Origin of the sequence: Micrococcus sp. Mcc89, from assembly GCF_024519795.1 — a bacterium.
Taxonomy (GTDB): domain Bacteria; phylum Actinomycetota; class Actinomycetes; order Actinomycetales; family Micrococcaceae; genus Micrococcus; species Micrococcus luteus.
This window is the reverse complement of sequence record NZ_JALJRI010000117.1, coordinates 111642-152327: the sequence shown is the minus strand read 5'-3', so window position 1 is coordinate 152327 and position 40686 is coordinate 111642. Positions and strand designations below refer to the sequence as shown.

44 protein-coding genes and 1 pseudogene (1 of these 45 cut by a window edge) are annotated in these 40686 nt (G+C 75.2%); 22 read left to right on the top strand and 23 right to left on the bottom strand.

Annotated elements, in window-relative coordinates:
- Positions 1–65: 65 nt before the first annotated feature.
- The 3 genes from NR072_RS11400 (at position 66) to NR072_RS11390 (ending at position 2792) form a co-directional block, all read left to right on the top strand.
- Positions 66–1406, top strand: coding sequence for a histidine kinase (locus NR072_RS11400; RefSeq protein WP_256837300.1), 1341 nt, complete (start codon positions 66–68; stop codon positions 1404–1406).
- A 56-nt stretch (positions 1407–1462) separates the two neighbouring features.
- Complete coding sequence (locus tag NR072_RS11395; RefSeq protein ID WP_036316208.1) at positions 1463–2155, top strand: response regulator transcription factor; 693 nt, start codon at positions 1463–1465, stop codon at positions 2153–2155.
- Between the two features lie 370 nt (positions 2156–2525).
- On the top strand, positions 2526–2792 hold the full coding sequence (locus tag NR072_RS11390) for a hypothetical protein (RefSeq protein ID WP_020625619.1): 267 nt from the start codon (positions 2526–2528) through the stop codon (positions 2790–2792).
- A gap of 13 nt (positions 2793–2805) precedes the next feature.
- Here NR072_RS11390 and NR072_RS11385 read toward each other — a convergent pair whose 3' ends face one another.
- Positions 2806–3402: a TetR/AcrR family transcriptional regulator gene (locus tag NR072_RS11385; RefSeq protein ID WP_256837296.1), complete on the bottom strand. Its 597-nt coding sequence runs from the start codon at positions 3400–3402 to the stop codon at positions 2806–2808.
- A 144-nt stretch (positions 3403–3546) separates the two neighbouring features.
- Between NR072_RS11385 and NR072_RS11380 the strand changes: the two are divergent.
- Positions 3547–4026: pseudogene (locus NR072_RS11380) on the top strand (ABC transporter ATP-binding protein); the annotation flags it as partial.
- A 119-nt stretch (positions 4027–4145) separates the two neighbouring features.
- Positions 4146–5006: a VOC family protein gene (locus tag NR072_RS11525; protein WP_036382371.1), complete on the top strand. Its 861-nt coding sequence runs from the start codon at positions 4146–4148 to the stop codon at positions 5004–5006.
- A 15-nt stretch (positions 5007–5021) separates the two neighbouring features.
- Here the strand turns inward: NR072_RS11525 and NR072_RS11370 are convergent, their stop codons facing one another.
- The 5 genes from NR072_RS11370 to NR072_RS11350 form a co-directional block, all read right to left on the bottom strand.
- Positions 5022–5999, bottom strand: a complete 978-nt coding sequence (locus NR072_RS11370) for a bile acid:sodium symporter family protein (RefSeq protein ID WP_036382369.1) — start codon at positions 5997–5999, stop codon at positions 5022–5024.
- 118 nt (positions 6000–6117) lie between these two features.
- Positions 6118–7113 (bottom strand): hypothetical protein, encoded by a 996-nt coding sequence (locus NR072_RS11365; protein ID WP_036314481.1) that lies wholly within the window; start codon positions 7111–7113, stop codon positions 6118–6120.
- Positions 7114–7291: 178 nt separating this feature from the next.
- Positions 7292–9154, bottom strand: a complete 1863-nt coding sequence (locus NR072_RS11360) for an ABC transporter ATP-binding protein (RefSeq protein ID WP_256837295.1) — start codon at positions 9152–9154, stop codon at positions 7292–7294.
- A 58-nt stretch (positions 9155–9212) separates the two neighbouring features.
- A complete protein-coding gene (locus NR072_RS11355) occupies positions 9213–9683 on the bottom strand; it encodes an NUDIX domain-containing protein (protein ID WP_036336764.1) in 471 nt (156 codons plus the stop codon).
- A gap of 25 nt (positions 9684–9708) precedes the next feature.
- Positions 9709–10539 carry a LysE/ArgO family amino acid transporter gene (locus NR072_RS11350; RefSeq protein WP_225348783.1) on the bottom strand — a complete coding sequence of 277 codons (831 nt, stop codon included), beginning with the start codon at positions 10537–10539 and terminating at the stop codon, positions 9709–9711.
- Positions 10540–10608: 69 nt separating this feature from the next.
- Here NR072_RS11350 and NR072_RS11345 point away from each other — a divergent pair, with 69 nt between their 5' ends.
- On the top strand, positions 10609–11532 hold the full coding sequence (locus NR072_RS11345; RefSeq protein WP_256837294.1) for an ArgP/LysG family DNA-binding transcriptional regulator: 924 nt from the start codon (positions 10609–10611) through the stop codon (positions 11530–11532).
- A 94-nt stretch (positions 11533–11626) separates the two neighbouring features.
- Here NR072_RS11345 and NR072_RS11340 read toward each other — a convergent pair whose 3' ends face one another.
- The 4 genes from NR072_RS11340 to NR072_RS11325 form a co-directional block, all read right to left on the bottom strand.
- Positions 11627–12013 carry a WGxxGxxG family protein gene (locus tag NR072_RS11340; RefSeq protein ID WP_036314487.1) on the bottom strand — a complete coding sequence of 129 codons (387 nt, stop codon included), beginning with the start codon at positions 12011–12013 and terminating at the stop codon, positions 11627–11629.
- A 140-nt stretch (positions 12014–12153) separates the two neighbouring features.
- A complete protein-coding gene (locus NR072_RS11335) occupies positions 12154–13731 on the bottom strand; it encodes a HAMP domain-containing sensor histidine kinase (protein ID WP_240968685.1) in 1578 nt (525 codons plus the stop codon).
- Between the two features lie 94 nt (positions 13732–13825).
- Positions 13826–14554, bottom strand: coding sequence for a response regulator transcription factor (locus NR072_RS11330; protein ID WP_036314541.1), 729 nt, complete (start codon positions 14552–14554; stop codon positions 13826–13828).
- Between the two features lie 334 nt (positions 14555–14888).
- Positions 14889–15632, bottom strand: a complete 744-nt coding sequence (locus NR072_RS11325; RefSeq protein WP_036314489.1) for a ubiquinone/menaquinone biosynthesis methyltransferase — start codon at positions 15630–15632, stop codon at positions 14889–14891.
- Between the two features lie 202 nt (positions 15633–15834).
- On the opposite strand from NR072_RS11325, the gene NR072_RS11320 reads away from it, so the two are divergent.
- The 6 genes from NR072_RS11320 to NR072_RS11295 all read left to right on the top strand — a co-directional run bounded on the left by NR072_RS11320 (position 15835) and on the right by NR072_RS11295 (position 21728).
- On the top strand, positions 15835–16911 hold the full coding sequence (locus NR072_RS11320; protein WP_155934040.1) for an iron-siderophore ABC transporter substrate-binding protein: 1077 nt from the start codon (positions 15835–15837) through the stop codon (positions 16909–16911).
- Positions 16912–16920: 9 nt separating this feature from the next.
- A complete protein-coding gene (locus NR072_RS11315; RefSeq protein WP_256837293.1) occupies positions 16921–17976 on the top strand; it encodes an iron ABC transporter permease in 1056 nt (351 codons plus the stop codon).
- Positions 17973–19043 carry an iron chelate uptake ABC transporter family permease subunit gene (locus NR072_RS11310; RefSeq protein ID WP_102708654.1) on the top strand — a complete coding sequence of 357 codons (1071 nt, stop codon included), beginning with the start codon at positions 17973–17975 and terminating at the stop codon, positions 19041–19043. Before NR072_RS11315 ends, NR072_RS11310 begins: the two co-directional genes overlap by 4 nt.
- Positions 19040–19909 carry an ABC transporter ATP-binding protein gene (locus NR072_RS11305; RefSeq protein ID WP_102708655.1) on the top strand — a complete coding sequence of 290 codons (870 nt, stop codon included), beginning with the start codon at positions 19040–19042 and terminating at the stop codon, positions 19907–19909. The genes NR072_RS11310 and NR072_RS11305 overlap by 4 nt, the downstream gene beginning before the upstream one ends.
- Positions 19906–20961 carry a siderophore-interacting protein gene (locus NR072_RS11300; RefSeq protein WP_063189394.1) on the top strand — a complete coding sequence of 352 codons (1056 nt, stop codon included), beginning with the start codon at positions 19906–19908 and terminating at the stop codon, positions 20959–20961. The genes NR072_RS11305 and NR072_RS11300 overlap by 4 nt, the downstream gene beginning before the upstream one ends.
- Before the next feature lie 101 nt (positions 20962–21062).
- A complete protein-coding gene (locus NR072_RS11295) occupies positions 21063–21728 on the top strand; it encodes an SDR family oxidoreductase (protein WP_256837289.1) in 666 nt (221 codons plus the stop codon).
- A gap of 27 nt (positions 21729–21755) precedes the next feature.
- Here the strand turns inward: NR072_RS11295 and NR072_RS11290 are convergent, their stop codons facing one another.
- The 3 genes from NR072_RS11290 to NR072_RS11280 form a co-directional block, all read right to left on the bottom strand.
- Positions 21756–22535 (bottom strand): Pr6Pr family membrane protein, encoded by a 780-nt coding sequence (locus tag NR072_RS11290; protein ID WP_256837288.1) that lies wholly within the window; start codon positions 22533–22535, stop codon positions 21756–21758.
- A gap of 119 nt (positions 22536–22654) precedes the next feature.
- Complete coding sequence (gene glsA / locus NR072_RS11285; RefSeq protein ID WP_256837287.1) at positions 22655–24025, bottom strand: glutaminase A; 1371 nt, start codon at positions 24023–24025, stop codon at positions 22655–22657.
- A gap of 1 nt (position 24026) precedes the next feature.
- Positions 24027–24689 (bottom strand): GNAT family N-acetyltransferase, encoded by a 663-nt coding sequence (locus NR072_RS11280; protein ID WP_101965887.1) that lies wholly within the window; start codon positions 24687–24689, stop codon positions 24027–24029.
- An 86-nt stretch (positions 24690–24775) separates the two neighbouring features.
- On the opposite strand from NR072_RS11280, the gene NR072_RS11275 reads away from it, so the two are divergent.
- The 4 genes from NR072_RS11275 (at position 24776) to NR072_RS11260 (ending at position 28538) form a co-directional block, all read left to right on the top strand.
- On the top strand, positions 24776–26239 hold the full coding sequence (locus NR072_RS11275; RefSeq protein ID WP_306231225.1) for an FAD-binding oxidoreductase: 1464 nt from the start codon (positions 24776–24778) through the stop codon (positions 26237–26239).
- Positions 26236–26691, top strand: coding sequence for a thioesterase family protein (locus NR072_RS11270; RefSeq protein ID WP_036314509.1), 456 nt, complete (start codon positions 26236–26238; stop codon positions 26689–26691). Before NR072_RS11275 ends, NR072_RS11270 begins: the two co-directional genes overlap by 4 nt.
- Positions 26692–26756: 65 nt before the next feature.
- On the top strand, positions 26757–27596 hold the full coding sequence (locus NR072_RS11265; protein ID WP_078025652.1) for a GTP pyrophosphokinase family protein: 840 nt from the start codon (positions 26757–26759) through the stop codon (positions 27594–27596).
- Between the two features lie 162 nt (positions 27597–27758).
- Positions 27759–28538, top strand: a complete 780-nt coding sequence (locus NR072_RS11260) for a TVP38/TMEM64 family protein (protein ID WP_078025651.1) — start codon at positions 27759–27761, stop codon at positions 28536–28538.
- A 17-nt stretch (positions 28539–28555) separates the two neighbouring features.
- Here NR072_RS11260 and NR072_RS11255 read toward each other — a convergent pair whose 3' ends face one another.
- The 3 genes from NR072_RS11255 to NR072_RS11245 are packed head-to-tail and all read right to left on the bottom strand — an operon-like array spanning position 28556 to position 30719.
- Entirely contained in the window at positions 28556–28864 is a 309-nt protein-coding gene (locus NR072_RS11255) for a DUF1801 domain-containing protein (protein ID WP_228062882.1), read from the bottom strand.
- A 39-nt stretch (positions 28865–28903) separates the two neighbouring features.
- Positions 28904–29458, bottom strand: coding sequence for a TIGR03086 family metal-binding protein (locus NR072_RS11250; RefSeq protein ID WP_135039907.1), 555 nt, complete (start codon positions 29456–29458; stop codon positions 28904–28906).
- Positions 29459–29468: 10 nt separating this feature from the next.
- Entirely contained in the window at positions 29469–30719 is a 1251-nt protein-coding gene (locus NR072_RS11245; RefSeq protein WP_135039906.1) for a polysaccharide deacetylase family protein, read from the bottom strand.
- Between the two features lie 311 nt (positions 30720–31030).
- Here NR072_RS11245 and NR072_RS11240 point away from each other — a divergent pair, with 311 nt between their 5' ends.
- Together NR072_RS11240 and NR072_RS11235 are read left to right on the top strand one after the other, a co-directional pair.
- Positions 31031–31171 (top strand): hypothetical protein, encoded by a 141-nt coding sequence (locus tag NR072_RS11240; RefSeq protein WP_167754980.1) that lies wholly within the window; start codon positions 31031–31033, stop codon positions 31169–31171.
- A 29-nt stretch (positions 31172–31200) separates the two neighbouring features.
- A complete protein-coding gene (locus NR072_RS11235) occupies positions 31201–31731 on the top strand; it encodes an SgcJ/EcaC family oxidoreductase (protein WP_135039905.1) in 531 nt (176 codons plus the stop codon).
- Between the two features lie 12 nt (positions 31732–31743).
- On the opposite strand, the gene NR072_RS11230 is transcribed toward NR072_RS11235, so the two are convergent.
- Genes NR072_RS11230 through NR072_RS11220 form a run of 3 tightly spaced genes read right to left on the bottom strand, consistent with a single transcriptional unit; the run spans position 31744 to position 35555 of the window.
- A complete protein-coding gene (locus tag NR072_RS11230; protein ID WP_020624718.1) occupies positions 31744–32304 on the bottom strand; it encodes a GNAT family N-acetyltransferase in 561 nt (186 codons plus the stop codon).
- A gap of 6 nt (positions 32305–32310) precedes the next feature.
- A complete protein-coding gene (locus NR072_RS11225) occupies positions 32311–34770 on the bottom strand; it encodes a YhgE/Pip family protein (protein WP_256837278.1) in 2460 nt (819 codons plus the stop codon).
- A complete protein-coding gene (locus tag NR072_RS11220; RefSeq protein ID WP_256837277.1) occupies positions 34770–35555 on the bottom strand; it encodes an ABC transporter ATP-binding protein in 786 nt (261 codons plus the stop codon). The genes NR072_RS11225 and NR072_RS11220 overlap by 1 nt, the downstream gene beginning before the upstream one ends.
- 72 nt (positions 35556–35627) lie before the next feature.
- On the opposite strand from NR072_RS11220, the gene NR072_RS11215 reads away from it, so the two are divergent.
- Positions 35628–36236, top strand: coding sequence for a TetR/AcrR family transcriptional regulator (locus NR072_RS11215; RefSeq protein ID WP_020624715.1), 609 nt, complete (start codon positions 35628–35630; stop codon positions 36234–36236).
- Between the two features lie 21 nt (positions 36237–36257).
- On the opposite strand, the gene NR072_RS11210 is transcribed toward NR072_RS11215, so the two are convergent.
- Positions 36258–37025, bottom strand: a complete 768-nt coding sequence (locus NR072_RS11210) for a sulfite exporter TauE/SafE family protein (RefSeq protein ID WP_060774821.1) — start codon at positions 37023–37025, stop codon at positions 36258–36260.
- Positions 37026–37099: 74 nt separating this feature from the next.
- Between NR072_RS11210 and NR072_RS11205 the strand changes: the two genes are divergently transcribed.
- Positions 37100–38374, top strand: coding sequence for an NAD(P)/FAD-dependent oxidoreductase (locus tag NR072_RS11205; RefSeq protein ID WP_256837275.1), 1275 nt, complete (start codon positions 37100–37102; stop codon positions 38372–38374).
- Positions 38375–38386: 12 nt separating this feature from the next.
- Positions 38387–39076 carry a M23 family metallopeptidase gene (locus NR072_RS11200; protein ID WP_020624712.1) on the top strand — a complete coding sequence of 230 codons (690 nt, stop codon included), beginning with the start codon at positions 38387–38389 and terminating at the stop codon, positions 39074–39076.
- Here NR072_RS11200 and NR072_RS11195 read toward each other — a convergent pair.
- Positions 39066–39575, bottom strand: a complete 510-nt coding sequence (locus NR072_RS11195) for a GNAT family N-acetyltransferase (protein WP_044659331.1) — start codon at positions 39573–39575, stop codon at positions 39066–39068. The two genes, NR072_RS11200 and NR072_RS11195, sit on opposite strands and share 11 nt — an antisense overlap.
- A gap of 72 nt (positions 39576–39647) precedes the next feature.
- Here NR072_RS11195 and NR072_RS11190 point away from each other — a divergent pair, with 72 nt between their 5' ends.
- Positions 39648–40193 (top strand): GNAT family N-acetyltransferase, encoded by a 546-nt coding sequence (locus NR072_RS11190; protein WP_020624710.1) that lies wholly within the window; start codon positions 39648–39650, stop codon positions 40191–40193.
- A gap of 35 nt (positions 40194–40228) precedes the next feature.
- On the opposite strand, the gene NR072_RS11185 is transcribed toward NR072_RS11190, so the two are convergent.
- Positions 40229–40441 carry a hypothetical protein gene (locus tag NR072_RS11185; protein WP_010079881.1) on the bottom strand — a complete coding sequence of 71 codons (213 nt, stop codon included), beginning with the start codon at positions 40439–40441 and terminating at the stop codon, positions 40229–40231.
- A gap of 135 nt (positions 40442–40576) precedes the next feature.
- Positions 40577–40686: the 3' portion of a type I restriction endonuclease gene (locus NR072_RS11180; protein ID WP_036314529.1), read on the bottom strand. It continues 1006 nt past the right edge of the window; only the last 110 of its 1116 coding nucleotides appear in the window; its start codon lies off the right edge, out of view; it ends in the stop codon at positions 40577–40579.

The window sequence follows — 40686 nt, the reverse complement described above, 5'->3', positions numbered from 1 at the left end:
CGTCTCATCTCAGCCCGGCACCCATGTCAAGAACCTCATGCCCCACAACACCTAGGCTGGCCCGCGTGAACCCCCTGCGCCGCCTCGACCAGTGGACGCGCCTGCACCCCGTGCGCACCGACGTGATGGCCGCCGCGGCCCTGTTCACCGTGCTCGTGGCGCTGCCGTGGATCGCGCTCGGGCCGATGGTCGCCCCGGACCCCCAGGGCCGGCAGACGGCCGTCTCCCTCCTGGCCGGGGCCGGCATGGTCCTGCCGTGGGCCGTGCGCCGGGTGCGCCCGGTGGCCTCGGCCGCCGTCGTGACGGCCGCGGCCGTCCTGCACCTGCTCGCCGGGCCCGAGTTCAGCCTGTCCCTGCTGATGGTGCCGCTCACCGTCTACAACCTCGCTGCGAACGCGCCCCGGAGCGTCTCCGTGGCCGGGCTCCTCCTGGGGCTGGTCGGCGGCGTGGCCAACGGGGTGAAGGTGTGGCTGTTCCCGGCGCAGTTCGTCACCCCCGACGGCCTCACCGTCCGCTCCCCCGCGGAGCCGCTGGCCATGGTCATCATGGCGATCGGCTGCGGGCTCGTGGTGCTCACCGCGTGGGCGTTCGGCGACGTCGTGCGCAACCGCCGCCTCGCCGTGCGCGCCCTCGAGGACCGCGCCCACCGCCTCGAGGTGCAGTCCCGGCAGGAGCGCGAGCTCGCCGCCGCCGACGAGCGCAGCCACATCGCCCGGGAGATGCACGACATCGTCGCCCACTCCCTGCAGGTGGTCATCTCCCAGGCCGACGGCGCCCGGTACGCCGCCGCCGCCAAGCCCGCGCTCGCGGTCACCGCGCTCGAGACCATCGGCCAGACCGGCCGCTCCGCGCTCGCGGACATGCGCCAGCTGCTCGGCGTGCTCCGCGAGACCGGCGAGACCGTGGCCGGGGTGCCCGGCGTGACGGACGACGACGCCCGCCGTCCCGCCGACGTCGTCGCCGCCCCCGACGGCCGCGGCGCCCGCCTGCCCCCGGGCCGCCGGCCCCAGCCGCGGCTCGCGGACCTGCCCGCGCTCGTGGAGACGATGCGCCTCTCCGGACTCGAGGTGTCCCTGCTGGAGACCGACACGCCCCGCCGTGCGCTGCCGGCGGGCGGTGAGCTGGCCGCGTACCGGATCGTGCAGGAGGCGCTCACCAACACGCTGCGCCACGGCGGGCCGGACGCGGATGCGTTCGTCACGCTCGCCTGGACGGCGCGCGGCCTGGACCTGCAGATCGACGACGACGGCCGCGGCGCCGCCGCCGACCCCGCCACCCGGGGCAGCGGCCAGGGTCTGCGGGGGGCCGCCGAGCGGACGGCCCTGTTCGGCGGGACGCTCGAGTCGGGGCCGCGCGTGGGGGCCGGGTACCGCGTGTCCGCCCACCTGCCGTACTCGGCGGTATGAGGGGTGGCCGCCCCCGTCCCACCCGCTCACCCCGCCCGACTTGAGAGGATGACCCCATGAGCTCTGAGGAGACCGTCCCCGTCCGCGTGGCCCTGGTGGACGACCAGGCACTGATCCGCTCCGGGCTGGCCATGCTCGTGGACTCGCAGCCGGACCTGACGGTCGTGGCGGAGGCGGGCAGCGGGCGCGAGGCGGTGGCGTCGGTGTCCGTGGCGGGCGCCGACGTCGTGCTGATGGACGTGCGCATGCCGGAGATGGACGGCATCGAGGCCACCCGCGCGCTGCTGCGCCGGCCGGACGCCCCGCGCGTCGTGGTGCTGACCACCTTCGACCTGGACGAGTACGCCTTCGACGCGATCGAGGCGGGCGCCAGCGGCTTCCTGCTCAAGGACGCCCCGCCCGAGGAGCTGCTCGCCGCGATCCGCACGGTGCACCGGGGCGACGCCGTGATCGCCCCGTCCACGACGCGCCGGCTCCTGACGCACATGGCCCCGCGTCTGCGCTCGGACCAGGTCCGCAGCGCCGAGTGCGAGGAGCAGCAGGCGGCCGTGGCGTCGCTGACCCCGCGCGAGCACGAGGTGCTGGTGCTCATGGCGCAGGGCGCCGCGAATCTGGAGATCGCCGCCGAGCTCGTGCTCTCCGAGGCCACGGTGAAGACGCACGTCGGCCGGGTGCTGGCCAAGCTCGGCGCCCGCGACCGCGTGCAGGCCGTGCTCATCGCCCACCGCGCGGGCCTCGTGCAGTTCTGACCCGCCGTTCCGGCACGCCCTGCAGCCCCCGCCCTAGCCCCTGCCCCACCCCTCGTCGAGGCCCGCAGACACGCCGCTACGCCGTCGTCGTAGCGGCGTGTCTGCGGGCCTCAACGGCCGGCCTCGGCGGTCGGCCGGGGCGGTCGGCCGGGGCGGCGGGGCCCTTCCCTGAGCCACTCCCCAGGCACCTGCCAGCACAATCACAGGTCATACCTGGGTATGAGTCGGACGCCCCGAGGTTCATCCTCATGGCCCTGCCGGTGCGCCCACCCCCTCCGCGATGCTGGACGCAGGCCCCGCAGCGGGTCCGCCGCCGGGGTGCACGCGCCGATGGCCGCCCCGGCCCGACGCGCACTGGAGGAGAGGCACCATGACCGGCAGCATCCTGGACCACCCCACCCCGACGACGTCCCGCGCCTCCGACCCAGCCGCCGAGCAGGCGCAGCGGGACAGTGAATGCGTGGCCTTCTTCGTGGCGCTGGTGACGGCCGCCGTCGTGATGCTGGGCCTGAGCCTGTTCACGGGGGTCGAGGGGCTGCTCCGCCTGGCACTCACCGCGGGCGCCGGCCTGCTCGCCGGCGCCGTCGCGTGGGCCACCGCCCGCCCCGTCCTGGAGGACGACGCCCCGGGCGACTGACCCGGCTGCGCCCTCAGGGCCGCAGGCCGCGCAGGTACGTGTCCAGCAGCCAGCGCCGCTGGTCCGGGCCGTGGCCCAGCAGCGCGCACTCCGGCGACCGGGTGACCATGAGCAGGCCGAACAGGTAGTCCGCCCCGGTCACGTCCGGGCCCACGAGCCCGGCCCGCCGCGCCTCGGCCACCACCTGGTCCGCGAGCTCGAGGATCACACGCTCGGCCTCGGCGATGAGGGCCTCGGGCGGCCGGTCGGCGGGGTCGAAGTCGTCCCGGGCCGCCGCGAGCGAGGCCAGGTTCACGGCCCCCAGGTCCTCCGCGAGCCTCCGCCACCGCGCCTCGGTCCCACCGCCGTGCCCGTCCCCGCCCACCCCGTCGAGGAAGGCCTGCAGGATCCCCCCGGTGCGGGCCACGACGTCCTCGAGCACGGCGTCCAGCAGATCCCGACGCGTGGGGAAGTGCCGGTACAGCGTCCCCACGCCGACCCCGGCCTCCTGCGCCACCCCGCGCAGGGACATCGCCGCCCCCTGGGTGGCGATGAGACGGCCGGCGGCCGCCAGCAGGTCCTGGCGGTTGGCGCGGGCGTCGGCTCTTATGTCCCCATCATCCCACTCCACCCCGCACCGCCCGGCGGCGGGGACCTGACGCCCTCGGGTCCACGCCTCGCCGGCCCGCCTCATCCCCGGGCATGACCCGCCGCCCGCGGAGGTGGTCCCCTCCTCCGATCCGCCCCGCCGGGTCCGCGCGGGAGAGTGGCCGCCATGGACACCTCTTCCCCCGCACACCCCTTCTCCCCCACGACCCCCGGCCCCGTCGCGCCGGGGCCGGGCACGCCGTCGTCGTCCGCCACCACGACGACGGCGCCCGCCGTCTGCGCCCGCGGCCTCACCCGCGCCTACGGGCGCGGTGACGCGCAGGTGCACGCCCTGCGCGGGGTGGACGTGGACTTCGCCTCGGGCGCGTTCACCGCGATCATGGGGCCCTCGGGGTCGGGCAAGTCGACGCTCCTGCACTGCCTGGCCGGGCTGGACGCGCGGACCTCGGGCTCCGTGAGGATCGGCGGCACGGAGATCACAGGACTGGACGACACCGCCCTGACCCGCCTGCGCCACCGCCCGCACGAGCTCTCGGGCGGTCAGCAGCAGCGCGTCGCCGTCGCCCGCGCCCTGCTCACCCGACCGGGCGTCGTGTTCGGGGACGAGCCCACCGGCAACCTGGACACCGCCACCTCCACCGAGGTGTGAGCAGGCGGGGCGCGGTGCGTGCGAGCCGCGCCCCACAGCTCGGCGCCGGTCCGCGGCCCCGGCGACGCGCCCGAGACCTCGTGACGGGGTCCCGGGCGCGCCCTACGCTGAGCCGCATGAGCGAGACCCTCCTCGCTGCCCCTGCCGCCCCCGCCGGCTCCCCCGCCTGGATCGACTACACCGCCCCCGACTTCGCCCGCCAGCAGGCCTTCTACGAGGCCCTCTTCGGCTGGTCCTTCACCGACTCCGGCGAGGAGTTCGGCCACTACCGCATGATCACCAAGGACGGCGCCTCCGTGGGCGGCGCCATGGACGCCGACCAGCTCTCGCAGATGACCGGCGAGGACGCCCCGCCCGCCGCGTGGACCGTGTACCTGCGCACACAGGACATGGACGCCACCCTCACCGCCGTGCGGGAGAACGGCGGCGCCGTGCTCGTGGACGCCATGCCCGTCGGCGACCTCGGTGTGATGGCCATGGCCGAGGGCCCGGGCCACGAGGTGGTGGGCTTCTGGCAGTCCGGCACCTTGGCCGGCCATGACCTGCCGCTCACCCCCGGCACCTCCGTGTGGTTCGAGCTCATGACGACCCGCTTCGACGAGTCCGCCGAGTTCTACCGCGCCGTGGCCGGCTGGCAGCCCACCCCGCTGGGGGACGACGGCGCCCCGGAGGACACGCAGACCGCGGCCGACGCCGAGGACGCGGCCCACGACGGCCCCCGCTACGCGACGAACCACCCGTTCGACCGCGCGACCGCGGGCCTGTGCGACGCGCGGGCCTGGCTGCCGCCGAACGCGGTGGGGTACTGGCGCATGTACATCGCCGTCGCGGACACGGACCGCGCGCTCGAGGTGATCCGCGAGCACGGCGGCACGGTCCTGGACGGCCCCCAGGACTCCCCGTTCGGCCGCGTCACCACCGTGCAGGACCCCGCCGGGGCCACGTTCCAAATCAACGAGCCGCCCGCGCAGGGCTGACCTGCGCCGCGGCCCTCACTCCTGCGCGGCGCGCCGGCCGTCGGAACGGCGGTAGGCCATCGCGAGCACGGCCCCGGAGAGGTTATGCCAGATCGAGAACACGGCGCCCGGCAGGGCTGCCGCCGGCGAGATGTACTGCGCGGCGAGGCCCGCGGCCAGGCCCGAGTTCTGCATGCCGACCTCGATCGAGACCGTGCGCGCCACGGGCGTGGGCAGCCGGAACAGCTTCGCCGCGCCGTAGCCGAGCAGGTAGCCGAGCCCGTTGTGCAGCACCACCGCTGCGAACACCAGCAGGCCCGCCGACAGCACGCGGGAGGCGCTGTTGCCGACGACGGCGGCCACCACCAGCGCGATGAACACCACCGAGACCCACGGCAGGGCGGGCAGCACGCGGTCGACGACGCGGCGCAGCAGCAGGCGCACGACGAGTCCGCCCAGGACCGGCAGGAGCACGATGTTCACGATGGACTTCGCCATGGCGCCGCCGTCGACGGCCATGTACTGGCCGGCCAGCCACAGGGTGAGCAACGGCGTGAGCAGCGGGGCCAGGAGCGTGGACACGGAGGTCATGGCCACGGAGAGGGCGGTGTCGGCGCGGGCGAGGTAGCTGACCACGTTCGAGGACGTGCCGCCCGGGGCCGAGCCCACGAGGATCACGCCCGCCGCGAGCTCGGGCGGCAGCTGGAGCACGACGGCGACGCCGAGCCCCAGCAGCGGCATGATCGCGTACTGCGCCACCACGCCCAGCAGCACGGGCAGCGGCCGGCGGGCGACGAGGCCGAAGTCCGGAAGGGTCAGCGTCAGGCCCATGCCGAACATGATGATCCCGAGGAACAGGTTGACCTGGGGCAGCAGCGTCTTCGCGGCGGTCGGGGCGAGGAAGCCCACGAGCGCGGCGGCGAGCACCAGCAGCGGGAAGACGGTGACGGCGATGCGTGCGGAGCGGTCTTCCGCGCGGCGGGCGTCGGTGGGGGCGGGATCCGGTGCGGTCATCCCGTCATGGTAGGAGCGCGACCGCGGTGCGTCGTCGCGTGACGCGGCGCCGTCGTCGGCCTTCCGGAATCTTCTGCGCCCCTGACCCTTCTGGACGTCCGCTCCCGCCCCAGAAGGGTCAGTTCCGCAGACGATCCTCCGCGCCACCGGCGTCGAGACCGCCACGCTCCGCGATCGCGGCCCGCACCAGCCCCGCCGTCTCGACGAATCCCCGCCACCGGTCCGTCCCCGCCACCCGGATGTTGAGCCAGCCCTGACGCAGGAACACCGCGTCCCGGCGGGTGTCCTTGCCGACCTGCGCGGCGCCGTCGTGGGTCTTGCCCTCGTAGTGGATCGCGATCCGCCACCGCCGGTAGCCGAGGTCCGCGCTGGCGGGGTGCCACAGCGAGTAGTCCGGGTCCCAGAGCTCGATCTGCAGGTCCGGCTCGGGCAGCCCCGCGGCCATCAGCGCCAGGCGCAGTTCGGTCTCGGCCGGGGAGTCGGAACCGGTGCGCACGAGCGCGAGCGCCTCCCGCGCCCGCACGATCCCGGCCTCGCCGGTGTGCCGCTCGAGCGCGGCGCCGAGCTCCCGGCGGGTGGCCAGCGCGACCTTCCCCCGCCGTTCGTCCTCCCGTGCCAGCCGATCTCCGACCGCCACGAGCGCGTCTCGGTCCAGGACGGTGGCCAGGTGGAACCAGGTGTCGGCGTGCGAGGTCCATCGCAGCCCGTGCAGCCGGTCCCTCCGCACGAGGACGCGGTCCAGGTCCACGAGCCGGGTGCGCACGCCGGGCTCCCGTAGCACCCGGCGGGTGCGGGACCGCAGGACGGTAGGACGCACCCGGGCCTTCACGTCGTCCGGGAGGGGCCAGCCCAGCAACCGGGCCACGGACTCTCCGGTCACCACGACGTCGGGACGCATCGCCGCCAGGTCCTGCAGCCGGGACAGCTCGGTGGCGAGGGGACGCGCGGGCGGCGTCGCCCCGGTGACGGGGCCGATCCAGCGGTAGTGGCCGTGCGCGACGCGTTCGACGTCCCGGCTGCGCAGCCGCGACCCGGACACCCCGGCGGCCAGCGCCTGCGCCCGCGTGAACGGGGCGTCCTGGAGGTGGGCGGGGAAGGGTCCGGGCACGCGCATGGCCCCGATCCTGCTCGCTCCCGACGTCGGCGGGCCCGGTTGTCCACAGGCCCTGCGGAGGCGTCGGGCCGACGTCGTCGTGGACGTCCTGCCGCGCGCTGGGAATCCGTTGCACATCTGACCCTTCTGGGCCGCCGCGCAGCGCTCGGAAGGGTCGGATCCGCAGAAGATTCCGGGATCACCCGCTCAGCCCGTACTCCTTCAGCATCTTCCGGGCCTCCTGGGTGCCGGCCCTCTGCAGCTCGAGCAGCTGCGCGTAGATCCCGCCGGACTCCGCCAGCTCCGCGGGGGAGCCGACCTCCTCCACCCGCCCGGCGCGCAGGGTCACGATCCGGTCCACGGAGGCGATCGTGGAGAGCCGATGCGCCACGATCAGGCTGGACCGGCCCACCATGAGCTCGTCCAGGGCCGCCTGCACGAGCCGTTCGGACTTCGTGTCCAGCGCGGAGGTGGCCTCGTCCAGCACGAGGATCGGCGCGTCCTTCAGCACGGCCCGCGCCACCGCGATCCGCTGCTTCTGCCCGCCGGACAGCCGCAGCCCGCGCTCGCCGATCACCTGCTCGTAGCCGTCGTCGAACGCCTCCACGAACCGGTGCGCGTACGCGGCCTCGGCGGCGGCCCGGACGCGCTCGTCGGAGGCGTCGGGGTCCGCGTAGGCGATGTTCTCGCGCACCGTCCCGGAGAACAGGCTCGGCTCCTGGAACACGGTGGCGATCCGCCCGCGCAACGCGGCCAGGTCCAGCCCGGCGACGTCCTGTCCGAACACCTCGATGCGTCCGCTCGTCACCGGGTACAGGCCCAGCAGCAGGTGCGCGATGGTCGACTTCCCGCCGCCCGACTCGCCCACGAGCGCCACCCTGGCACCCTGAGGGATGTCGAAGGACACGCGGTCCAGCACGGGGCGGGAGGCGTCGGCGTCGTAGGCGAAGGAGACCTCGTCGAAGCGCACGGCCGGCACGTCCGCGGGGACGTCCGGCGCACCCGCCACGACGTCGGCCCGCGGCTCCGCCGGCACGCGCGGCTCCTCCGCACCCACCGCCGCGAGCGCCGCCCCGCCGGCCCGCTCGCGCTCCTCGGCGAGCACCTCGAAGTAGTCCTTCGACCCGGCGACGGCGCGCTGGGCGGAGTCCACGAGGAAGCTCATGGAGAAGATCGGCTGCCGGGCCATGTTCATCAGCTGCAGGAGGATCACCATGTCGCCCACGGAGAACAGGCCCTGCGCGGTGCGGACGAACACGATCAGGTACATCGCGCCGAAGGCCACGTTCAGGGCGAGCCGGCGCCCGGCGTCCATGCCGTGCCAGAACCGGGACTGCTGCCGGGTGATCTCCACGGTCCGCAGGAACCGGTCGCGGAACCCGGTGAGCTCGTGGTCCTGCCGGTTGTAGGCCCGCACCACGGACATCTGGGAGACCACCTCGGCGAACCGCCCCGAGGCGACGTCCACCTCCGTGTTCTTCTCCCCCTCCCACACCTGCCACTTCGCGGACGTCCGCGCGGTGAGCCACATGTACACGGGGAAGACGACGGCCAGCAGGATCGCCAGCGGCCACCAGTAGAACGCCGTGATCACGAGCACCGCGGCGGTGGTGACGAGCATGGTGAACGCGTTGTTCGCGAAGAACTGCAGAAACTGGGTGATCTCGTTGATGGTGCGGTTCAACCGGTTGACGACCCGCCCGGTGATCGCGGTGTCGAAGTACCGCTGGGGCAGGTGCAGCAGCTGCTCGAAGTACCGCGTGGAGAGAATGGTGCGCATGCGCGCGGCCATCACGTCGCCCCAGTAGCCGCCCACGCTCACCACCAGGGTGGTCGCCACCTCGACGGCGAGGAACGCGACCGCCAGCCAGGTCACCGCGGTGACGGCCTCGGCCACGTCGGTCTCCCCCGCGACGGCGGCGACGATCCGGTCCGTGGCCGCACCGATCAGGAACGGGGTGGCCAGGGCCAGCACCGCGGCCAGCACGGAGCTGACGGCGATGCCGAGGTAGAGGCGGTGGAGCTGGGGCGCGAAGCGCAGGATGCGGAGCAGCGACGTCACCCGGCCAGGCTAGTGGCCGGTGCGGACATCAGCGCGGGCCGGTCGGCCCGCCTGGAGGTCAGAACGGGGGCGCTGCCGCGACGGCGGCCAGCACGGGGTGCAGCAGCGGGGCCACGCCGTGCCCGCCCGGTGCGGCCGGGGCGGCGGGGTCCATCCAGTGCAGCTCGACGATCTCGTCCGTCGGCTCGGGGACCTCGTGCCGGGCGACGGGCCGCCACAGCGCGAACACCTCCGAGTGCAGGGCGGCGCCGGGCTCGTTGGCGGCGGCGGTGTCCCACGCGCCCAGGCGGGTCAGCTCGTCCGGGCGCAGGCGCAGCCCGGTCTCCTCGGCCACCTCGCGGACGGCGGTGTCCACGGGGGCCTCGCCGGGCAGGTGCTTGCCGCCGGGGAACATGAACATGGCGGTGCCGGCCTTGCGGACGGTCAGCACGCGGCGGTCCGGGCGGGCCAGCACGACGGCGGAGACGCGGATGACCTCCCCGGCTGCGACGGTCGGCGTGGGGGCGGAGTCGGAGGGGGAAGGACTCATGCCCCCATCATCCTCCCCGGGCGGCTCAGAGGAGCGTGAGCCCCACCTTCACGGCGATTCCCAGCATGAGCACGCCCACCACGGCGTCCACGATCCGCCACGTCCGCGCCGAGTCCATGGACGGGGCGAGCTTGGTGCCGCCCCAGCCGAGCGCGGCGAACCACACGAGCGAGGCCGCCACCGCGCCGCCCACGTACGCCCACTTCGCCGCCCCGAACGTCTGCGCGAAGGTGCCCATCATCACCACCGTGTCGAGGATGGCGTGCGGGTTCACCAGGGAGACGGACAGCGCCAGCAGGATGATCCGCGGCAGCGGCGTCTGTGGGCGGTCCAGCGCCACGCGGCGCGGCTGCACGCGCTGCCGCACCGCCACCGATCCGCCGCCCGAGGGGGCGCCGACGCCGGGCGCGCCGTCGTCGTGACGCCCGACGCCGGCCCCGGCCGGCTCGCGCTCGGCCAGGCGGCCGGTCGCCGGGTCGATCAGGGGCAGCTCGCCGGTGAGGACCGCGAGGTCCATGCGGTCGGGGCCGTGCCCGGTCCCCGCGCCGTCCGCGGCCGCGGTGCTGAGGGTCCGGTCCCCGCGCCAGGCGGAGCGCAGCGCGCCCACGGCGAACGCGAGGAGGTAGACCACGCCGGCCACGGTCAGCGCGGGCACGAGCCACGGCCAGCGTTCGGCCACCACGCCCACGCCGCCGGCGCCGAGCACGAGCAGCGCCACATCGGCCACGAAGCACACGGTCAGGACGGTCCACACGCGGTCGCGTCGGACGATCTGGCGCAGCAGGAACAGGGTCTGCGCGCCGATGGCGACGATGAGGGCGAGGTAGGTCAGGAATCCGGTGGCGAAGATGGTCACCGAGCGAGGATAGGAGCCGTCCCACGTCCGTGCCATCGCGATCTTCTTTAGGATCTGAAGACATCCTTCATGGCCACCCCTACCCTGGACCGCATGAACTCCGACCACCTGCGCGCACTCGTCGCGGCCGTCGACCACGGCACCTTCGACGCCGCCGCGGACTCCCTGCGGATCTCCGGCTCGGCCTTCTCGCAGCGGATCAAGGCCCTGGAGCGGCAGGTGGGCCAGGTGCTCCTGGCCCGCACCGTCCCCGTCCGGCCGACCGCGGCCGGAGAGCGCATGCTCCGTCTCGCCCGGCAGACCCTCGCGCTCGAGGACGAGGCGCTCGCCGCGCTCGGCCGGGGCGACGGCGGGCGCGTGCCGCTGCGCGTGGCCCTCAACGCGGACTCCCTCGACACGTGGTGGGAGCCCGTGCTGCGCGAGGCGGCGACGTGGGACGACGTCGTCCTGCAGATGCAGTCCGAGGACCAGGAGCACACCGCCGTCCTGCTGCGGGACGGTGCGGTGGTGGCCGCCGTGACGGACGACCCCACGCCCGTGGCCGGGTGCACCTCCACCCCGCTGGGCACGATGCGCTATCACGCGGTGTGCGCGTCCTTCCTGCTGGAGCTGCACCGCGACGCGCGGGGCCGGGTGGACTTCGGCTCGCTGCCGATCGTGGACTACGGCCCCCGCGACGGCCTGCAGCGCACGGTGCTGCGCCGCGTCACCCGGGGCCGCCCCGCGATCGTCCCGCCGACCCACCTGGTGCCGTCCGTGCACGCGTATCTGCGGGCGGTGGAGCTCGGGCTGGGCTGGGGCATGCTCCCCTCGGTGCAGATCCCGCCGGGCGTGCTCGAGGGCCGGCACCCCGACCTCGAGCCGATCCCGGCCCTCGGCACGGCCGACGTGCACCTGCACTGGCAGCGCTGGACGGCCGGGACCGCGGCCCTGGACCGCCTCACGGACGCGGTGCTGCGCGCCGCGCCCTCGGCGGGGGACACCGCGGACTGACGGGCGCATTCGAGACCCGCCCCGGACGCGCCGCGACCCCCGCCGGAGGGGCGGGGGGCGCGGTCACGGGCCGCTCGGGGCGGCCGGGGTCGGGTCAGCGGGCGTCGCCGGTGCCCGGGCGGCGGGTGTCCGCGCCCTCGGCGCGCACGTCGCCGGCGCGGTCGTCCACGCGGTGCACGTCATGGTCGCGGTGCGCGCCGCCCACGTGGTGGTCGCGGCGCACGGGCTCGGCGTGCACCTCACGCTTGCGGCGGCCGGCCAGGCCCGCCAGGCCCAGCAGGCCGGCCAGGCCCCACAGGCCCCAGTTGCCGTTGTCGTCCTTCTCCTCCTCCTGGGGGGCGGGCGACTCGGAGGCCGGTGCCGTCGTGGCGGCCTCGGTGGCCGGGGCCGTGGTCTGCGCGACGGCGGCGGGGGCACCGAGGCCGGTGACGACGGCGGCGGCGAGGGTCAGGGCAGTGGCGGTTCGGCGGATGTCAGTCATGTTCGTGCTCCTCTCACCGGCGGCCTTCGCCGACCGGCGTCGGGGTGGATCGGCCGGAAGTCCCGGACGACCCTTTCGGTCATACACAGGCACCGTACGTACAGGGGGGTGGGGGTACGTCAACGGTTGCCGTCCCGGGGTCAGGGCCGGCCGGCCCGGGCGGAGCCGCAGCAGGAGCCCGCAGCCCCCGGCCCGGCGCGCCCCGGGGTGCAGGGCACGACGACGTCGAAACGCGTCCACCCGCCCTCGGACGCCACGGTCACGTCCCCGCCATGGCTGCGCGCGATCGAGCGCACGATGGCCAGACCCAGACCCGTGGACGGCTCCGTGCCCGGGGCGCTCGTCCGGCCCTTCCCGGGGCCCCGGACGAAGCGGTGGAAGAGGGTGGCGTGTCGGTCGGCCGGGATGCCGCCGCCGTCGTCGTGGACGCTGACGAGCATGAAGCCGGGCCGGGGCTGGTCCTGCCGCACGGAGGCCGTGACGGTGGTCCCGACGGGGGTGTGCTTGGCCGCGTTGGAGAGCAGGTTGCCGACCACGCGGGCCAGCTGCGACCGGTCGCCGGTGACGCACCGCTGGGTGCCCGGCTCCACCCCTGCGGGCAGGTCCACCACCCACGTGTGGTCCGGCCACGCGGCGCGGGCGTCCATCACGCCCTCGAGGACCACCTCGGACAGGTCCACCTGTTCGGCCAGCGCCACCTCCCCGGAGGGCGCCAGGCCCATGGCCCGGCCGCGGGAGACGGACTCGAGCCGTTCGAGCAGGAGCATGTCGTCCACGAGGGCGGCCATGCGGTCGGCCTGGAACAGCACCCGGTCGAGCGACCGCCGGCCAGTCGCGGAGAGCTCCTCCGTCATCGCGATCATCTCGGCGTAGCCGCGCACCGAGGCGAGCGGCGTGCGCAGCTCGTGGGAGGCGTCCGCCATGAACCGGCGCATCTGCTGCTCCTGCACGCGGCGCTGCTCCAGGGCCGCCTCGACCGAGCCGGTGAACCGGTCGAGCGCCTGGGCGACGACGGCCACCTCGTCCGGCCCCTGCAGGAGCCGAGGCGGCATGCGTGAGTCCTCCGGATCGAGCCCGGCGCGGGCCATGTCCACCTGGGCGACCCGCTCGGCGACGGCGGCGACCTCGCGCAGCGGGGCCAGGCCCCGACGCAGCCACAGGGTCACCAGGATCGCGGTGGTGAGGACGGTGACGGACAGTCCGACGGCGACCGCGAGCAGCGCCTGCCGTGTGACGTCGGACATGGCGCCCGTCGGCGCCCCCACCACGAGCACCTGGTCCGCGGCCACCCAGGGGCCCGGCGCGGTCAGGGTCTGGGCCTGGACGCGATAGGAGACGTCGCCGACGACGGCGTCCAGCATCGGCCCGCCCGGCCGGTCCCGGAGGGCGTGCAGAAGGTCGTGGGCCTCCCGCGCCGTGAGCGGCACGGACTCCCCGGCGTCACCGACCCGGTGCCCGATGAGGGCGTCCTGCTGATGCTCCTCCAGACCGGAGAGCGGGACGAGCGCGACCACCGTGCCCTCGGGCTGGCCGAGGGTGCCCGGCACGCGGAGGTCCCCCTGCCCCGGGCCGCCGTCGCCCCCTCCGCCCGGCGAGGGGGCCGTCAGCTGCTCCGAGGCGCGGATCCATGCTTCGGAGGCGTCCCGGGAGGCGGATTCGGTCAGCAGGGCCTTCGTGATGCCGGCCGCGTAGAACGAGTAGGCCAGGATGGTGGCCATCAGGATCAGAAGGACGCCGGCGCCGATGCGTCGGGCCAGCGACGTGGGCCGCCTGCGGCGGGTGCTGCCGTGCCCCGACGGGACCGCGGCGGTCTCAGGCAGGCCGGATGACATACCCGGCGCCGCGGATGGTGTGGATCATGGGATCCCGGTCCGCGTCGATCTTCTTCCGCAGGTAGGAGATGTACAGCTCGACGATGTTCGCGCGGCCGCCGAAGTCGTAGCCCCAGACGTCCTGCAGGATGCGCTCCTTGGAGAGCACCGTGCGGACGTTGGCCATGAGGAACTTCAGCAGGTTGTACTGCGTGGCCGTCAGCTCGATCTCGTCGCCGCCGCGGGTCACCTCGTGGGTGCGGGTGTTCATCACCAGGTCGCCGACCACGAGCACCTCGGAGCCGCCCGAGACCACGCCGGAGCGCTGCACGAGCCGGTGCGCGCGGATGAGCACCTCCTCCATGGAGAAGGGCTTGGTCACGTAGTCGTCGCTGCCGGCGGCCAGGCCCGCCACGCGGTCCTCGGTCGCGTCCTTGGCGGTGAGGAACATGGCGGGCATCTCCGACCAGTGGGCGCGCAGGCGATCCAGGACGTCCAGGCCGTCCATGTCCGGCAGCATGACGTCCAGGATCGCCAGGTCCGGACGGCCGGCGGTGCCCAGCTCGGCGGCGGTCGCGCCGTCGTGGGCCACGATCACCTCCCAGCCGCAGAGGGTGAAGCCCATGGAGAGCAGGTCGGCGATCATCGGCTCGTCGTCCACGACGAGCACCCGCACCGGCGCGCCGTCCGGGTGCGAGAGCTCGGGCAGGACCTTCTTCAGCTCCGCCATGGATGACGGGCCGGTGGTGCTCTGGATGGGGCTCACAAGGTTCCTCTACGTTCAAGAGACGGTTCACGGTGCCCACGCGGACGTCGCGGGCTGCGGGGGACGAGCGCCTCGCGACGGAGGGGCGACGCCGTTCCGGGGGATGGCGGACGGGCGGCGACCGGAGGCCGGGGGGTGCGCGGATCCCCCCTCGACGGAGCCCCATGCTACGCGGATCAGCCGGGTCGGCCCAGAGTCTTCTCGGATTGCGGACATCAGCGTGACTCGTCACAGCCCTGACGCATCCGGCGGCGCCACCGGGGCCGCCCTGTGCTGACGCCGCGCCGCGTGGCCCGCGTCAGTCGACCGGCTTCATGGCCCAGTGCGTGGCCAGGGTGCCGAACATGTGGGTCTCGTGCCCGATGTTCACGAAGCCGGCCTCGGCGAAGAGGTCCGCGACCTCGTCCGGCGTGTGGAACGCCTTCGTCGAGGAGGACAGGTACGCGTAGGCCTCCGGCCGGTCGGCGATCAGCTTCGCCAGCTGTGGCATCACCCGGTGGATGTAGAAGGAGGAGAAGGGCTTGAGCACGTTGTCCGGCGCCGGCGACGTCTCGAGGGCCGCGACCCAGCCGCCCGGGCGCAGCACACGGAACTGCTCGGCGAGGGTCGCCGGGATGTCCGCGACGTTGCGCAGCAGGTAGCCGTGGGTCACGGCGTCGAACGAGCCGGCCTCGAACGGCAGGTCCGTGGCGTCCGCGACGACCCACTCGATGCGGTCCCCGCCCGCGCGGGCACGGCCGACCTCCATCATCTCGGCGGCGATGTCGGCGCCCACCACCTGCGCGTCGGGGTGCTGCTTGAGCACCTCGAACGCGAGGTCCCCGGTGCCGGTGGCCAGGTCGAGCACGCGGGCCTGCGCGGGGATGTTGGCCCGCGCCACCGTGCGGCGCACCAGGCGCGGCTCCTGACCCCATGTCATGACGGCGTTCATCAGGTCGTAGCGGCCGGCGATGGCGTCGAACATCGCGGAGACCCGGTCGTGGTGGTCGGCGGCGCCGCGCTGCGCGTCGCCGCGCGGGGCGGGGAGGGGGTTCTGGCTCACCAGGCCACCGTATCCCGCCGACCTCCCCCGACGACGCCCCTCACCGGGATTGCACAGAGGCGTTAGGTTGCCCTAACCTTCCGGAGTTACCTCACGTCAGTGTTTGCTAATGCCGGCCCGGCAGGGCCGACGCATCCTCCGACCGCAGACCCGACCCCCTCCGCCCGGCGCCCGCGCGTCGCGACCGTGAAAGGCCACCATCATGGCACCGTCCCCCCTGTCCCGCCGCTCCCTCCTCGCCGGCGGGGGAGTCGGCCTCACCCTCCTGCTCGCCGCGTGCTCCACCGGCCCGGCCGGAGGCTCGGCCTCGTCCTCGTCGGCCGGTGCGTCGTCGTCGGACGCCGCGGGCGGGGACGCCGCGTTCCCCCGCAGCATCGAGCACGTCTACGGCACCACCGAGATCCCGCAGCGCCCGACCCGCGTGGCCACCGTGTCCTGGGTGAACCAGGACGTGACCCTCGCCCTCGGGGTGGTGCCGGTGGGCATGGCCGCCGTGGAGTTCGGGGGGAACGCGGAGAAGTCCACCGACTGGTTCGACGCGAAGCTCGCCGAGACCGAGGGCGCCCAGAAGCCCGTGCAGTGGTCCGAGGCCTCCGGCATCGACGCCGAGGCGATCGCCGCCGTGAAGCCGGACGTCATCCTCGCCGTCTACTCCGGCATCACGCAGGAGGACTACGACCGCCTCTCGAAGATCGCCCCCACCGTGGCCTACCCGAAGGACGTCCCCGCCTACGGCACCTCGTGGCAGCAGTCCACGGAGGTCATCGGCCGCGTGCTCGGCAAGGAGCAGGAGGCGGAGGAGCTCATCGCGGACCTCGAGCAGCAGATCAAGGACGCGGGCGAGAAGCACGCGGACCTCCAGGGCGCGTCCTTCGTCTACGGCACCATCGACCCCGCCGCCGCGGACCAGATCAGCATCTACACGGACGTGGACAACCGCCCGAAGTTCCTCGAGCTGCTCGGCATGGAGCAGGCGCCGGTGGTGACGGAGAACTCCCCGGAGGACCAGGCGTTCTTCTTCACGTGGTCGCCCGAGCGCGCGGACGAGCTGGAGTCGGACGTGTTCGTCTCCTGGGCCGCCGAGGACTCGGTCCGCGAGGCCATCGAGTCCGACCCGCTGCTGGGCTCGATCCCCGCGGTGAAGGCCGGCGCCCTCGTCCTGCAGACGGACGAGCAGGAGGTCCTCTCCGTCTCCGCGATCTCTCCGCTGTCCATCCCGTTCGCGCTCGAGAAGGTCGTCCCGCCGATCGCCGAGGCCGCGAAGACCGCGCAGGGCTGATCCCTCCCCATGCCGTCCACGGCCCTGTCCTCCCCGGCCCGCACCCGCGCGGGTGTGCTGATGGGCGCCCTGCCCGCGGTGCTGCTGCTGGCGGCGCTCGTGGCCGGCGTCGCCCTCGGCGCGCGCACCGTGCCGGCGACGACGGCGCTCGACACCCTGGGCGCGATCCTCACCGGGCACCCCGTGCCGGAGGGCATCGAGGCGGCGGCCGTGGCCTCCCGCGTGCCCCGCGTGGTGACGGGGGCGCTCGTGGGGGCGGCGCTGGCCGTGGCCGGCGCCGCCCTGCAGGGGGCCACCCGCAACCCGCTCGGCGACCCGGGGCTGCTCGGGCTCTCCGCCGGCGCGGGGCTGGCCGTGGCGGCGGGCATGGCGCTCGGCGTCGCCGGCTCCACGTTCGGGGTGCTGGCGCTGGCCGCCGTCGGGACGCTGGTCGCGGCGGCGCTCGGCTACGCGGTGGCGGCGGCCGCCACGCGGAGGGGCCGGACGCCCGGCGCCCCCTCCCCCATGGCGCTCGTGCTGGCCGGCGCCGCGATCACCGCCGGCGCCACCGCCGGCACCACGGCGCTGCTCGTGCTCTCCCCCACGGTCCAGGACCGACTGCGGTTCTGGGCCGTGGGCACGGTGGCCCGCGCCGACCTCGGCGAGGCGCTCGCCCTGGCGCCCGTGATCGCCGTCGGGCTGCTCGCCGCCGTCGCCGTGGCCCCCGGGCTCGACGCCCTCGCCCTCGGCGACGACCTCGCGCACGGCCTGGGCGGGCGCCCGGAGCGGGTGCGCGCGGTGCTGCTGGGCGCGGTCGTGCTGCTCACGGCCGCGGCGGTGGCGCTGGCCGGGCCGGTCGGGTTCGTGGGGCTGCTCGTGCCCCACGCGCTGCGCCGTCTGCGGCCGCCGAGCACGCGGGCCCTGATGGTCGGCTGCGCCCTGTGGGGCGCCGTCCTCGTGATCCTCGCGGACCTCGCCGGGCGGCTCGTCGTGGCGCCCGGGGAGATCCACCTCGGGGTGACCACCGTCCTGCTCGGCGTGCCCGTGCTGCTGGCGCTGCTGCGCCGCCCGGGGGTGGCCGCATGAGCGTCCAGCGCACCGCCTCGGACGACGTCGTCGCCCGCCTGCGCCGCTCCGACCGGCGCCGCCTCGGAGGGGCCTGCACGGGCCTCGCCGTGGCCGTGCTGGTCCTCGCCCTGCTGCGCGTGGTGTGGGGCACGTACCAGGTGACCGTCCCGGACCTCGTGCGGATCCTGGCCGGGGAGACGATCCCGGGAGCGAGCTTCATCGTGCTGGAGGAGAAGCTGCCCCGCGCCGTGGCCGCGGTGCTCACCGGCGCCGCCCTGGGCGCGGCCGGCGCGCTCTACCGGCGCACCCTGCGCAACCCCCTGGCCTCTCCGGACATCCTGGGCGTCACCCAGGGCGCCGCGGCGACGGTCGTGCTGGGGATGCTGGCGACCGCCGGGCAGACCGGCGGCGGATCGGACCTGATGCGCGCCGCCACGGCACTGATCGGCGGCCTCGCGGCGGTGGTCGCCGTGTTCGCCACGGCCCGCTCGGTGGGCGGCGAACGGTTCGTGGTGGCCGGCATCGCGGTGGCGGCGGCGGGCCATGCCGTGGTGGCCGGGGCCATGCTCTCGCTGGCCCAGCACGACCTGCAGTCGGCCACCGTCTGGATCGCCGGCTCGCTCAACGGCGTCACGTGGGGGCGCATCGCGCTGCTCGCGGGCGTGCTCGTGGCCGCCCTGCCGCTGGCGGGGGTGCTGCACGCGCGGCTGGCCCCCGCCGACGTCGGCCCGGACCTCGCGCACGCCCTCGGCGCCCGACCGCGCCCCACCTCGGCCGCGGCGCTGGGGCTCGGCGCGGTGCTGGCCGCCGTGGCGACCGCCGTCGTGGGACCGCTGGCGTTCGTGGCGCTGCTGGCCACCCCGGTGGCGCGCGGGCTCACCCGTGGCCTGCCCTCCCTGCCGGCGGCGGCGCTCACGGGCGCCGCGCTCGTGCTGCTCGCGGACCTCGTGGCCGGCGAGGCCGTCCCCCTGCTCACCGGCGCCGCCCTGCCCACCGGTGTGCTCACCGGCGCCGCCGGCGCCCCGCTCATGCTCTGGCTGCTGCTGCGCCAGGGCCGGACCCCAGGAGGCGTGCGCTCCGCATGACCGCTCCCCCGCTCACCGTCCCGTCCCCCGCCGCACCGCGTGCCGGGGCCGCCGACGACGTCGCGATCCGCCTGCGCGGCCTGACGCTCGGCTACGGCCCGGTCTCGGCACCGCCGATCGTCGAGGACCTCGACCTGGACGTGCCCGCCGGGCGCGTCACCGCGATCATCGGCGCCAACGGCTGCGGCAAGTCCACGCTGCTGCGCGGCCTGACCCGCCAGCTCGCCCCGCGCGCCGGGAGCATGGAGGTGCTCGGCCGGGACGCCGCCCGCGTGTCCGCGCGCGACTACGCCCGCACCGTGGCGCTGCTGCCCCAGCATCCCGTGGCGCCCGAGGGCATGACGGTGGCGCAGCTCGTGGCGCGCGGCCGTCACCCGCACCGCGGGCTCCTGGGCGGCCGGGCCGCCGGCGACGACGCCGCGATCGCCTCGGCGCTCGAGCGCACCGACCTCGTGGAGCTCGCCGAGCGCGAGGCCGGCACGCTCTCCGGCGGGCAGCGGCAGCGGGCGTGGCTCGCCCTCGTGCTCGCCCAGCAGACCCCGGTGGTGCTCCTCGACGAGCCCACGAGCTACCTCGACCTCAGCCATCAGGTGGAGGTGCTCGACCTGGTGCGCGCCCTCCCGGACCCGCGCGGCGGGGGCCGGGCGACCGTCGTCGCGGTGCTGCACGAGCTGAACCTGGCGGCGCGCAGCGCGGACCACATCGTGGCGATGGCCGCGGGCCGGGTCGTGGCGCAGGGCACGCCGGGCGAGGTGATCGTGCCGGAGGTGCTGGCCGAGGTGTTCGGCCTGGACGCGGACGTGGTGGCCGACCCGCTGCTGGGCCACCCCGTGGTGCTGCCGCGCGGGGCCGGGGACCGCCGATGAGCGCCGACGGCATGATCGTGGCGCACACGCGCGTGGTGTCCGTGGAGCAGCCGTGCCGCGGGTTCCGGCGGATCGTGCTGGCGGGCCCGGACCTGGAGGCCGCCAGCGGGGACCTGCTGGGACTGCTGCCGCCCGGCGTCGCCGACCTGCACGCCCTGTACCGGGGCGCGCGGCCGCGCCGGGACTCCTATGTGAAGCTGCTGATCCCCCCGCCGGGCGGGACGTCGGCGGACCCGGACCTGTCCGCCGGGTTCCGCGCCGGGTTCCTGGCCATCCCCGAGGAGGAGCGCGGTTGGATGCGCACGTACACGGTGCGCTCGGCCGGGCTCGTGCGGCTCGACGGGCGGCAGGTGCCCTCGCTGACCGTGGACGTGGTGCTGCACGGCGACCCGGACGACCCCGCCGACCCGCATCAGGGGCCGGGCCTGCGCTGGGCGCGCGCCGTCCAGGCGGGGGACGCGGTGAACGTGCTGGTGCCCTCGGCGGAGGCGCCGGCGTGGTCCGGGTGGCGGCAGACGAGGGCGCGCCGTGTGCTGGCCGTGGGCGACGAGACCGCCGTCCCCGCCCTGGTGTCCGTGGCGGAGGAGCTCGCGGACCCGTTCGGCGGGTTCGACGGCGAGGCGGACCTCGTGCTCGAGCTGCCCCACGACGGTCAGGCCGCCGACCTCATCGCCGAGCGCCTAGCCGTCCCCGAGCCGTGGGACTGGCGGGCCGTGACGGAGCTGGCGGACCGGGGCCGCGTGCGCCTGCACGTGGGCCGCCGGGCGCCGGGGGCGCCGTCGGGGTCCTGGGCGCACGCCCGCCTCGCCGCCCTGCTGGGCGTGGACCCCGACGACGCCGGCGGGCCGGTCGCGCCGCCCGCGGCCTCCGTCGAGCGCGAGTGGACCGTCGCCGCCCTCGAGGCCGACGAACGGCCCGAGGCCTACGTGTTCCTCGCCGGGGAGTCCGCGATGGTGCGCGCCCTGCGCCGGCTCAGCGTGGGCCCCGGCGGCGTGCCGAAGAAGCACGTCTCCTTCATGGGCTACTGGCGGGAGGGTCAGGCGGAGAGCTGAGGAGTGGGGTGGCGGTCGCGCGCCGCTCCACCCTCGCACCGGCGGCGGGCTCTCCCTACTGTGGAAGTCCAGCACCCGATCGAACCGAAGGAGAGATCCCCATGACCCGCACCGTGATCATCGGCGGCCACGGCAAGGTGGCCCTGCTCGCCGCACCCCTGCTGGCGGAGGCCGGCCACGACGTCGTCTCCCTCATCCGCAACCCCGACCACGCCGAGGACGTCCGCGCCGCCGGCGCCGAGCCGCTCGTCCTGGACATCGAGAAGGCGGATCAGGAGGAGCTGCTCCACGCGCTGCGCGACGCGGACAACGTCGTGTTCTCCGCGGGCGCCGGCGGCGGGGACGCCCAGCGCACCCGGGCCGTGGACCACGACGCCGCCGTCGCCAGCATGCGCGCCGCCGAGGCCGCGGGTGTGCGGCGCTACGTGATGGTGTCCTACCTCGGCGCGTCCCTGCACCACGACGTGCCCGAGGACGACCCCTTCTACACGTACGCGCAGGCCAAGGCCGAGGCGGACGAGGCACTGCGGGACTCCGGGCTGGCCTGGACCATCCTCGGCCCCGGCGCCCTGACCGAGGAGGAGGCGTCCGGCCGCATCACCGTGGACCCGGACCTCTCCGGCTCCGACGCCTCGCAGCGTGAGGCCAGCCGCGGCAACGTCGCCCGGGCGATCGTGGCCGTGCTCAGCGAGCCGGGCACGGTGGGTCGGAAGATCGACTTCGTGGACGGCGACGTGCCCGTGGCCGAGGCCGTCCGCGGCGACTGACGCGCCGCCAGCGCCGGGGACGGCCCCTCAGGCCAGGCCGAGGCGGCGGTCCACGGTGCCGAGCACGCCCATGAGCCCGGTGAAGCCGGCCAGGATCCCGGCGAGCACGACGCCCACGCTGCGGCGGCCGAGCCGCGGCACGTCGAGGAACGGGTACGGGTACCAGTCGATGCGGGGCCCGCGCGCCATGGTCACCGCGGCCCACATCAGCGGGATGACCGAGGCCAGGCCGGCGCGCCGCGGCGTGATCTGCCCGCGCGGGTCGAACAGCGCCCACACCGCCGGGGCGAGCACGGGGTTGACGATGTGCTGCAGCGTGTCGTTGAACCGGTAGAGGAAGGTGTCCTGTTCGCGGCCGCGCAGCACCGCGTTGTAGACGATCCCCGTGACCATCACCGAGCCGAGGCCGGCGGTGCGCACGGCCCAGAACGCGTCCGACGTGGGCGCCTCACGACGCGCGGCCAGCGTGAGCGACGTGCCCGCGACCAGCGCGTTGGACAGCCACGTGAAGTACGCCGGCTGGTTGAGGGCGTGCGACCAGCCCGCGGGGAAACCGCCATGATAGCCGACGCCCGGGATCACCATGGAGTCCTTGGACATCCCGATGGGGAACGAGGTCAGGCACCCGATCAGCGGCAGAGCCCCCGAGACCTGCCACGCCAGGCGGGTCCGACGGTCCACCGGCGGCACTGGACGCGGGCGCAGCCGGGACACGACGGCGTGCGCGATCCGCCCTCGGGCCCCCTGCGGGGCGGGGCGGGTGCGGCGGACGGAGGGCAGGCTGACGCGGAGGGTGGAAAGGGGCATGGGGTCGTCCTCGAACGGGGATCAAGGGATCAGACCGCCCATTCTCACATGAACAGCAGATGAACGAAAGGGAGCGAGACGGAGAACACCGCCGCGTCCCCTCCTGCCGCCCCGCCGCCTCAGTGGGCGGCGGCCTCCTCCAGCGGCAGGATGCGCTCCGGATCCTCGACCTCCACCCGCACGCCGTCGGCCTCCAGTCGGCGCACGCCCTCGGCGATCAGCCGCCGGCCGACATCCTCGATCCGGTCCACCCGCGCGAGGTTGAGCACCACGGTGCGGATGGGCCCGTCGTTCTCGTCTCGGGCGGCCACGGCGGCGGCCTCGTGCACCGCCCCGCCGCCGGTCGCGGCCGAGAGCGCCGCGCTGTCCGCCGCGGCCTCCTGCCACCGCGGGTAGACGGCGGCGTCCCACCCGGTGCCGGGCTTCTCCGCACCGGTGCGCAGGTCCGTGAGCGCGTCCAGCACCGCCTCGGCGCCGCCGAACCGGATCACGCCCTGCAGGTGCAGGAACACGCGGTCACCCTCGCGTTCCACGAAGCGCACGGCGGTGCCGCCCAGGCTGTCCCCGTCCATGAGATGCAGCCGGAAGTCCTCGGAGAGGCGGCGGCACGCCAGCACGCCGCGCGCCGAGTTGCCCACCTCGTCCAGGCGCGGCGAGAACACGCCGATCCCCACGCGGCCCGGCAGCGCGCCGAGCACACCGCCGGCCACCCCGGACTTGGCCGGGATCCCGACGTCGGCGAGCCACTGCCCGGCGGCGTCGTACATGCCGGAGGAGGTCATCACGGACACCACGCGCCGCGCCACGATGTACGGCAGCATCCGCTCTCCCGTCATCGGGTGGATGCCGCCGGTCGCCAGACACGCGCCCATCACAGCGAGGTCCTTGGCGGTGACGAGCACGGCGCACTGCGCCACATACCCGGCCACGATCTCCTCGGCGGAGTCCTGCAGCACCCCGTAGCTGCGGAGCATGTGCGCCAGGGAGAGGTTGCGGTCCGAGACCGCCATCTCGGACTCGTACGTCTCCCAGTCCACCGCGAGCCGACGCCCGGCGAGCAGGGACATGATCTCCACGGCCCGGTCCAGCCGCTCCTTCCGGCTCGCCTCCGGTCCCACGAGCAGCTGGTGCACCGCGAGCGCGCCGGCGTTGATCATGGCGTTGTCCGGGCGGTGCGACTCCGCCTCGAGGGAGAGCTCGTTGAAGGCCTCGCCCGAGGGGTTCAACCCCACCTGCCGGTCCACGGCGGCGAAGCCCCGGTCCACGAGCGCGGCCGCGTACGTGAACGGCTTGGACGCGGACTGGATGGTGAACTCCACGTCCGCGTCGCCCGCGCAGTGCAGCCGCCCGGTGGGGGTGGCCAGCGCGATGCCGAAGCGGTCCGGGTCCGCCTCCGCGAGCACGGGGATGTACTGGGCCGTCTCGCCCGGGTTCACGGCGCCGAGCTCGGTGACCAGGCTCGCCAGGTAGTCGGGGATCGGGTGTCTCATCTCAGGCCTCCCAGCGCAGGCAGGTCAGGGGCTCGCCCCCGGGCACGGGCACGTGGCCGGTCGCACGGAAGCCGAGCCGCTCATAGAACGGGACGGTGGCGGGCACGGACGCCTCGAGGTGCACGGGCAGACCCGACGCGCGGCGCTGGCCGTGGCGCACCAGCGCACTCGCCGCCCCGCGCCCGCGGGCGGACGGGACGGTGCCGACCTCCTCAAGGTACCAGTGCCGGCCTGCCGGGCGGGCCCGCTCGCAGGCGGCCTGGATCCGCTTCAGGGCGAGGGTGTGGCGGCCGTGGACGGCGACGGCGGTGGGCAGCCCCGCCAGCAGGCCCGGCACGTCGACCCCGCGGGGGGCGGCGGGGGAGGTCCACACGGCGGCGCCGAGCAGCGTGCCGTCGGCCGCGTCCACGGCGACGTCCACGGCGCCCAGCGGGGCGCCGTCGGCCCCCGCGCGCAGCCCCTGGCGCACGGCGGCGGTGAACTTGCGCTCGAGGCGGGGCCCGCGCCGGTCCTCGGGCACGAGCCCGAGCGTGTACGGGTCCGTGGCGAAGGCCTCGGCGAGGACGGCGCCCACGCGGCGGGCGGTGTCCTCACGGGCTCCATCCGGGCGCAGGGTGAGCACGTGGACGCGGGGGCGCGGGGGCGCGGGGTCCGGGGAGGTCATGGCCGCCAGTCTAGGGACGGGGCCGGGCGCGTCATCGGACCGGCCGACGCACGCCCCACCCCGTGTGATCGGCGACACTGGTGGACATGGACTCCTCCGCACCCCTCGACCCGACCCCCGCCGCCCCGCCTGCCGCGGACGCCCCGCCCGCCGACGTCGTCGCCCGCCTGCAGGCGGAGCTGCCCGGCCGCGTGGACGTCTCCGCCGCCGCACTCGAGGCCGCCCGGGCGGACCGCTCGGGGCATCGCTCCCCCGCCGCGCCGCTGGCCGTGGTCCGCGCGCGGACGGTGGAGGACGTGCAGGCCGCGTGCCGGATCGCGCACGGGACCCGCACCCCGCTGGTCACCCGCGGAGCGGGCACGGGGTTGGCCGGCGGCGCCGTCGCGGGGGCGGGCGAGATCGTCCTGGACATGACCGCGATGGACCGGATCCTGGAGGTCTCCCCCGCGGACCGCGTGGCCGTCGTCGAGCCGGGGATCCTCAACGGGGCGCTGAACGCCGCGCTCGCCGAGCACGGGCTGTGGTGGGCCCCGGATCCCGCGTCGAAGGACATCTCCACGGTGGGCGGCAACATCGCGATGAACGCCGGCGGGCTGCTGTGCGCCAAGTACGGCGTCACGCGCGAGGCGGTGCTGGGCCTGGACGTGGTGCTCGCGGACGGCACCCTGCTGCGGCTGGGCCACCGCACCGTCAAGGGGGTGACCGGCTATGACCTGGTCGCGCTGATGATCGGCTCGGAGGGCACGCTCGGCGTGATCGTGGGCGCGACGCTGGCGCTGCGGCCGGCCGTGCGCGGCACGCCGGTGACGCTCGGCGGGTTCTTCCCGGACGTCGTCGCGGGCGCCGCCGCGGCCGAGGCGATCACCGGGGCCGGTCACGTGCCCGCCCTGATGGAGCTGATGGACGAGGCGACGCTCGCCGCGGTGCGCGCGCACGCGGGGCCCGAACGCGGGGCCGCCCTGCCCGAGTCCGGCGCGTTCCTGCTGGTGCAGGCCGACGGCGCCGGCGCCGAGGCGGACGGGGAGGCCATGGCCGCCCTCATGCGCGCCCACGGTGGGGACGTCACCGTGACCGTGGACCCCGCCGAGGGGGAGGCCCTCATGGCCCTGCGCCGCACCGCGTTCCCCGCGCTCGAGCGCCTCGGCACCCCGCTCGTGGAGGACGTGGCCGTCCCGCGCAGCCGCATGGCCGAGATGTTCGCGCGGATCCGTGAGATCGAGGCACGCACCGGCGTCGCCATCCCCACCACGGCCCACGCCGGGGACGGCAACCTGCACCCGATCCTGCTGTTCGGCGCCGCGGCGCAGGTGGGCGGCGCGGCCGAGGACGCCGCGTCGATCCCGGCGGACGTCTGGGAGGCCGCCGGCGAGCTGTTCCGCGCGGGCCTGGAACTCGGCGGCACGCTCACCGGCGAACACGGCGTGGGCCTGCTCAAGCGCGCGTTCCTGCGGGACGAGCTCGGCGACGCCCAGCACGACCTCCAGCAGCGCATCAAGGCCGTGTTCGACCCGCACGGCATCCTCAACCCAGGAAAGGTGTTCACCCCGTGACTCAGCCGACCACCCCCGAGACCCCCGCCGACGCCGGCACGCCGACCCCGTTCGAGGTCGGGCTGCAGCTGCGCTGGTCCGACGAGGACCGCTACGGCCACGTCAACAACGCCCGACTGCTCACCCTCACCGAGGAGGCGCGCGTGCGCGCCCTGGGCGCGTGGGCCACGACGACGGCGTCCCCGGACGTCCAGCGCGTCGTGCGGTCCATGGAGGTCCAGTACGAGGCGCCCGTGGTCTACGCCGGGCCCGAGGTGACGGCGCGGGTGTGGATCCTGCGGATCGGCCGGACGTCCTTCACGCTGCGCCACGAGCTGTGGCAGGACGGGCGGCGCTGCGTGCTGTGCGACGCCGTGTTCGTGCAGGTGGACCCGGCGGCCGGGCGGCCCGTGGCCGTCTCCGACGAGGAGCGCGCCGCCTTCGAGCGCGTGCTGATCCCCGCCGAGGACTGACGGGCCGCCGTCGGGCCTGTGGACGGCCAGCCGTCTCGCAGGATCCCGCCGTAGGCTCTGAGGCCATGGAGCAGGACCCTTCCCCGGACGCGCCCGCGCCCTCGGCGGACGTCGAGGCGCTGCGCGGCACCCCCGTGTCCGAGTTGACGCAGCTCACCCCCGCGGCGTCAGGGGCGCTGGAGCGGCTGCGCCGAGACGTCGAGCGCTTCGACCTCGAGTACCGCTCGGCCCTGCTCCAGGTGGAGGCGCGGCTCGAGGTGCTGCGGGACGAGTTCACACACCTGCACGACTACAACCCCATCGAGCACATCGTCACGCGGGTGAAGTCGCCGGAGTCGATCCTGCGCAAGGCCTCCGCCCGCGGGCTGTCCCTGGACCTGGACGCGCTGCGCACCAACGTCACGGACATCGCCGGGGCGCGCGTGATCGTCAGCTTCGCCCGGGACGTGTACCGCGTGTTCCGCCAATTCACGCAGCAGCCGGACATCCGGGTGCTCGAGGTGGAGGACTACATCTCCCGGCCCAAGCCCTCGGGCTACCGCAGTCTGCACTGCCTCGTGCAGGTACCGATCCACCTGTCCACCGGCACGATCCCGGTGACCGTGGAGATGCAGTTCCGCACGAGCGCCATGGACTTCTGGGCCACGCTCGAGCACAAGATCAACTACAAGTTCGACGGCGGCGTGCCCCCGGACATCGCGACCGAGCTCGTGGCCGCCGCCCGCGTGGCCGCGGACCTGGACACCCGCATGGAGCGCCTGCACGACCAGGTGCAGGAGACCGACAGGGACGACGACGCCGCCGCGGCCTGGGAGGACGACGGCGGTCCCGCCTTCGAGGACGAGCCGACGGTGGAGCCGGGCGAGGCGCGGCCGGGCGACGCGCCCGGCGCGTCCACCGCCTGAGCCCCTCCGTCCACACCCGGCGGGCCGCGTGCACAGGGTTCTCCACAGAGTTGTCCACAGGTGTGGATGAGTCACACGCGTGTGATCCTGCGAAGCAGGGCAGGGCGTGGCCGCAGACCAGGGAGTACATGCGGAGGGAGCGGCTGCCGGTAGCCTGAGCCGATGCCCTCCACCGCCGTGCCGCCGCGCGACTCCGGCGCCGCCTCCACCCTGCCCGCCCGCACCGGGCACCGCGGGGTGTCGATCCTGCGCACCGCCGCCCTCGTCCTCGTGGTGGCGGCGTTCGTGTGGCTCGCGCTCACCGTGCGCCTGCCCGGCGTGGACGAGCTGCGCGCCCAGCTGGACGGCTTCGGCTGGTGGAGCTGGCTGGCGTTCACCGTGCTGTACGCGGCCGTGGCGCTCACCCCCATCCCCGTGACGATCATGGCGGTCACCGCCGGTGTGCTCTTCGGCGCGATCGAGGGGACGGTGCTGTCCGTGGTCGGAGCCCTGCTGGGTTCGCTCGGGGCGTACGGCATCGCGCGCGCGGTCGGGCGCGAGGTGGTCCTGCGCTGGCTCGGCCGCCACGCCGAGACCGTGGAGCGGCGGCTCGAGGACACCGGGTTCCTCGCCCTGCTGACCCTGCGCGTCGCCCCGGGGCTGCCGTACTGGCCCGTGAACTACGGGGCGGGCGCGCTCGCCGTGCCGCTGGGGATCTTCGCCGGCTCCACCGCGGTCGGCGTGATCCCCGGACAGCTCTCCCTCGTGGCGATGGGGGCGTTCGCGGTGCGCCCGGGCGTCGTGAACGGCGTGCTGCTCGGGGTGGGCTGGCTGACCGTGGGCGGTCTGACCCTGTGGGCGGTGCGCCACTGGCGACGGGCAGCCCGGTCCGCGGAGGAGCCGGAGAACCCGCAGAGTGGTCACGACACGCCGTCTCCCCGTAGGCGACGCGGCGTGTCGTGACCACTCTGCGCCGGACGTCAGCCGAGGGTCGTGTATCGCACGCCGAACTTGCTGCTGACCTGCAGGAACACGAGCACGTCCGTGTCGCGCGCGTAGGCGGGCATGCCGTACCAGGTGCGGGGGTCGAGCTCCGGGGCCACCTCCGTGACGATCCGGTGCACCGCCACCGCCAGGGCGCGGTCCGGCTCGGGCATCTCCTCGATCGTCGCCAGCAGGTCCTGCAGGGCGTCGGCCTTCTTCTTCCCGCCGCGCTGGGCGCGCAGCTCCTGCGCGCGCTCGGCGATCGCGGCCTGCTCCGCGGCGCTGAAACCGGTGGACTCGCTCACGGTGCCTCCTGGGGTGCGGGGACGGGTCCTGCCCGGGTCTCAGCCCCGACGGCCCAGGCGACCGAGCAGGCGGGCCTGCCGGTCGGCGTCGTCGGCCACGGGGACGGGCTCGCCCAGGATGCCGGGCGTGTAGGCGGCGTCGCCGAACAGCTCCAGCGACTCCTCCACGCAGTCGATCTCCGCGTCCGTGAACCGCGCGTCCACGCCCTGCGAGCGGGCCAGGTCCCAACGGTGCACGATCAGGTCGAACGCGTGGAAGCGGATCAGCGCCTCGCCCACGGTTATCTCCCCGAGCGCAGTCTTCATGGGCCGCATGATGAACTCCTCGTCACCGGCGAGGGCGGACATGGCGGCGGCGTGCTTGGCCCACTGGGTGGCCAGCTGCTGGCGGGAGCCGTCGAAGAGGGGCACCTCCCGGCCTTGGCGGGCGGCGAAGTCGCGCTGGCCGGCGATCACGTGGTCCAGCAGGTCCAGCGCGTCCCAGCCCTCGCACGGGGTGGCGGCGTCCCAGTCCCGCACCTCCCGGACGACGGCGGTGAACGGCTCGGCGGCCGCGTTCCAGCGGGCCTCGACTTCGGTGGCGGGGATGGACATGGTGCTCTCCTCAGGGTCGCGGGGTTCTCGGGGCCGCGGCGGGCGACGACGGCGCCGGGCTCGGCTTCTTCGGGCCGCGGATGGACTCGGGGCGGGCCGGGTCCAGGACGGACCGGGGGTCGAAGAACTCCTCCAGCACGGGCCGCTCGCCCGAGACGGCCGCGGCGAGGCTGATGCCGTCCACGTTGATGCGCGAGCCGCGGTAGTAGCCGGGCTCGAGCTGGCCCCACGCCTTGGAGGTGCCGTCCACGAGGAAGAAGGAGCGGTAGCCGAGCTCGCGGAAGTAGCGGTACCGCTCGTTGTCCTCCGTGTACGTGCCGGGGCCGGTGACGTCCGCGCCGAACGGGTAGATGAGCATGTCCGTGGGGCCGAGGATCGGCTCGACCTCCTCGTGCCAGTGCCCCATGTCGAACTCGAGCTCCTCCATGGTCAGCTTCGGCACCGTCCGGTGGCCCCACGTGTGGGAGGCGAACTCCCAGCCGCTGTCCTTGAGCGCGTCGGCGACCTCGGTGGCGGCCGCGACGTCGGCGTCGAACGTGGGGCTGTCCCCGAACTCGCGGGCCGAGGTGCGGTAGCCGAACACGCCGTCGTAGCCGGTCATGGCCAGCACGCCGCGGGCGCCGTTGAGGCTGAAGTCCGGGTGCTCGGCGAGGAAGTCGTCCAGGCGCGGGACGACGTCGAACGCCCCGACGTGCGTGGTGCCCTCGGCGTCCGTGTACTCGTTGCGGACGCGGCCGTCCTCGGCCACGATCAGGCGGTCCGCGAAGCCGTCGCCGTCCATGTAGAGGTAGTACGAGCAGTCGTCCAGGGAGAGGATCAGCGGGGTCCGGCCCTCGGGGACCATGAGGGTCTTCGGGCGGACGACGTCGTCCTCGCCCACCTCGTACAGCTCGTGCGGGGAGACCAGCACGTAGCCGCGCTCGTAGACCTGCCGGATGACGGCGTCGAACTCGTCCACCGTGACCATGAAGTCCAGGTAGCCGCCGGCCTTGTCGTCGCCGTCGAAGGCGCGGGCCGGGTCCACCACGAGGGAGTGGAAGAACAGGTGCGGAACCCGGGCCACGTCCGACCAGGCCACCGGTTCGCCGGCGGGCGGCGGACCAGCGGGGGCGGCGGAGGTGGGCGCGGACGAGGTCGGCACGGACGACGACGCCGCGTCCTCCCCGTCCTGCCCGCAGGCGGCCAGCAGTCCCGATCCGAGCAGGGCGGAACCGGCCAGGAGCAACTGTCGGCGGGTCGGCTGCGGCACGGGCGGGGGCATCGGGCACCTTTCTCCGGGGGCACCCATCATCCCAAGGCCGCCCGGCCCGAGACCACCCCTGCCGGGCGGGCGGGCGGAGGTGGGAACCGGCCGGGCATGGGAGGCCGGCCGGCGGCGGGGCTCGATCCGCCGTAGACGGCCCAGAGTGGTCACGCGGACGACCCGAGCTCGGCGCGGACCGTGTTCGACCGCTTCGTGTTCAGCAACCACATCCGCAGCTTCAGCGTCGACTGAGCCCTGGCTGGGAGGCACCTTCGACGCCCGCCGACGCATGCGCCCCTCGCGCCGTGCCGCATGCCACACTGGCGAGCGTGACCCGACGTCCGGATGCACCGTCCCCGGCCGACCCGCGCACGCGTGCGGCCCTGCGCGCCGTGCTCACGGTCCTGGCCGTGATGGCGGTGCTGTTCGCCGCCGTCGTGCTGATGCTGGCCTACGGGCCCGCCCGCTGAACCCGCCCTTCCCCGATCCAGGAGCAGCCATGTCCCCCGCGGACCCCACCGCCGACGTCGCGACCCGGCCGGCCGGCCCCGCCGCGGTGGCCGAGGCCTTCGCGGCCGCCTGGAACGCCGCCGACGCCGACGCACTCGCCGAGCTGTTCGCCGAGGACGCGGACTTCGTGAACGTGGTGGGCGTGTGGTGGACGCGGCGTCGGCAGATCCGGGTGAACCACGCGCTCGGCTTCCGCTGGATGTTCCCGGCCTCCCGGCTCGTGCTCGGTCAGGTGCGCGTGCGCGAGCTCGGGGACGTGGCGGTGGTGCACGCGCCGTGGACCATGACGGGGCAGACCGCGCCCGACGGCGACGAGGCCGGCGAGCGCACCGGCGTCCTGCTGCTCGTGGTGCGCCGCACCGAGGCCGGGGCGTGGGAGGCGGTAGCCGGGCAGAACACGGATTCCGTGCCCGGGGCCCAGACCCACCTGGCCGACGACGAGGGGCTCGCCGCGGTGCACTATCACCCGTCCGCGTGGTTCGACCCCGACGAGGACCCGGACGGCCCGGAGGCCTGCTGAGCGGCGACCGGCTCACGCCACCGTCAGCAGCCGCACCCAGTCGTCCTCGACCCGCTCCCCGCCGACCACGAACTGCCGCGCCCCGACCGTCTCGAAGCCGAGGCGCTCGTAGAACCGGTTGGCCCGTGCGTTCTGCGCGTTCGTGCCGAGCCACACGTGCCGGAACCCCAGCCGCCGCAGCCGCTCGACGCCGTCGTGCACGAGGGCCTCGGCCAGCCCGGTGCCGCGCCCCTCGGCGAGCACGTACAGCTTCGAGAGGTGGCCGGCCGGCACGTCGCCGAGCCGCTCCGTGACGGGTGCCTCGGGGGCCGCGGCGGTCTCGTACATGGCGTAGCCGAGCAGGGTCTCCGGGGCGTCGGCCGCGGCGCCCACGAGCACGATCCGCTCCGGGTCCGCGATCCACGCGGCCACGGCGGCCTCACTCAGGTGCAACGCGATGTGCGCCTCCACCGCGGCACGCGGCAGCGAGGCCGGGGAGGCGTCCGGGAAGGTGGCCGCGGCGATCGCGGCGATCGCGGGCGCGTCCTCGGGGCGGGCCGGACGGACGACGGCGGCGCGGGGTGCGGAAGTCATCCCCGCTCAGGCCTGCAGCGCGGGGTGCAGGTCCTTCATGCGGAACCGACGCCGGCGCCGCACCACGAGCACGTCCAGGGCGAGCGCCGCCGCCCCGATGCCCATCAGCACGACCACCGGCACCCAGAAGCGCTGGTCCGGACCGCCGGAGATCGCGTTGCGGAACGCCTCGATGGAGTAGCTCATCGGCATGAACGGGTGCAGCGCCTGGAAGAAGCCGGGCAGCACCTCGGCCGGGTAGGTGCCGCCGGTGGAGGCCAGCTGCAGGACCAGCAGGACCAGCAGCAGCGCCGAACCGGGGGTGCCGAGAGCCGTCTGCACCAGGTGCGCGATGAGGGAGAACACCACGGCCACGAGCACCGTCAGGGCCACGGCCCGCACCGGGTGCACGGGGGCCAGGCCCAGCGGCAGCGTCGCGGCGAGCATGAGCAGGCCGCCGCCCACGGCCACGATGCCCACGGGCAGCCACGCGGCCAGCGCGATCGCCACCGGGTTGCGGCGCCCGGCCAGCAGCCGCCCGCTGATGGGCCGCATGATGTTGAACGCGGCGATGCCGAACACCCACAGCGCGATCGAGAAGAACATCGGCGCCATGCCGCGGCCGTAGACCTCCGCGGAGTTGTCCACCTGCATCACGGCCTCCACGGGCCGGGACATCACCAGGGCGGCCTCGTCCCGCTCGTCCTCGGTCAGGGCGGGGACGCGGTCGACGCCGTCGGAGAGCCCGGAGGCGAGCTCGTGGGCGCCGTCGTCGAGGGTGCCGAGGCCGGTGTGCAGCTCCCCGGCGCCGTCCTGGAGCTGGGCCAGGCCGTCGTCGAGCTCGGTGGCGCCGGACTCCAGCTGGCCCGCACCGTCCTGCAGGGTCAGCGCCCCGTCGTGGAGCGCGGCGTTGCCCTCGGCGAGGGTGGTCGCCCCGTCCGTCAGCTCGCCGAGGCCGGACTGCAGCTCCCCGGCGCCGTCCTGGAGCTGAGCCAGGCCGCCGTCGAGCTCGGTCGCGCCGGAGCCCAGCTGCTCGAGGCCGTCCGCGAACCTCCCGGCGCCGTCGGCGAGGGAGTCGGCCCCGTCCTTCGCCGCACCGATCCCGCCCTGCAGCTTCTCCGCGCCCGCGGCCACGGCGTGGGCGCCGTCGTTGAGGTCCGTCAGATCCGCCTTGGCGGAGGCGGCGACGTCGTCCTCGACGAAGCCCTGGACGCGCTCGTTGGCGGCCGCGGAGGTCGCGGCGGCCTCCTCGGCGCGGCCGGCGACGGCGGTCACCCGCTCGTCCGCGCCGGTGAGCGCCTCCTGGAGCGCGGCGTACTGCTCGGACTCGGCGAGCGTCGGGTCCTCTTCGGCGAGCGCGGCCAGGGCGGCCTGCGCATCGGCGATGCGGGCGCCCGCGCCGTCCTCGGCCGTGCCGGCCACCTCGGCGACCCGCTGGACGTCCTCGTCCACCGCGGCGACGTCGGCGGCCACCGCGTCCTGGCGCTCGATCACCTGGTCCAGGCCGGGGACCACCGTGTCGTAGAGCTGCTGGGTGCCGTCGGCCACCTGCGTGGCGCCGTCGGTGAGCTCGGCCGATCCGGTCTGCAGCTGGGCCAGCCCGTCGGAGAGGTCCGTGGCGCCCTGACGCAGGGCGGGGGCGTTCTCGGCGAGCTGCCCGGCGCCGTCGGCGAGGGCCTGGGAGCCCTCGCGCGCCTGGTCGAGCCCGTCGGCCAGGCGGCCGGCCCCGTCCTGCGCGGACGCGGCGCCCTCGGCGAGTAGCTGGGCGCCGTCGTCGGCCTGGGCGGCGCCGTCCGCGAGGTCACCCGCACCCGTGGCGAGCTGGCCCGCGCCCTCGGCCAGCTTGCCGGAGCCGTCGTGGGCCTGGACGATCCCGTCCTCCAGCTGGCTCGCGCCGTCCTTCGCGGAGGCCGTGCCGTCGGCCAGCTGCGCGGCACCGTCGGCGGCGTCGACCATGCCCGACCGCAGCTCGCCGAGACTGGAGAAGACGGCCTCGAAGTACGCCTCGATCGCGGACCGGTTCACGGCGGCCTCGACCTTGGCCTGGCTCGCGTTCGTGACGGAGCCGATCACGAAGCCGTTGGCGTCGTCTCGGCGCAGGGTGATCTGCGCCTGCTGCGGTGTCCCGCCGCCCTCGGGGCTGACGAGGTCACGGCTGAGCTCGGCGGGGATCTCCAGGACGAGGTAGTACCGGCCCTCCCGCAGCCCCTCCTCGGCCTCCTCGCGCGTGGTCTCGCGCCAGTCGAAGGCGCGGTCGTCCTTGAGGCGTTCGGTCATGTCCGCGCCGGTGCGCAGCGTGGTGTCGCCGCGCTGGACGGGCTCGTCCTCGTTGACGATCGCCACCGGCAGCCGGTCCATGGCCCCGTAGGGGTCCCAGTTCGCGGACAGGTACAGGGCGCCGTAGATGGCGGGGACGAGGAAGATGAACAGCAGGGCGAGCAGGGGCAGGCCACGGCGGAAGCGTCGCAGCTCGTAGCGGAACAGCATCAGTTCTCCCGGACGGGGGGCAGGGTGAGGACGACGGCGTCGCGCGGCACGGGCGCGGAGGCCACGGCGCTCACCGCGAACGGGTGGCCGTGGTCCTTGAGGACGTCCAGGGCCGCGTGGAGCGCGACCAGCTCATCGATGGTCAGGGTGGCGTCCACGTCGTCGAAGGTGACGAGGCGGGCCGGGCGCAGGCAGGCGACGACGGCGGCCAGCAGCGCGCGATCGGGCGCGGACAGCTCCCCGACGACGGCCTCCGGCGCCACGCTCAGCCTCACCGCGTCCGCGAGGAGGGCGAAGCGCGCGCGGCCGGCGCGGCGGCGCACGCCGTCGGCGAGGCAGCGCTCGTCCACGACCTCGGCCGCGGTCAGCGCCGGCTCGAGCTCCACCACGTCGGTGGTGTGGGCGACGGCGGTGCGGGCACGGAGGGCGTGCGGGTGGCGCGCGGCGTCGATCGGGGGCCGGTACGCGCGGGCGGCGGGCCGCTCCGGCCCGTCCAGGGCGACGTCCACGGGGCCGCCGGTGAGCACGAGCTCGCCCCGCACGCCCTGCAGGCGCCCCGTGAGGGCGAGCAGCAGGGCCGAGCGGCCCGAGCCCTGGGTTCCGAGCACGGCCAGGTGGGTCTGCGGGGGCAGCACGAGGTCGAGGGGGCCGAACACCGGCCCGCGACCGCCGCGCAGAGTCAGACCGCGCGCCACGAGGGTGGCGGGCGGGAGGTCGTCGAGGTGCGCCGGGACGGGGGCGGGTCCGGGGCCATGGTGATCGGCGTCGGTGGGAGTGGAAGACATAGGCCCTCTTTGCCGAGTCGAGGCGGATTCAATACCATCGGTATTCAATACCATCGGCATCGAGAGGGCAACATGGCCACCCGACCCCGCCGCGAGGATGTCCGCGCGGCCATCCTCGACCACGCGGCCCGGGTGTTCGGACGGGAGGGCTACGCGCGCTCCTCCCTCGCCCGCATCGCGGCGGAGGCCGGCTACACGAAGGGCGCCGTCTATTCCGGCTTCGCGGGGAAGCCGGACCTCTTCGCCGCCGCCTGCACCGTCCAGTTCGAGCGGGCGACCACCCGAGCCATGGACGGCGTCGCCGACGCCCTGGACGACCCCGACCTGCCGCGCGAGGACCTGGTGGCCCGCGTGGCGGAGGCCCTGGCCGACGTCGTGCTCGAGACCACGGGCTCCTGGCCCCTGCTCCTCCACGAGTTCCAGGCCGTGGGCCTGCGCGAGCCCGCCGTGGGGAGAGCCTACCGGACGCTCACCGTCCGGCGGCGGGACTTCCTGGCCGGCCTGCTGCGCGAGCACCGCGTGCTGGCCGACGTCCCGGACGAGCAGGTCACGCACACCGCGGCCATGCTCCTGATGCTCGTGCACACGCTGTCGGTCGAGCGGCACCTGGCCCCGGAGGACCTGACGGTGGACGACGTGCGGGACACGCTGGCCGCGGCCGTGCGCTCCCTCCTGCCCTGACGCCCGCGCGCCGGCCCCGCCTCAGCCCAGGGCGCCGGCCACACCGCGCACCAGCGCCACCGTGCCCCCGACGCCGGCCAGGCAGATCGCGAGGACGCGCGCCTTCGCGGGGTCCACCCGGCGGGCCACCACCGAACCGAGCAGCACACCCAGCGGGCCGCCCGCCACCACGGCGACCCACACCGGCCACGGCACGTGCAGCCCCGCGGGCACGGCCGCGCCGAACAGCGACTTGGTGACCAGCGAGGTGAGATTGGCCAGCAGGAACACGGGCTGGAGGGTGGCCGCCCACGAACGCTGGTCCCACCGGCTCGCCACCGCGTAGACCGCGAGCGCCGGCCCGGCGATGCCCGCGGTGGTGTTCATGAACCCGGCGACGGCGCCGGAGGCGAACACGGCCCCGTTCCCCTGGGCGGTGAAGCGCTGCTGCAGGCCCAGGACGGCGGCCACGGCCACCAGCACGGAGGACCCCAGGAGGATCTCGAGGGCGTGGGCGTCCAGGACCCGCACCGCCCACGCCCCCGCGAACGAGCCGGCCACGAGCAGGGGTGCGAGGCGGACGAAGCGCGGCCAGTCCACGTGCCTGTGGAGCACCGCGAACAGCAGCACCGCGGACACCGAGGCGGCCACGTTGGACAGCGTCACCCCCGCCACCGGGCCCAGGAGCAGGGACAGCGTGGGTGCGGCGATCATGCCGACGCCCATTCCGCTCACCCGCTGGAGCGTGCCGCCCACGGTGATCGCGGCCAGCGCGACGACGGCCGGCAGCCACACCAGGGAGGGGTCCATGCGGGCAGTATGCCGGAGCCGGGGGTGCCCGTCGGCCCTGGCGCCCGCCCGTGACGGGTGCGCATGCTGGCCGTATGGCCCAGCACAGCTCCACCCCGTTCCCGCTCGTGATCGTGGGCAGCGGCCCCGCCGGCGTCAGCGCCGCCCGCGCCTACGTCGACGCCGGGGGACCCGGCCCCGTCCTCATGCTCACCTCGGACGTGGACCACCCCTACGAGCGCCCGCCGCTGTCCAAGGAGCTGCTGCGCGGCACCGCCGAACCCGAGCCGACGGTGCTGGACGAGCTGCCGGACGCCGTCGAGCTGCGCCGGGGCGTGACCGTCACCCGCGCGGACCTGGGGGTGCGGACGCTGTGGGCCGCCGAGGAGCCGATCCGCTTCGAGCGGCTCATCCTGGCCCTGGGCGCCCGTCCGATCCCCCTGCCGGACGTCGAGGCCGACGCCGAGGTGCACCTGCTGCGCTCCTTCGCCGACGCCCGCCGCCTGGTGACGTCAGCCGGGCACGCGCGCTCCGCCGTCGTGGTGGGGTCCGGGTTCATCGGCTGCGAGGCGGCGGCCTCGCTGGCGCTGCGCGGGGTGGAGACCACCCTGGTCACCCCGGATGAGGTCCCGCAGCAGAGACGGCTGGGCCGCGCCGCGGGCGAGCGGATCGCCGAGTGGCTGACGGGCGCGGGCGTCACGCTGCGCACGGGCGTGCGGGTGAGCGGCATCGAGGCCCCCCGGACCATCCACCTGGACGACGGCGTCACCCTCGCCCCGGACCTCATCCTCGCCGCGGTGGGCATCGAGCCCGGCGGCGGCCTGCTCGGGGGCACGGAGCTGACCGTCCACGAGGGACGGATCGTGGCGGACGAGCACCTGGCCGCGGCTCCGGGCGTGTGGGTGGCCGGGGACGTGGCCCGCGCCCACCACGCCGTGGCCGGCCGGCCGATCCCCGTGGAGCACTGGGGCGACGCCCTCGGCATGGGCGAGGTCGCCGGGCACAACGCGGCCCGCACCGAGGTCGGCGTGCCGGGCGGCGCCGGCCAGGCCTCCGTGCTGGCCCACGCGGCGACGGCGGACCCGGAGTCCCTGCGGCGGTGGGAGGCCGTGCCCGGGTTCTGGAGCACCATCGGCGAGCACACGCTCAAGCACGCCGCGTGGGGCGACGGCCACGAGCAGGCCCGCATGGTGGAGCGCACCGGCGGGTTCACTCTCTGGTACGGGTTCACTCTCTGGTACACGGACGCGCAGGACCGCGTGGTGGGCGTGCTGACCTACAACGCGGACGAGGACTACGAGCGCGGGCGGGAGCTGGTGGCGGGCCGGGATGCCGTGGGCGAAGGCCGGGGCCGTCCCGACCCTGCATGACAGACTGAGGGGATGACCACCCCGACCCCCGGCGCCGGCTCCCCGGGCAGCGGTGTGGCCGGGGGCGTGCTGGCCGCAGTGGGGGCGCTGGCCCTGATCGCGACCGTCCTGGCGCTGGTCCTCGCGTTCGGTCCGGCCGGCCGGGACGACGCCGGCGCGGGCGCCGAGCGGCGGCGCTGGAACGGCGGCTTCACCCCCGCCCCGCCCACGGTGAACACGCAGGGGTACGCCGAGCCCGTGCAGGGCCGCGTGACCTCCCGCTTCGGGCCCCGCCCCAACCCGTTCGGCGAGGGCGTGGTGCCCTCGGGGGTGTCCGAGGAGGCCCTGACCCGCCACGACGGCGTGGACCTCGGCGGGGTGCCGGAGGGCACGCCCTTCCACTCGGTGTCCGACGGCCGAGTCCTATTCGTGGAGGCCGGCGGGGACGCGGGCGGCAACCTGCTCGCCGTGGACGCCGGGGACGGCCACGTGTGGCGCTACCTGCACGCCGCCCCGGACTCCACCGTGGTGGACGCGGGCCAGCGCGTCTCCGCCGGGGACCACCTGGCCGGCGTCGGGCAGACCGGCGCCGCCACCGGCGTGCACCTGCACCTGGAGCTGCGCGTGGACGGCGAGCCGGTGGACCCGGAGGCCTACCTGGCCGAGCGGGGCGTGGAGCTCGGCGGCTCCTACCCGGAGCGGCGCCGCGGCCTCAGCCGGTGACCGGGCCGCCGCCGTCGTCCACGGACCCGGCCCAGCGGACCTCCCCGTCCACGACCTCGTCCGTCGGCGCCAGGCCGATCGCCTGGGCGACCCGCTGGGAGGCCGTGTGCTCGGGGTGGACATCCGCCACGAGGCGCCGCACCCCCCGGTCCCGCAGCTCGCCCTTGAGGAGGCCGGCGGCCTCCTTCGCCAGCCCGCGGCCCTGCCACGGCGTGCCGATCAGCCAGGCGATCTGCGTGGGTCCCCCGTCCACGGGGATGGTGGCCTGGACGTAGCCGACCGGCCGGCCCTCCGGCTCCAGCACCACGATCCAGTTGGCCCAGTCCTCCGCGCCGTCCTCGGAGCGACCGCGCGCGAGGATCGCGTACCGCTGCCGCAGCTCCTCCTCGCCCGGCGGCGTCCCGCCGGTGTACGTGTACAGGTCCGGGTCGGCGAGGACCGCGGCCATGGCCTCGGCGTCATCCACCCGCAACGGGCGCAGGGAGAGGGAATGCGGCATGGGCACAGTCGACCAGCCCGGCCCCGCGCAGACAAGAGGCGGGGCGCATCCGCCCGCCGCTAGCCTGGGCGCATGCCGCCCGCCCCCACCGCCCGTCTGCGCTTCCGCGAGATGGCCGACGCCGACCTCGACCACCTGGCCGGCCTCCTCGCCGATCCCGTGGTGATGCGCTTCTACCCCGCCCCGCGCACGCGCGCGGAGGCGGCGGCGTGGATCGCGGGCAACCGGCGCCGGTACGCGCAGGACGGGCACGGGCTGTGGATCATCGAGACCCACGACGACGGCGGGCCCGGCTTCGTGGGCGACTGCGGCCTGACGTGGCAGGAGGTCAACGGGGAGCCTCGCCTGGAGGTCGGCTACCACGTGCGGGCCGACCTGTGGGGGCGCGGCTACGCCACCGAAGCGGCCGCCGCCTGCCGGGACCACGCCCGGGACGTGCTGGGGCACCACGAGCTCGTGGCGATCATCCACCCGGAGAACACGGCCTCGCGCCGGGTGGCCGAGCGGATCGGGATGACCGTGGTGGGCGAGGACCGCACCGGCGCGCCCGAGGCCCGCGCGGCTCTGGGGCTCGAGGCGCGCACCGTGCTGGGGATGAGGCTCCGGCCGGGCGCGTGAGGCGCGGCCCGGCCGGACGTCTCAGCCCCGGTCGCTCACTTGGCGTGGCGGGCGAGCAGCTCGCGGGCGGCGTCCAGGCCGCCGGCCTCGACGTCGTAGGAGCCGGTGGACGCGTGGTGGGCCTCGACCGCGTCCGTGATCCGGTAGTGGTCCGGGTTGCCGGGCGGGTCGGAGGTCTCCAGCACGTGGATCAGGTAGGTCTCGCCGGCGGCCAGGGCCTGGCGGTCGTCGCGCTCGTGATGGGTCATGACGTCCTCTCGGGTCGGCGCCCGGCGGGTCTGTCCCACCGGGGCGTGCGCACCAGGGTGGCGCATCGACGGCGGCGGGGCACAGTCCTGCCCGCCCGCGGGCCGGATCCGGTCAGTAGGCGGGTCAGAGTCCGCTCAGGCCCCGACGTAGGAGCTGACGACGCTCCGCAGTGCCTCGGCGGATTCGTAGATGTCCTCCAAGTTCTCGAGGTCGGCCCGCGTCCTGTTCTTGTCCGCATCGAACA

Coding starts and splice junctions, on each gene's coding strand:
- NR072_RS11395 (WP_036316208.1), top strand. CDS start 1,463: ATGAGCTCTGAGGAGACCGTCCCCGTCCGCGTGGCCCTGGTGGACGAC.
- NR072_RS11390 (WP_020625619.1), top strand. CDS start 2,526: ATGACCGGCAGCATCCTGGACCACCCCACCCCGACGACGTCCCGCGCC.
- NR072_RS11525 (WP_036382371.1), top strand. CDS start 4,146: ATGAGCGAGACCCTCCTCGCTGCCCCTGCCGCCCCCGCCGGCTCCCCC.
- NR072_RS11370 (WP_036382369.1), bottom strand. CDS start 5,999: ATGACCGCACCGGATCCCGCCCCCACCGACGCCCGCCGCGCGGAAGAC.
- NR072_RS11365 (WP_036314481.1), bottom strand. CDS start 7,113: ATGCGCGTGCCCGGACCCTTCCCCGCCCACCTCCAGGACGCCCCGTTC.
- NR072_RS11355 (WP_036336764.1), bottom strand. CDS start 9,683: ATGAGTCCTTCCCCCTCCGACTCCGCCCCCACGCCGACCGTCGCAGCC.
- NR072_RS11345 (WP_256837294.1), top strand. CDS start 10,609: ATGGCCACCCCTACCCTGGACCGCATGAACTCCGACCACCTGCGCGCA.
- NR072_RS11340 (WP_036314487.1), bottom strand. CDS start 12,013: ATGACTGACATCCGCCGAACCGCCACTGCCCTGACCCTCGCCGCCGCC.
- NR072_RS11335 (WP_240968685.1), bottom strand. CDS start 13,731: ATGGCCACCATCCTGGCCTACTCGTTCTACGCGGCCGGCATCACGAAG.
- NR072_RS11330 (WP_036314541.1), bottom strand. CDS start 14,554: ATGGCGGAGCTGAAGAAGGTCCTGCCCGAGCTCTCGCACCCGGACGGC.
- NR072_RS11320 (WP_155934040.1), top strand. CDS start 15,835: ATGGCACCGTCCCCCCTGTCCCGCCGCTCCCTCCTCGCCGGCGGGGGA.
- NR072_RS11315 (WP_256837293.1), top strand. CDS start 16,921: ATGCCGTCCACGGCCCTGTCCTCCCCGGCCCGCACCCGCGCGGGTGTG.
- NR072_RS11310 (WP_102708654.1), top strand. CDS start 17,973: ATGAGCGTCCAGCGCACCGCCTCGGACGACGTCGTCGCCCGCCTGCGC.
- NR072_RS11305 (WP_102708655.1), top strand. CDS start 19,040: ATGACCGCTCCCCCGCTCACCGTCCCGTCCCCCGCCGCACCGCGTGCC.
- NR072_RS11300 (WP_063189394.1), top strand. CDS start 19,906: ATGAGCGCCGACGGCATGATCGTGGCGCACACGCGCGTGGTGTCCGTG.
- NR072_RS11295 (WP_256837289.1), top strand. CDS start 21,063: ATGACCCGCACCGTGATCATCGGCGGCCACGGCAAGGTGGCCCTGCTC.
- NR072_RS11290 (WP_256837288.1), bottom strand. CDS start 22,535: ATGCCCCTTTCCACCCTCCGCGTCAGCCTGCCCTCCGTCCGCCGCACC.
- glsA (WP_256837287.1), bottom strand. CDS start 24,025: ATGAGACACCCGATCCCCGACTACCTGGCGAGCCTGGTCACCGAGCTC.
- NR072_RS11280 (WP_101965887.1), bottom strand. CDS start 24,689: ATGACCTCCCCGGACCCCGCGCCCCCGCGCCCCCGCGTCCACGTGCTC.
- NR072_RS11275 (WP_306231225.1), top strand. CDS start 24,776: ATGGACTCCTCCGCACCCCTCGACCCGACCCCCGCCGCCCCGCCTGCC.
- NR072_RS11265 (WP_078025652.1), top strand. CDS start 26,757: ATGGAGCAGGACCCTTCCCCGGACGCGCCCGCGCCCTCGGCGGACGTC.
- NR072_RS11260 (WP_078025651.1), top strand. CDS start 27,759: ATGCCCTCCACCGCCGTGCCGCCGCGCGACTCCGGCGCCGCCTCCACC.
- NR072_RS11250 (WP_135039907.1), bottom strand. CDS start 29,458: ATGTCCATCCCCGCCACCGAAGTCGAGGCCCGCTGGAACGCGGCCGCC.
- NR072_RS11245 (WP_135039906.1), bottom strand. CDS start 30,719: ATGCCCCCGCCCGTGCCGCAGCCGACCCGCCGACAGTTGCTCCTGGCC.
- NR072_RS11235 (WP_135039905.1), top strand. CDS start 31,201: ATGTCCCCCGCGGACCCCACCGCCGACGTCGCGACCCGGCCGGCCGGC.
- NR072_RS11230 (WP_020624718.1), bottom strand. CDS start 32,304: ATGACTTCCGCACCCCGCGCCGCCGTCGTCCGTCCGGCCCGCCCCGAG.
- NR072_RS11225 (WP_256837278.1), bottom strand. CDS start 34,770: ATGCTGTTCCGCTACGAGCTGCGACGCTTCCGCCGTGGCCTGCCCCTG.
- NR072_RS11220 (WP_256837277.1), bottom strand. CDS start 35,555: ATGTCTTCCACTCCCACCGACGCCGATCACCATGGCCCCGGACCCGCC.
- NR072_RS11215 (WP_020624715.1), top strand. CDS start 35,628: ATGGCCACCCGACCCCGCCGCGAGGATGTCCGCGCGGCCATCCTCGAC.
- NR072_RS11210 (WP_060774821.1), bottom strand. CDS start 37,025: ATGGACCCCTCCCTGGTGTGGCTGCCGGCCGTCGTCGCGCTGGCCGCG.
- NR072_RS11205 (WP_256837275.1), top strand. CDS start 37,100: ATGGCCCAGCACAGCTCCACCCCGTTCCCGCTCGTGATCGTGGGCAGC.
- NR072_RS11200 (WP_020624712.1), top strand. CDS start 38,387: ATGACCACCCCGACCCCCGGCGCCGGCTCCCCGGGCAGCGGTGTGGCC.
- NR072_RS11195 (WP_044659331.1), bottom strand. CDS start 39,575: ATGCCGCATTCCCTCTCCCTGCGCCCGTTGCGGGTGGATGACGCCGAG.
- NR072_RS11190 (WP_020624710.1), top strand. CDS start 39,648: ATGCCGCCCGCCCCCACCGCCCGTCTGCGCTTCCGCGAGATGGCCGAC.
- NR072_RS11185 (WP_010079881.1), bottom strand. CDS start 40,441: ATGACCCATCACGAGCGCGACGACCGCCAGGCCCTGGCCGCCGGCGAG.